Below are 56623 nucleotides of genomic sequence, written 5' to 3'. Positions count from 1 at the left end.
TGAACGGAGCGGTCGAAGCAGCGGGGGTACCGAATGCGCCGAACGAGCCATTGGCCGTCGAGATCAGGTTGGTGCCAACGCCGTTGGTGCCGAACGGATCGAACACGGTGTCGTTCCAGAACGTCGGGGTGTAGTCACGGCCCAGACGGATTTCACCGAAACCGCCCGACAGGCTCACGGTCGAACGACGTGCGAACGTGGCGATGCCTTCTTGGCCGTTGTCGTTGCTGATCGGAGCTTCGAGCCAGAAGCTGGCGGCCAGGCCACCACCGAGGTCTTCCGTACCACGGAAGCCCAGACGGCTGGAGTTGTAGCCCGAGTTAGCCAGTTCGCGACGGCTTGCCTTGACGCTGCCCTTGTTCAGGTAGAACGGGTTCAGGAAGGTGGCACCGTTCAGGTCACGCGAGGTGGACGAGTAGCCGCTGATCGACGCGTCGACCACACCAAACAGCGTGACGGACGACTGAGCCGAGGCAACACCGGCAACAGCCAGGGCAGCCAGAGCAACTAGAGATTTTTTCATTGCAAGTTTCTCCAAGGTTAAACATAGGGCTCCGGTGCGAAGGGCTCACCGTGACTGGCACTTTTGTGCTCCCACCGGACCCCGGGCCAACCTCCTTTTGGGAAGTTGATGCTATTGCACCAGAGCCGCTGCGGCAGGGCAAAACAAATCGCCCTAAATCTTGGAAGCCCCGCGTGTTTCGTTGCAGTCGTGCAACAAAGGACTTAGACGGGTGGTTTTGCCACGATATGAAACGAAATGTGCTGTCCTTGCATCGCCGGACAGGTGCGTTCAAATAGACCCATGACCGCCCTGCTCGACCCCGCCCTCACAGCCGCCGATGCGGCTTTGCGCACGCTTTTTGCCCGATCTCACGCCACCCGGGCGCTTCCGCCCGCGATCCAGCCGCAAGGTGAATTGAGCGAATCGGAGCGCCGCGAGGCCGGTGCGCTGATGCGCGTGAACCATGTCGGCGAAGTCTGTGCCCAGGCGCTGTACACCGCCCAGGCCGCCGTGGCGCGGGACCCGGCGTTGCGCGCGCACTTCCTGGAAGCCGCGCATGAAGAAACCGATCACCTGGCCTGGACCCGGCAGCGGTTGGACGACCTGGGCGCCCGCCCGTCCCTCCTGAATCCACTCTGGTATGCAGGCGCCTTCGGTCTTGGCCTGATTGCCGGACGCCTGGGCGATCCCCTGAGCCTCGGCTTTGTTGCCGAAACCGAACGGCAGGTGGAAGCGCACCTTGAAAGCCACCTGGACCGGCTGCCGCCGACCGATCACGCGTCCCGCGCCGTGGTCGAGCAGATGAAGGTTGACGAAGCCCGCCATGCCACGCAGGCCGTCGACGCGGGCGCAGCGGAACTGCCGGCCCCGGCCAAGGCCCTGATGCGCCTGGCATCGCGGGTCATGACGACCGTCGCCCACCGAATCTAGGGCCTTCGGTCGCCATCCAACGGGGTTTTCAGGTCTCGATCAGATCGAAGCTGGTCGTGATTTCCGCCGTCTTCGCCAACATGATGCTGGCGGAGCAATAGGTTTCGTGGCTGAGGGCGATCGCCCGCTCCACGGCGGCGGCCGGAATGCCCTTGCCCGCCACGGTGAAGTGCATGTGGATCTTCGTGAAGACCTTGGGATCCTTCTCGGCGCGCTCGCTGGTCAGCTTGACGCTGCAGCGCTCGACGCGATGGCGCCCCCTCTTCAATATGAGCACCACGTCGTAGGCGGTGCAACCGCCCGTGCCCGCGAGCACGGTTTCCATCGGCCGCGCGGCCAGGTTCTGGCCGCCGTTCTCGGGCTTGGCCGCGTCCGGGGCGCCATCCATCATCAGGACATGGCCGCTGCCGGTCTCGGCCACGAAGCCCATGGCCGATCGAGTGCCTGCGTCACCGGTCCAACTTACTGTGCATTCCATGGTGTTCAGCTCCAATTGGGATGAATTCGTGCGGAAAAATGCGCACCAAACATCAACTTGTGTGTGGGAAAAGCATCGCCTGCTTGTTGCATCGCAACAAAGGGTGGGTATACTCTATTTCATTGCTGCGCACTTCATGGTGCGCACCCAGTTGTCTCCTCCACCCTTCCAATTGGTGGATTTAGCCCCGAGTCGCAAGACTCGGGGCTTTTTTCTTTGTGCGCCCCGATGGCCGCGCCACTCTAGCCGTCCACTGCGAAAGGGCAGCTGCTCTGGCTGCCCTGGCTGTTGCCGGTGTTGCCTCGGCTCAGTCGTCCGTCACGCTGTTTGGTGTGGTCGACGCGTCGATCAGCGGCTACTCGTCCACCTCGCGTGACCTGGGCAACGGCGTCACGTACGACAAGCTCGGCTTCCCCATCTACAACCCGTTCTACCTGAACCGCGGCAGCATCAAGGCGAGCCGCCGTGAACTGGCCCACTCGGGCTACAACTCCAGCCGCCTGGGCTTCCGTGGCACGGAAGACCTCGGTGGTGGCCTGGCCGCCAGCTTCTGGCTCGAAGCCCCGATCAGCAACGACGATGGCCAGACGGGCGTCTCGACATTCACGCGCCGTTCGACCGTGAGCCTGTCGGGCGGGTTCGGTGAAGTCCGCCTCGGCCGCGACTACACCCCGACGTTCTGGAACGACACCGTGTTCGACCCGTTCGGCACCAATGGCGTCGGCTCCAACCTGGTCAACACAGCCAATGGCGCATTCGGCGGCTTCACCGGCTATGCCGACGGCAAGAAGCTCCCCGATGCCCTCAAAAACGTTCCGCAACTCCCCGATGCTGGTGGCAGCAACTACGTTCGCGCCGGCAACAGCATCGGCTACTTCCTGCCGCCGAACCTGGGTGGTTTCTACGGCCAGGTGATGTACGGCTTCCACGAGAAGACAAAGTACAGCCCCGGCACCGCAACGCCCCTCACGGAAAACGCATCGCGCACCGGTCGCTATGTCGGCGGTCGCTTCGGCTACGCCAACGGCCCGCTGGACGTTGCGCTGGCCTATGGCAGCAGCACCGTGGGTGACCAGTTCTACGTCGGCACGACCACCAAGGTCAACACGCTGAACCTGGGCGCTTCGTACGACTTCGGCCCCGTGAAGCTGTTCGGTGAACTGTCGCGCGCCAAGAACAAGATCGACTACGAAGTCGAACCGTACCTCGGCGGCCGTCCGGACATCGACCTGACCGGCTACCTGCTGGGCGTGACCGTGCCGGTCGGTGCTGGCCTGATCCGCGCTTCGTACTCGAGCGTCAAGTACGACGAAAACCTGGTTGCCCACAACCCGTGGGAAGTGCTGCCCGCCGACAAGAAGGCCAACAAGCTGGCGATCGGCTACGTGCACAACCTGTCGAAGCGCACGGCCCTGTACGCCACCGTTGCTCGCGTGAGCAACAAGAACGGCGCATCGCTGACCGTCGGCGGCCCGAGCTTCCAAGGCACCGGGAACGGCTTCACGCCGAAGACCTCGACGGGCTACGACTTCGGCATCCGTCACGCCTTCTGATCGTTCGCTGTCGATTCACATGCTGGCCCACGCCAGTTTGAATCTGCAAACGCTCAAGCCGCCCGGTTCAAGCCGGGCGGCTTTTTGTCCTTCCTCAATTCATCCGGCCACGCCTGCTCTGCAGCAGCCCCACATTCATTTCTCCGCTCAGCACCGATGCGTAGAAACGCTCGACCATGTTGACACTCGTTCGCGCATTGCGCGCCAGCGTCAGCATGTCGATCCCCTGTCCATACAAGAGCCGCAACGTGATGGCCGTATGGCGCAAGCAATACAGCGTCCTCGACTGACCCAGCGGTCCTTTCTCGAGATCGGTCTTTTCGAGCACCCAGTGAAAGAAGAAATTGAGAACCGCCAGCGCGTGCTCGCGGTTCTTCAGGTGCGGCATGAAGATGTAGTCTTCCGCCCCGCCGAAACCATGGGTCTCGCGGTACGCGACCAGGCATTCATAGACACGAACGGCAGGTCGCAGGCTCACGATGGGCTGGCTGTGCCGCTTGGTCTCCGGCAGGTTCATCCGCAGGTAGACATGCTTGCCTCGCACCACCTCGATGTGCTTGTGCTTCATGAGCTTGATGTCGCTGGGGCGCACGAAGGTGTTGACCATCCAGCGGATCAGCCACGGCAGCTCGTCGGGCATGACGAGCAATTCGCGAGCGATCCAGAAACGCTCGCCGGCCGTCAAGCGATCCAGCACCGGGTGCGAATGGCCGCGCAAGCTGCGCGCCGCCGCGATCAGCGCACGGTACTCCGCCACGCTGAAGCTGCCGCGCGGCTGGCTGCGCACCTTGACCTTCGGGAACACGGGGGCCTCGCGCAATGCACCGACGTGCACGCCATGCATGACCACCTTGCGGAGCAACACGAGGTATTGCGCGATCGTCGTGCTGGTGAAGCCTTGTTCGCCGAGGTGATCGATCAGCCGCTGAACATCCGCAGTCGCGAACACGGCCACCGGCACATCGCCCAGCAACGGAACGATGTGCGCACGCAATCTGTTGCCCATGACCTGCCATGTGGGCCGTCCGATTTCGCCGCGTTGCACGCGCGCGGCCTCGGCCTGCATCAGTCCCTTCGAAAGGTCACTGACAGAAACTGATAACAAATTCTGCCCAACTGTTAGTGAATTAGCGGGCGTATGAATCGCGGGATAGGTGCGCGCAAAAAAACCGGAATCATTTGCAGCAGGAGCCTTGCGGAATAGGTTTATGACATTTGTGTCCATGCCATTCCCCGCATGCAATACCGATGCCTCTTATGATTGATGGTTAGCAAATGAAAACTCCCTGGAAAAGATCTTGCGCAATGCACCCGTTACTGCGGCGTTAACGCCCGCCGACTATCTCAGAAAAATCCTCAATGCGCGGGTCTACGACGTGGCCGTCGAGTCCGCTCTGGAGAAGGCGCGCGCGCTCAGCGAGCGGCTCGGCAATACCGTGTTGCTCAAGCGCGAGGACCAGCAACCCGTATTCAGTTTCAAACTGCGTGGCGCCTATAACAAGATGGCGCACCTGAGCAAAGCGCAATTGGCGAGCGGGGTGATTTGCGCATCGGCCGGCAATCACGCGCAAGGCGTTGCGCTCGGCGCGCGTAAGCTCGGCACGCGCGCAGTGATCGTGATGCCCGTCACCACACCGCAATTGAAGATCGATGCAGTGCGTGGTTTCGGCGGCGAGATCGTTCTGCATGGCGACAGCTATTCCGACGCCTACCTGCATGCGCTCGAATTGCAGACGCAGCAGAACCTGACCTTCGTCCACCCCTTCGACGATCCCGACGTCATCGCGGGCCAGGGCACCATCGCGATGGAAATCCTGCGCCAGCACCAGGGCCCGCTCGACGCGGTGTTCGTGGCGATCGGCGGCGGTGGTCTCATCTCCGGCGTGGCCAACTACATCAAGGCCGTACGGCCCGAGATCAAGGTGATCGGCGTCCAGATGAACGACTCCGACGCGATGATGCAATCGGTCGCCGCGCACCAGCGCGTGAACCTGCCCGACGTCGGCTTGTTCTCCGACGGCACGGCCGTCAAGCTGGTTGGCGAAGAAACCTTCCGCATCGCGCAGAACCTGGTCGACGGCTACATCTCGGTCGACACCGATGCGGTGTGCGCCGCCATCAAGGACGTGTTCGTCGACACGCGCAGCATCGTCGAGCCGGCCGGCGCGCTGGCCGTGGCCGCCATCAAGCAGTACGCCGCCGAGCATGGCCGCCAAGGCGAGACCTACGCAGCGATCCTGTGCGGCGCCAACATGAACTTCGACCGGCTGCGCTTCGTGGCCGAGCGGGCCGAGGTCGGCGAGGAGCGCGAGGCGCTGTTCGCCGTGACCATCCCCGAAGAGCGCGGCAGCTTCCGTCGCTTTTGCGAACTCATCAGCGAGCTGCCCGCGGGCGGTGCGCCACGCAACGTGACCGAGTTCAACTACCGCATCAGCGATGCCGCCAAGGCCCACGTGTTCGTCGGCCTCACGACCTCGGCACGCGGCGAGTCAGCCACCATCGCGAAGGTCTTCATCGAACACGGCTTCGACGCACTCGACCTCACGCACGACGAACTCGCCAAGGAGCATCTGCGCCACTTGGTGGGCGGCCGCACGGGGCTGGCGCACGACGAGCGCCTGCTGCGCTTCGTGTTCCCCGAACGTCCGGGTGCGCTGCTCAAGTTCCTGAGCCTGATGCGGCCGAACTGGAACATCAGCCTGTTCCACTACCGCAACCAGGGCGCCGACTACGGGCGCATCCTCGTGGGCCTGCAGGTGCCGGCCGAAGAGTCGGCGGCCTTCGACAGCTTCCTCGAAACGCTGGGCTATCCCTGCGTCGAGGAAACGGCCAACCCGGCCTACCGCCTGTTCCTCCAGGCCTGAAGAAAAGAAGAGAAGAGAAAGAAAAAGACCGCCGCGCTTACTGCGCGGGGGTCTGCGCCTGCGGCGGTGGCTCCATCGCGGCGCCCGCCGTGGCGGGAAGTTGCTGCTGCTGCGGCGGCGGCATCACCATCGTCGGCATCGTGGCCGGCAACGGCCCGGCTGGCGCAGCTGACTGCACCGACGACAGACCGGCAGGCGGCGTCGGAAGCCCCATGCTCAGCGGCGCACGCACCGGCAGCTGCAGCGTGAACGCCGCGGGCCCGTCGCGCTGGGCACCGAGCGTCGCCGCGCGCACGCCCACCGACTGCAGCACATAGCTCTCACCGACCTTCGAGCCGACGCGGAACGGCCGCGGCGGCTTGCCGTCGATCGAGATCAGCGCCGCGCCCTGGTTCGACGGATCGGCCACCACGCCCGACAGCGCGAAGCGGCTCGCGGCCTCCGGCGCCACGGGGGCGTTCGAGGTCACCGTGACCACGCCCAGCAACCGGGCCACCGCCTCGGCATCGGCCGCGACCGGTGCGCGCGGCATCGTGGCCGCAGCGGCCACGGCGTCGGCCGGCGAGGCCAGCCGCAGCGCCCAGAACACCGCGGCGCCCGCGGCCAACGCCCAAAGCCCCGTCGTTGCAAGTGGGGCATGCCAGCGGGCTGCGGAGTAAGGACTTGTCATGGCCGCGGATTATCATGCAGCGCGCTTACCGCCTCATGTCCCCGCAAGCTATGAACAAACTCCTTCGTTCCGTCTCCCGCACCGCACAACGCGGCTTCACGCTGATCGAACTCATGGTGGTGCTTGTCATCATCGGCGTGCTCGCTGCGCTGATCGTGCCGAACGTGATCGAGCGCGCCGACGACGCCCGCGTCACCGCCGCCCGCACCGACATCAACAACCTGATGCAGGCGCTCAAGCTCTACCGCCTCGACAACCAGCGCTACCCGACCGCCGAGCAGGGCCTGCAGTCGCTGCTGACCCGCCCCACCGCGGGCCCGGCCGCGCCCAACTGGAAGCCCTACGTCGAGAAGCTGCCCAACGACCCCTGGGGCCATCCGTACCAGTACATGAACCCCGGCATCAAGGGCGAAATCGACGTGCTCTCCTTCGGCGCCGACGGACAGAGCGGCGGCGAGGGCAAGAATGCCGACATCGGCAGCTGGCAGTAAGCGCATCGCCCCCGGCCGCGTGGTGCTGCCACCGCCTCGCGCAGCGCGCGGCTTCACGCTGCTGGAGCTGATCGTGGTGATCGCGATCATCGCCATCGCGACCGCCAGCGTGAGCTTCGCGATGCGCGACACCAACGCCGCCGCGCTCGACCGCGAGGCCGACCGCCTCGCCGCCCTGCTCGAATCGGCCCGCGCCCAGTCGCGCGCCAGCGGCGTCATGGTGCGCTGGCGCCTTGTCGAAGGCGGCGGCTTCGTCTTCGACGGCTTGCCCGCCGACGCGCTGCCCACCGGCTGGACCCACGCAGGCATCACGGCCCAGCCCATGCTGGGCGGCGACACCCCGGTGGCGGCGCTGCAGCTCGGGCCCGACCCCATCATTCCGGCGCAGCAGGTCATGTTGCACAGCGACGGCCCACCCGCGCGCGTGCTGCGCGTCGCCACCGACGGGCTGCGGCCCTTCACCGTGTTCGCCGTGCCATGACGCAACGGCTGCGGCGCGCCGGCTCCAGCCACGGCTTCACGCTGGTCGAGGTGCTGATCGCGCTGGGCATCGTCGCGCTCGCGCTGGCGGCCGGCTCGCAGGCCACGATGTCGCTCACGCGCAATGCGCAGCGCCAGTCCGACCTCGTGCTGGCCGGCCTGTGCGCGGAAAACGAACTCGCCAAGGCGCGCCTGTCGCGGCAGATGCCGGCCGTCGGCGACTCGGGCTCCATCTGCCTGCAGGCCGGCCTCACCTTCCTGGTGACGACCACGACGGTGCCCACGCTCAACCCGAATTTCCGGCGCGTCGACGTGCAGGTGCGCGACGAGGGCAGCGCACCGCTGCTGCGCGTGTCGACCGTGGTGGGGCGCGTCTGATGACGAAGCCTTCGCGCGCGCGCGGCTTCACGCTGATCGAGCTGCTGGTCGCCATCGCCGTGATGGCGCTGCTCGCCCTCGTGAGCTGGCGCGGCCTGGACAGCATGTCGCGCGCCACCACGCAGAACCAGCAGCGCGCCGACGCGGTGCTCACGCTGCAGGCCACGCTCGCGCAGTGGAGCGCCGACCTCGACGCCATCACCCTGCTCGCGCAAACCCGCCCGATCGACTGGGACGGCCGCGTGCTGCGCATGACGCGCCGCGGCAGCGACACCAGCACGCCGACCGTGCAGGTCGTCGCCTGGACGCTGCGCCCCGGCGCGGACGGCACGCGCTGGCGGCGCTGGCAGTCGGCGCCTTTCGCCACGCGCGGCGAATGGGTGCAGGCCTGGAACCTCGCGGCCGCCTGGGCACAGGACGGCGCCGCCCCCACCGGCGGCGCCACCGATGTGGCGCTGATGCCGGTCAACAGCTGGCAGCTCGCGTACTTCCGCAACAACGCTTGGGTGCCGGCGGAGCCGCTGCCCGTGGCGGCGGCGAACCCGTCCAACCCGGCCGGCGCGCTCATCGCCATGCCCGACGGCGTGCGGCTGGTGCTGACCCTGCCGCCCGGCGACGGGCTCTCGGGCACGCTCACGCGCGACTGGGTGCGCCCGACGCTCGGGGGGCCGCGCTCATGACCTCGCCGCAACGCCATCGCGTGGCCAGCACGCGCCGCCAGCGCGGCGCCGCGCTGCTCGCCGCCATGCTGACCGTGATGCTGGTCGCCACCTTTTCCGCCGCCGCGCTCTGGCAGCAATGGCGCTCGGCCGAGGTCGAAGGCGCCGAGCGCGCGCGCGTGCAGGCGGCCTGGGTGCTGATCGGCGCGCTCGACTGGTCGCGCCTGATCCTCGGCGAAGACGGCCGCGCCGGCGGCCCCGACCACCTCGGCGAGCCGTGGGCCGTGCCGCTCGAAGAGGCTCGCCTCACCAGCTTCCTGTCGGCCGAGAAGAACGTGGCGAGCGACAACCTCGAAGGCCTGCCCGACGCGTTCCTGTCGGGCCGCATCGTCGACGCGCAGTCCAAGCTGAACGTGCTGTCGCTGGTGGACGCCGGCAAGCCGGTGCCGGCCAGCGTTGCCACCTTCACGCGCCTCTTCAACCTGCTCGGCCTGCCGGCCGGCGAGCTGACCCAGATGACCGCGCGGCTCGCGAGCGCGCTGCACACCGGCAGCACCGACGCCGCCTCAGGCGGTAGCGGCGGTGGCGGCAGCAGCGGCGGTGGCGATGCCAGCGCCGACACCGGCGCCGCCCCGCTGATGCCGCAGGAGGTCGCGCAACTGGTGTGGCTCGGCCTCTCGCCCGCCACCGCCGCCGCGCTCGAGCCCTACGTGACGATCCTGCCGGAGCGCACCACGCTCAACCTCAACACGGCCAGCGCCGAAGCCATCAGCGCGAGCGTCGAATCGCTGGGCATCGCAAGCGCGCGCCAGCTGGTGGAGCGGCGCACCCGCTCCTTCTTCAAGAACATCGAGGAAGCCAACGCCGGCCTGCCCAGCGGCGGCTCGCGCTTCAACGCGGCCCAGCACGGCGTGGGCACCCAGTATTTCGAGGTGTACGGCCGGCTACGGCTGGACCGCACCTGGGTGGAAGAGCACTCGCTGCTCTTTCGCAAGGGCCTGGCCGTGACCACCGTCTGGCGCACCCGTGGCGCGGGCGCCACCATGCCCCCGGCAAAACCCTGACGCCGCTTTCCTTTTCTCTGATCAAAACACCGTCAAACGCACGTAGTCTCTGCAAGATATGCTATTCAAACAATAGCAACAACTTGTAAGCCACCCTCCTACAATCACCGGCTTTTCCGACACCCCCCGACATGACCCCGCTGCTGCTCCTTGCCCCCCTCCCTCCGGCCGATGCCGCGGGCGAGTACGACTGGGCCCAGGCCGGTGAGGACGGCATCGCCCTGCGCGACCAGGGCCGCGCGCTGCTGACGCTGTTGCCGTCGGGCCCCGAGGTCACGCTCGGCATCCCGTCCGCGGCGCTGTCGTGGCACCGCGTCACGCTGCCCAAAGGCAGCATGGGCAGCACCTCGAAGCTGCGCGCCGTGCTCGACGGCCTGCTCGAAGAGCATCTGCTCGACGACCCGGAAGCCCTGCACTTCGCGCTCGCGCCCGACGCCAAGGCCGGCGAGCCGGTGTGGGTCGCGGCCTGCAACCGCATCTGGCTGCGCAGCGTCGTGCAGGGGCTTGAAGCCGCCGGCCGGCGCGTCGTGCGCATCGTTCCCGAATTCACGCCGCAGCCGGCCGACGCGCCACCGCTGCTGCAGGTCACGGGCGAGCCCGAGGCGCCGCAGCTCACGGTCTGCGACGGCGACGGCGTGGTCTCGCTGCCGCTGGCCGGCGCGGGCCTGGCCCTGTCGAACGGCCTGCCGCTGGACACCGCCGTCATCACCACCGAACCCGCCGTCGCCGAAGCCGCCGAGCACCTGCTGCAGCGCCGCGTGCCGATCGTGCAGGCGCCGCAGCGCTGGCTGCACGCCACGCGCACGCCCTGGGAGCTCGCGCAGTTCGACCTCGCCGTGACGGGCCGCGCGCGCGCCGGCAAGAAGTTCGCCTCGGTGCTTCAAACGCTGCGCTTCGCGCCCGAATGGCGCGCCGCGCGCTGGGGCGTCGTGGTGCTGCTGCTGACCCAGCTCATCGGCCTGAACGCCTGGGCCTGGAAAGAGCGCAACGCGCTCGAGTCCAAGCGCCAGGCCACGCGCGCCATCCTGACGCAGACCTTTCCCTCAGTGAAGATCGTGGTCGACGCACCGCTGCAGATGGGCCGCGAAGTGGCCGCGCTGCAACAGGCCGTGGGCGACGTGGCGCCGAGCGATTTCGAACCCATGGTCGGCGCCATCGCCACCGCCCTGCCGCCCGGGCGCTCCCCGAGCGCCATCGACTTCAGCGCCGGCCAGCTGCGCCTGCGCGGCCTCGGGCTGCAGCCGCAGGAGGTCACGCAGATCACCGCCGCGCTGTCGCCGCGCGGCTACCAGGTGCGCACCGAAGGCGATCTGCTGCTGGTGCAGGCCGAGGCCAACCGATGAACTTCAGCGAACAACTCCAGGCCCGCTGGGCCGTCCTCGGGATGCGCGAGCGCCGCCTCGTCATCGGCGCCGTCGCGCTGGTGGCACTGGCCTTGCTCTGGTGGATCGCGCTCGCCCCCGCGCTGCGCACGCTGGCCGCGGCACCGGCCGAACACGCACGGCTCGACGCCCAGCTCCAGCAGATGGCCACCTTGCAGAACCGCGCGAAGGCGCTGCAGTCGCAACCGCGCCTGGCGCGCGACGACGCCCTGCGCGCGCTCGAAAGCTCGGTGCGCGACGGCCTGGGCGTCACGAACGCCCAGCTCATGACGGCCGGTGGCGACGGCGCCGCTACCGTCACGCTGCGCGGCGCGCCCGCCCAGAACCTGGCGCAATGGCTCGCACAGGCGCGCGGCAACGCCCACGCCGTGCCGCGTGAAGTGCACCTGACGCGCGCGCCCGTCGCATCGCCGCCGCCGGGCGCCAAGCCTGCGCCCGCCACGCCCGACCAACCTCCGCAACCCCGCTGGGACGGCACGCTCGTGATGGCGCTGCCCGCCCCGCGCTGAAGCAGCCCCACGCACCGCACGGCATGGCGAGACGCCCCCCGGTCCCCGACCTCCAGCCGCGCCGCGGCAGCTGGCGCTGGGCCGTGCTCGGCGCCGCCACCGGCCTGCTGGTCGCGGTCGTGCTGTTCGCACCGGCACGCTGGCTCGCCTCGGCGCTGTCGGGCTGGACGCAAGGCCGCCTGCTGCTGGTCAACCCGCGCGGCACGGTCTGGAACGGCACCGCCGCTGTCGTGTTCGCCAGCGGCGCGGGCGGCACGCAGGCCGTCTCGTTGCCGGGCCTCTTGAATTGGCGCATGTGGCCGAACTGGCGCGGTCTCTCGGCACGCCTCGACCTCTCCTGCTGCGCGGCGCAACCGCTCGGCCTGCAGGCCAGCCCGCGCGCCAACGGCCTGCAGCTCGCCTGGCAGGACGCCCGCTCGCGCTGGCCCGCCACGCTGCTCACCGGCCTGGGCGCGCCCTGGAACACGCTCAAGCTCGAAGGCGCGCTGGACCTCAACACCCGCGCTTTCGCCATGCAGTGGGACGGCCCCGCATTGCGCATCGAGGGCCAGGCCACGCTCGACGCCACCGATGTGTCATCCGCCCTGTCGACCTTGCGGCCGATGGGCAGCTACCGCCTGTCGCTCGAGGGCGGCACGCGCCCCACGCTGCTGTTGAGCACGCGCGAAGGCAGCCTCGAACTGAACGGCAGCGGCGACTGGAGCGGCACCGCGTTGCGCTTCAACGGCGAAGCCAGCGCGGCACCGGGCCGCGAAGACGCACTTTCCAATTTGTTGAACATCATCGGGCGGCGCGACGGTGCGCGCTCGATCATCACCCTGGGTTGATCCGACCATGAAGAAGCCTCTGTCCTCGTCCGGCGCCCGCCCCGGCCTCGTCGCGCTCGCGGTACGCCTGCTGATCGCGGCGTCGTTCGTGCCGGTGCTGCCGCCCGCCTACGCGCAGACCGGCGACGCCCCGCGGCGCGGCGAACCGATCACGCTGAACTTTGCCGCCGCCGACATCGAGGCCGTGGCCCGCACCATGGCCGTGGTCACGGGGCGCGACGTGGTGGTCGATCCGCGCGTCAAGGGCACCATGAACCTGGTCACCGACCGCCCGCTGGCGCCGGCCGCCGCCTTCAACCAGTTCGCCGCCGCACTGCGCCTGCAGGGCTTCGCGGTGGTGGAAGCCGACGGCCTGTACAAGGTGGTTCCCGAGGCCGACGCCAAGCTGCAGACCAGCACCGTCAACACCTCCATCGGCGGCGCCAGCGCGGCCGCGGGCAACCAGATCGTCACGCAGATCTTTCGCCTGAACTACGAGTCGGCCAACAGCCTGCTGCCGGTGCTGCGCCCGCTGATCCCGCCGAACAACACCATCAACGTGAACCCGGGCAACAACTCGCTCGTGATCACCGACTACGCCGACAACATGCGCCGGCTGGCGCGCATCATCGCGTCGCTCGACGTGCCCAACGCGTCCGACATCGAAGTCATCCAGCTCAAGCATTCGGTGGCCACCGACATGGTGCCGCTGGTCACGCGGCTGGTCGAAGGCGGTGGAGCGGGGGCGCCGGGCGCGGCCGCACCGGGCGGGGCCGACGCCTCGTTCCGCACCACGCTGATGGCCGACCCGCGCAGCAACTCGCTGATTCTTCGCGCCGCCAACCCCGCGCGCGCGCAGCTGGTGCGCACGCTGGTCGAGAAGCTCGACCGTGCGCCGGCCGAAAGCAGCAACGGCGCGGCCGGCAACATCTACGTGGTCTACCTGAAGAACGCTGATGCGGTGCGCCTGGCCGCCACGCTGCGCGCCGCCATGGCCGCCAGCCAGCAGCAGTCGCAGGTGCCGGGCGCGCCCGGCGCCGCGGGCAGCGCTGGCTCGTCGGTGCCGCCGGCCAGCATGCCGATGACGCAGGCCAGCTTCGGCGGCAACAACGCCCAGGGCGGCGGTTCGGCCGCGGCCAACGCGCCGCTGAACAACGCCAACCAGCCGTCCACTGGCGGCCAGATCCAGGCCGACCCGAGCACCAACTCGCTGATCATCACCGCGCCCGAGCCGCAGTACCGCCAGATGCGCGCCGTGATCGACAAGCTCGACGGCCGCCGCGCGCAGGTGATGATCGAGGCGCTCATCGTCGAGGTCAGCGCCAAGAAGGCCGCCAACTTCGGCGTGCAGTGGCAAAGCGCGCTGGGCAACAACGCCGTCATCGGCACCAACTCCAGCCTGGCCAGCGCCAACATCCTGGCGCTGACGCAGGCCCTGGCCACGCGCGACGTCGCCAACGTGCGGCCCTCCACCGGCCTGAACCTGGGCATCGCCGGCAAGATCGGCGGCCAGTACATCCTGGGTGCCATCGCCAACTTCTTCAACAGCGACGGCGACGCCAACGTGCTGTCCACGCCCAACCTGCTGACACTGGACAACGAAGAAGCCAAGATCGTCATCGGCCAGAACGTGCCCTTCGTGACCGGCCAGTACGCCAGCACCTCGGGCTCGGTCGGCATCAACCCGTTCACCACGGTGGAGCGCAAGGACGTGGGCCTCACGCTGCGCGTGCGCCCGACCATCAACGAGAACGGCACCGTGAAGATGACCATCTTCCAGGAGACCTCCACGGTCGACCAGAACACGGCCAAGGACCCCAACGGCCCGACCACCAACAAGCGCTCCATCGAGTCCAGCGTGCTGGTGGAAGACGGCGGCCTCGTGATGCTCGGCGGCCTGCTGTCGGACAACTACGGCAACACCGTCGAGAAGGTGCCCGTGGCCGGCGACATCCCCGTGCTCGGCAACCTGTTCAAGAACGAGGTGCGCACGCGCGACAAGAGCAACCTCATGATGTTCCTGCGCCCCGCCGTGATGCGCGACGGCGCCTCCACTGAGGCCTTCGCCTACGACCGCTACGACGAGATCCGCGGCATGCAGCAGCGCACGCAGCCCAACACCGACAACATCATGCTGCGCGGTGTCGACTCGGCGCCCGTGCTGCCCGAGGCACCGCTGGTGCGCATCAACCGCCTGAACAGCAACGACAGCGGCAAGAAGAGCAGCGAGACCCGCATGGAAGGCACGCAGCTCATCCCGCCGCCGCGCCCCGCCACCGACAACCGCCGGCTCGCGCCCAGCCCGCTGCGCGGCGCGCTGCCGCCCACCGCCGACCCGACCAGCTCGCGCGAGCTGCCCTGAGCCCCGTTTCGCACACGCCAGCCACCCATGCGCTATCCCCTGCCCTACGCGTTCGCACGCAGCCAGCAACTGCTGCTCGAAGCCACGGACGACGGCCGCCACACGCTGTGGATGTCTTCCCATCCGGCACGCAGCGCGGTCGGTGAAGTGACCCGCAAGTACGGCGTGCAGGCCTTCGAGGTGCTCGACGACGGCCCGCTCGCGCAGCGCATCAGCGCCGCCTACGCGCAGGGCGAATCGAGCGCCGCCGCGGTGGTCAGCGAAGTGCAGAACGACGCCGACCTCTCGCGCATGATGCAGGAGCTGCCCGCGGTCGAAGACCTGCTGGCCAGCGCCGGCGACGCGCCCATCATCCGCATGCTCAACGCGCTGCTCACGCAGGCCGCGCGCGACGGCGCCAGCGACATCCACATCGAGCCCTACGAGCGCACGTCGTCGGTGCGCTTTCGCATCGACGGCACGCTGCGCGAAGTGGTGCAGCCCAACCGCGCACTGCACGCCGCGCTCATCTCGCGCCTGAAGATCATGGCCGACCTCGACATCTCCGAGAAGCGGCTGCCGCAGGACGGGCGCATCAGCCTGCGCATCGGCACACGCGCGGTCGACGTGCGGGTGTCGACGCTGCCCAGCGCGCATGGCGAACGCGCCGTGCTGCGCCTCCTGGACAAGAGCGAATCGAAGCTCACGCTCGAATCGGTCGGCATGCAGGGCGACTCGCTGGCGCGCTTCGAAAAGCTCATTGCGCAGCCGCACGGCATCATCCTCGTGACCGGCCCCACCGGCTCGGGCAAGACCACCACGCTGTATGCCGCGCTGGCCCGGCTCGATGCGAGCCGCAGCAACATCATGACGGTCGAAGACCCCATCGAGTACGAGCTGCCGGGCGTGGGCCAGACACAGATCAACGCGAAGATCGAACTCACCTTCGCCAAGGCCCTGCGCGCCATCCTGCGGCAGGACCCCGACGTGATCATGATCGGCGAAATCCGCGACTTCGAAACCGCGCAGATCGCCATCCAGGCCTCGCTCACCGGCCACCTCGTGCTGGCCACGCTGCACACCAACGACTCGGTGAGCGCCGTCACGCGCCTGACCGACATGGGCGTGGAGCCCTTCCTCTTGAGCTCGTCGCTGCTCGGCGTGCTGGCCCAGCGCCTCGTGCGCAAGGTCTGCACGGCCTGCGGCGGCGCGGGCTGCGAGGCCTGCGGCCAGACCGGCTACCAGGGCCGCACCGGCATCTTCGAGCTGCTCGTGGCCGACGACGAGGTGCAGGCACTCATCCACGGCAAGGCCGCCGAGAGCGCGCTGTTCGAAGCCGGCGCGCGCGGCGGCCTGCGCTCCATGCGCGAAGATGGCGAACGGCTGGTGCAGGCCGGCATCACCTCGCGCGCCGAACTCTTGCGCGTCACCCGCGAGTAGCGACCCGCGATGCCCGCCTATTCCTTCGAAGCCATCGATGCCAGCGGCCAGTCGCGCGAAGGCGTGCTCGAGGCCGACACCGCGCGCGCCGCACGCGGCCTGCTGCGGGCACAGGCGCTCATCCCGCTGTCGGTCAAGCCGGTCGGCGGCGGCGATGCGGCCGGCGGTGGCGGCAGCGCCGGCAGCACGCTCACGCGCTGGCTCGGCGGCGGCAAGCGCGTCTTCAACTCGACGAACCTCGCCGTGTGGACGCGCCAGCTCGCCGGCCTCATCTCGGCCGGCCTGCCGCTGGAACGCGCGCTCACGGCCCTCACCGACGAAGCCGAATCGGAACCGCAGCGCAACCTCGTCGCCTCGCTGCGCGCCGAGGTCAACGCGGGCTCGCCCTTCGCGCGTGCGCTGTCGGCGCACCCGCGCGAGTTCTCGCCCATCTACACCGCCGTGATCGGCGCCGGCGAGCAAAGCGGCAACCTCGGGCTCGTGCTCGAACGCCTCGCCGACGACCTCGAGGAGCGCCAGGTGCTGCAGCAAAAGCTGATCGGCGCGGCGCTGTATCCGGCCATCGTCACGCTGGTGGCGATCGTGATCGTGATCTTCCTCGTGAGCTACGTGGTGCCGCAGGTGGCGCAGGTGTTCGCGGGCACCAAGCGCTCGCTGCCCTTCCTCACGACCGTGATGCTGTCGCTGAGCGCCGCCGTGCGCAACTACGGCTGGTGGATGCTGGGCGCCGTGGTGATCGCGGCCATCGGTGCGCGCATCGCGCTGGCGCAGGAGGCCTTCCGCCTCAAGTTCGACGCCGCCTGGCTCAAGCTGCCGCTGGTCGGCAAGCTCGCGCGCGGCTACAACGCGGCGCGCTTCGCCAGCACGCTCGCCATGCTGGCCACGGCCGGCGTGCCGATCCTGCGCGCGCTGCAGGCCGCCTCCGAAACGCTGGGCAACCGCGCCATGCGCGCCGACGCGCTCGACGCGCTGGTGCTGGTGCGCGAAGGCGCGCCGCTGGCCTCCGCGCTGGCGCAGAAGAAACGCTTTCCGGGGCTGGTGTCGATGTTCGCGCGCCTGGGCGAACAGACCGGCACGCTGCCCGTGATGCTGCAACGCGCCGCCAACCAACTCGGCGCCGAAGTGCAGCGCCGCGCCATGCATCTGGCCACCATCCTGGAGCCGCTGCTCATCGTCGCCATGGGCGGCGTGGTGATGCTCATCGTGCTGGCCGTGATGCTGCCCATCATTCAGCTGAACCAGTTCGTCAAGTGACGACGGACGGGGAGCCCCTCACATGCCCGTAACGCTCGAAGACAAACTCGTGGTCGCGATCTCCTCGCGCGCCCTGTTCAACCTCGAAGAAGAAAACAAGATCTTCGAGGCCGGCGACAACGAGGGCTACATGAAGCTGCAGCTCGACCGCATCGATGAGCCGGCCGCCCCCGGCATCGCGTCGTCGCTGATCCGCAAGCTGCTGCGCTTCAACGAAGACGGCGTGCAGCGCGTCGAGGTGGTCATTCTTTCGCGCAACGACCCGGTGTCGGGGATGCGCATCTTCAAGTCGAGCGCAGCGGCCGACATCAAGCTGCAGCGCGGCGTGTTCACGCAGGGCCGCCCGCCTTTCGGCTACCTGCGCCCGCTGCGCGCGCACCTGTTCCTGTCGGTCAACGCGCAAGACGTGCGCGAGGCACTCGCCGCAGGCTTCCCCGCCGCGCGCGTGCTGGTCGAATCGGTGAAGGCCAGCGATGCGTGGCCGAACGAAGTGCGCATCGCCTTCGACGGTGATGCCGTGCTGTTCAGCGACGAGGCCGAGCGCGTGTTCCAGGCCGAGGGCCTCGACGCCTTCCAGGCGCACGAACTCAGCAAGGCCGACCTGCCCCTGCCCGAAGGCCCGTTCAAGCCGCTGCTGATGGCCTTGCACCGCCTGCAGATGGCGGGCAATGCGCAGATGCGCATCCGCACCGCGCTGGTCACGGCGCGCAGCGCACCGGCGCACGAGCGCGCGATCCGCACGCTCATGAAGTGGAACATCCGCGTCGACGAAGCGATGTTCCTCGGCGGCCTGCCCAAGGGCGAGTTCCTGCGCGAGTTCGAGCCCGACTTCTTCTTCGACGACCAGACCGGCCACGTCGACGCGGCCTCGCGGCATGTGCCTGCGGGGCATGTATCGAGCGGCATCAGCAACGAGCCCTGACGCCGTTCAGGGCGCGATCCCGCCGACGGGGCACCTTGCTCCGCGAATGTCCCCCGGCCTTCGGCCTCCTCCTTGATTTCGCTGCGCAAGGCACCCCATCGACGTGATCGATGGGCAGTGCGGTCGTTGATCGGCCAACACCACAGCCGCGCCTCTTGTGCGCAGGGCACTGGGTACTCCCCGCAGCGAAATTAAGGGGGAGGCCGCAGGCCGGAGGACATTCGCGGAGGGGAGTACCCGGTGTCCTGTGCACGCGCCACAGCCCCTCTTTCGCGGTCTCCACGAAGCCGCAGACCAGCGCGTTGTCACACGCGTTTCGTCCCACTGTCATCGCTCGTTCACTGCCGAGTAACGGGTTCTCCCTAGTCTTGTCGCCTGTCCGGTGCGCAGTGCCTTCGTGGCACTTTTTTTTCGCGCCGGCCTTTCACCTCCCTCGACAGACAACAAGAACCGAACGGCTTTTCCGATGCGTCCGACTCCTTCTACGCACGCCGCGCCTCTCACGCGCTGGCTGTTGCCCCTTGCGATTTCCGCCGCGCTCGCGGCCTGCGGCGGTGGAGGCGGCGGTGGCGTTGCCTTTCCCCCCATCAGCGGCACCCCGACGCCGCCCCCGAGCAGCACGCCCAACGAAGGCAAGAGCGGACCGAAGGCGCTGATCGTCGAGATCGACGGCCTCACCCATGCCGTCTTGCGCGACGCCATCGCACAGAAGAAGGTGCCGGCCGCGCTGCAATCGCTGCAGCTCGCTCCCGCATGGACCGGCGGCACCGACGGCGCGCTCAGCGAGCAGCCCGCCACCGACGGCCCCGGCTGGGCCACGCTGCTGACCGGCACCTGGGTGCCGCGCCACGCGGTGCGCGCCGACACCGCGGACCAACGCATCGACGCCAAGCTCGCGCCCTCGGTCTTCGCCTTCGCGAAGCAGAAGAAGGACGCGGGCTACCTCACCGCATCGGTCACCGCCAACACGCTCTATCCGAACCTGCTGCTCGCAGAAACCGGCACGCTCGACACCGCCGTCGACTGCGCCGGCGCCGACGCCTGCGTGACCGCCAACACCACGCGCCTGATCGGCGCTGGCTACGACCTGCTCGTGGCGCAGTACAGCGCGCCCGCCGCCGCGGCCGTCAACGGCCTGCGCAGCGACAGCTACCAACGCGCCGTCTCCGACACCGCAACGGCCGTCGGCCAGCTGCTCGCGCGCATCGCGCAACGCACGGCCAACGACGCGAAGGAAGACTGGCTCGTGATCCTCACGACCGGCCATGGCCTCGATGCCTTCGGCGGCGTCACCAGCCTGAAGGACGTCGACAACAAGACCGTCTTCATCGCCAGCAACAAGACCCTGCCCGCGCTGCCCGCCGTCGGCGCCGCCTCGCCGGCCGACGACACCGCGCTGCGCCAGTCGGCCGCCGCGACCGACATCGCGCCCACGGTGCTGCGGCACCTCGGCGCACTGCCCGCGACCGCGGCCTACAACCTCAACGGCCAGGCCCTGCAGGCCACCACCGCCGTGCAGCAGCTCGCGGCCCGCACCAGCGCCGACCGCAGCAGCATCGAACTCTCGTGGACGCTCGCGGGCGACCTCGGCGGCCCGGTGCAGGTGCTGCGCGACGGCAAGCCCATCGCCACGCTGCCGGCCGGTGCCACACGCTACACCGACCCGGTCAAGGCCGCGGCCGACGGCCTCTACGCGTTCCAGTACACGGTCGCCGCCGGTGGCGCCAGCGTCTCGGTCTCCGCGCAGATCGCCTACGTGAAGGTGGGCCTGGTCAACCTGTTCCCGCTCGACGCACTGCCCGCGCTGGACCTCAACGCCACCGCGACGCTCGCGCCCATGGCCGCGGATGCCGATGGCGGCTCGCTCGTGGCCGACGACAACTTCCTTCCACCCTACCGCGTGCAGGCGTTGCGCGTGGACAGCCGCATCAAGAACGCGAGCGGCATGGCCGGCTACAAGCTGCTGCAGACGCGCGACGTGACCACGGCACCCGCCGTGGCCGCCTTCACCTTCGGCTTCTGGCTGCGCACCGACGCCACCTGCAGCCAGGGCGTGAGCAACGGCGCGTCGGTCATCGCCAACAAGAACTACGACACCGGCGACAACGCCGGCCTGGCGCTCGGCCTGTTCAGCAACTGCGAACTGCGCTTCAACACCGGCACCGGCAGCGGCCGCGGCGAGATCAAGGGCAAGCACTTCCTGAGCGCGGGCCGCTGGGCCTACGTGGCGATGGTCGTCGACAAGGCCGGCAAGAACATGAGCGGCTATGTGTTCGACCCCGTGAAGGGCACGCAGACCGGCAGCGTCGCGCTCTCGAATGCGCTGGTCGCCGCGCTCGGCGGCCTGGGCAAGGGCATCGCCCTGAACGAAGACGCCACCGGCCTGTACTACCAGCGCTGGTCGGCCTCGCCGCGCGGCGCGATGGACTTCAACGACTTCGCGATCTGGAACCGCGCGCTCACCGCCGAAGAGCTCACGGCCATCTACACCTCGGGCCAGCCGCTGTCGGCACTGGCGCCCTGATTACTCCGATCACCCCGATCTCCACGACATCACAAAGAGAGGATCACCCCATGCTGCTCCAAGCTTCCCTCCCCGCGCGCCTGCTGGCCGCCTTCCTCCTGGCCTGCACGCTGTCCGCCTGCGGCGGCAGCGACAACGGCGGCGGCGGCATTCCGCCCGTCATCACGCCGCAACCGCAGCCCCAACCCGAGCCCGGCGTCAAGCCCGAAATGCGCTGCGCACCGTGACACGCGACGTCATGACATCCCACGACAAGACCATGAATTCACGCCGCAAATTCCTCACGGGCACCGCCACCACCGGCGCCGCCGCCCTCGCACTCTCGGCCTTCCCGCCGAGCATCCGCCGCGCCCTGGCCATTCCGGCCAACAACAAGACCGGCACCATCAAGGACGTCGAGCACATCGTCATCCTGATGCAGGAGAACCGTTCGTTCGACCACTACTTCGGCACGCTGGCCGGCGTGCGTGGCTTCGGCGATCGCTTCACCATTCCGCTGCCGGGCGGGCGCAACGTCTGGCAGCAGGCCGACGAGACGGGCGCGCCCGTGCTGCCCTACCACCTGGACCAGACCAAGGGCAACGCACAGCGCGTCGCCGGCACGCCGCACGACTGGAACGACGGCCAGAACGCCTGGGACGGCGGCCGCGCGTACCAGTGGGTCAAGTACAAGAAGACCGGCACCGCGCCGTACACCCAGGCCATGGGCTACCTCGAGCAGGCCGAGCTGCCGTACCAGTTCGCGCTGGCCAACGCCTTCACGCTGTGCGACGGCTACCACTGCAGCATGCACACCGGCACCAACTCGAACCGCATGTTCCACTGGACCGGCACCAACGGCCCCACGGGTGCGAACGTGGCCTCGGTCACCAACGAGTGGGACGACAGCTACACGCCGCCCTCGACCACCGGCTACGAGTGGAAGACCTTCCCCGAGCGCCTGCAGGCCGCCGGCGTCAGCTGGATCGTGTATGAAAACATGCGCGACAACTTCGGCGACAACCCGCTGGTCGGCTTCAAGCAGTACCGCCAGGCCAGCGAGGCCTCGGGCAAGCCGATCAAGAACACCGGCCCGGTGCCGGCCTACGACCCGGCCAGCGACGATGCCGGCAACCCGCTGTACAAGGGCATCGCCAACACGATGCCCGGCGCCAACGTGGACGAGTACCTGAACGCCTTCCGCAACGACGTGAAGAACGGCAAGCTGCCGCAGGTGTCGTGGATCATCGCGCCCGCCACCTACTCGGAGCACCCCGGACCGTCGAGCCCGGTCGAAGGCGGCTGGTACATCCAGGAAACGCTCGATGCCCTCACCGCCGTGCCCGAGGTGTGGAGCAAGACCGTGCTGCTCATCAACTTCGACGAGAACGACGGCTACTTCGACCACTATCCCTCGCCCGCCGCGCCCTCGCTCAACCCCGACGGCTCGCCCGCCGGCAAGACGACGCTGCCCGAGGCCGACATCGCCTTCGAACGCTTCACGCACCCCAAGCCGCCGGGCACCACCAAGCAGCCCGCACCCGACGGCCGCGTCTACGGCCCCGGCGTGCGCGTGCCGATGTACGTGATCTCGCCCTGGAGCCGCGGCGGCTGGGTGAACTCGCAGGCCTTCGACCACACCTCGGTGATCCGCTTCATCGAGGCGCGCTTCGGCGTGAAGGAGCCGAACATCTCGCCGTTCCGCCGCGCGGTGTGCGGCGACCTCACGAGCGCCTTCAACTTCGCCACGCCCAACAACGAAGTGCTGCCGACGCTGGCCGGCCGCACGACCCGTACGCAGGCGAACGACAAGCGCGCGGCGCAGGAAGCCCAGGCGCAGGTCCCGATACCCGCCACGCCGCAGCTGCCGCGCCAGGCCGCCGGCACGCGCCCTTCGCGCGCCCTGCCCTACGAACTGCACGTGAGCGCGCGCAACGACGCCACCAGCGGCAAGGTGCGGCTGCTGTTCGCCAACACCGGCAAGGCCGCCGCCGTGTTCCATGTGTACGACAAGCTCAACCTGGAACGCCTGCCGCGCCGCTACATGGTCGAGGCCGGCAAGACGCTGGACGACACCTGGAACGCGATGCTCGACAACACGGGCTTCTACGACCTGTGGGTGCTCGGCCCCAATGGCTTCCACCGCCATTTCCGCGGCGACCTGAACAGCCTGCGCGCCGGCGATGCGCCCAACCCCGAAGTGCGCGTGTGCTACGACATCGCCAACGGCAACGTCTACCTGCAGATGCTCAACGGCGGCCGCAACGCCTGCAAGTTCACCGTGCGCCCCCGGGCCTACCGCACCGACGGCCCGTGGACCGCGACCGTGGCCGGCGGCACCTCGGCCGAGCAGCACTGGGACCTGGCCGCCAGCGGCGCCTGGTACGACTTCGAAGTGACCTGCGACGCCGACACCAGCTACTACCGCCGCTTCGCGGGCCGCGTGGAAACCGGCCGGCATTCGGTGAGCGACCCGGCCATGGGCACGGCCGCCGCCTGAGGCCAGGGTGACACCATGACCTCCCGCCGCCACTTCCTCACCGGCACCGCCACCACCGGTGCCGCCGCGCTCGCGCTCTCGGCCTTTCCGCCGAGCATCCGGCGCGCACTGGCCATTCCGGCCAACAACAAGACCGGCACGATCAAGGACGTCGAGCACGTCGTGATCCTGATGCAGGAGAACCGTTCGTTCGACCACTACTTCGGCACGCTCGCCGGCGTGCGTGGCTTCGGCGACCGCTTCCCCATTCCGCTGCCCAAGGGCCTCAACGTCTGGCAGCAAAGCGATGCCAACGGCAACGTGGTGCTGCCCTACCACTTCGACAGCCGCAAGGGCAACGCACAGCGCGACGGCGGCACGCCGCACGACTGGGACGACAGCCAGCAGGCCTGGGGCGGCGGCCGCATGAACGAATGGGCGCGCTACAAGACGCCCAAGGCCATGGGCTACCACAAGCAGGCCGAGATCCCGTTCCAGTTCGCGCTGGCCGATGCCTTCACGCTGTGCGATGCGTACCACTGCGCGATGCACACCGGCACCGACGCGAACCGCTCGTTCCACATCACCGGCACCAACGGCCCGACCGCGCAGAACGTGGCCTTCGTCAGCAACGAGTGGGACTGGCTGGACGCCACCCCCAGCAAGGTCGACACCGGCTACACGTGGAAGACCTACGCCGAGCGCCTCGAAGATGCCGGCGTGAGCTGGATCTGCTACCAGAACATGCCCGACGAATGGGGCGACAACATGCTGGGCGCGTTCCGCCAGTTCCGCCGCGCCAACCGCGCGTCGCCCTACCCGGTGACCAGCGGCTACTACAAGGCGCCGTTTTCCGACACGGGCCAGAAGCTTCCCTTCCACGCCTACGACGCGGCCAGCGACAACCCCGGCAACCCGCTGTACAAGGGCATCGCCAACACGCTGCCCGGCGACAAGCCCGAGGACTACCTGGACGCGTTCCGGCGCGACATCAAGGCCGGCCGCCTGCCGCAGGTGAGCTGGATCAACGCGCCCTCCGCCTACTGCGAGCATCCGGGCCCGTCCAGCCCGGTGCAGGGCGCATGGTTCATCCAGGAAATCCTCGATGCGCTCACCGCCGTGCCCGAGGTGTGGAGCAAGACCGTGCTGCTGGTGAACTTCGACGAGAACGACGGCTACTTCGACCACATGCCCTCGCCCTCGGCGCCTTCGCTCAATCCCGACAAGACGCCGGCCGGCAAGACCACGCTCGCCGCCGACGACCTGAAGGCCGAGTACTTCACGCAGCCGGCACCCGACGGCAGCACCTCGCAACCGAAGCCCGACAGCCGCGTGTTCGGCCCCGGCCCGCGCGTGCCGCTGTACGTGATCTCGCCCTGGAGCCGCGGCGGCTGGGTCAGCTCGCAGGCCTTCGACCACACCTCGGTGCTGCGCTTCCTCGAAACGCGCTTCGGTGTGAAGGAGCCCAACATCTCGCCGTTCCGCCGCGCGGTGTGCGGCGACCTCACGAGCGCCTTCAACTTCGCCACGCCGAACACCGAGGCCCCGCCCACACTCGCGGGCAAACTGAGCCGGACCGACGCCGACAAGGTGCGCAACGACCAGCAGGCACTGCCGCTGGTGCCGCTGCCGACCGATCCGCAGCTGCCGCGCCAGGCCACCGGCACGCGCCCGTCGCGCGCCCTGCCCTACGAGCTGCACACGAGCGCCAGGGCCGACACCCTCGCCGGCATCGTGAAGCTGGTCTTCTCGAACACCGGCAAGGCCGCCGCCGTGTTCCATGTGTACGACAAGCTCAACCTCGACCGCCTGCCGCGCCGCTACATGGTCGAGCCCGGCAAGACGCTCGACGACAGCTGGGCCGCTGCGACCGACAACAGCGGCTTCTACGACCTGTGGGTGCTCGGCCCCAACGGCTACCACCGCCACTTCAAAGGCGACCTCAACCGCCTGCGCGCCGGCGGCGTGGCCGCGCCCGAGGTGCGTGTCTGCTACGACATCGCCAACGGCAACGTCTACCTGCAGATGCGCAACGACGGCAAGGCCGCGTGCAAGTTCACGGTGCGCGCCAAGGCTTACCGCGACGACGGCCCGTGGAACGCCACGGTGAACGGCGGCGCCCAGGCCGAACAGCACTGGGAACTCGCCACCAGCGGCCAGTGGTACGACTTCGCCGTCACCTGCGACAGCGACCCGGCCTTCTACCGCCGCTTCGCCGGCCGCGTGGAAACCGGCAGGCACACGGTCAGCGATCCGGCGATGGGCTTGCCCGACCTCTGAAGACGTAGGCATGATCCCCCCGCGCCCGCCAGCGGCGCGGGGGAATTCATGCACGCCAAGGTCATCCGGTACTTCGTCGAAGTGGTTCGCGCGGGCTCGATCCGCAAGGCGGCCGAGCAGTTGCACGTGGTGCCCACGGCCGTCAACCGCCAGATCCTCAACCTCGAGGAAGAACTGGGCGCGCCGCTGTTCGAGCGCATCCACAACACGCTCAAGCTCACGCCCGTGGGCGAGATCGTGCTGGCGCACGCGCGCGGCACGCTGCGCGAGTTCGACCTCGTGCGCCAGCGCATCGAGGACGTGCGCGGCCTGCGCCAGGGCGAGGTCACGCTGGCCACCACCGCCGGCCTGGCCGACGCCTTCCTGCCGGCCGTGGTGCAGCGCTTTCGCGCGGCGCACCCGGGCATCCAGCTGAAGCTGCTGGGCCTGCCCATCGCGGCCGTGCTGCGCAGCGTGGCCGAAGGCGATGCCGACCTGGCGCTGGCCTACGACGTGCCCGGCACGGCCGGCTTTCGCACGCTGTTCAGCAGCGAGTGGCCGATCGGCGCGGTGGTGCCGCCGGGCCATCCGCTCACGGCGCATGCGACCGCGCTGCTGGCGGAGTGCGTGGGCTACCCGCTGATCCTGCCCGCGCCGTCGCTGTCGATCCGCCCGATCCTCGATGCCGCCTTCGAGCGCTCGGCCATCCGCGTGTCGCCGGTGGTCGAGACCACGTCCACCGCGCTGATGCGCCGGCTGGTGCGCGACGGCGGCGGCATCACGCTGCTGAACCGCCTGGACGTGGACGAGGAGCGCAACGACGGCAGCCTCGTCTTCGTGCCGCTGCGCGACACCACGCTGCGCGCCCAGACGCTCACGCTCGAGACCCGCGCCGCGCAGGCGCCGAGCGCCGCGGCCGAGCTGTTCGCGAACCACTTGGTGGCCTGCCTGGACGACCTGCTGGCGCCCTGACATTCGCCCTTCGATGACCGTCCACTTTTTGTGCACAGGGCGCGTCATTTATTGACTTTGCATGTGCAAAGACATCGCTCCTAGACTGCCGCGCCGGTTCATCGGCAGGAAAGGTTCCCATGTTCTCGAACGATAAAAAGACCCCCGCAGGAGACGGCGAAGGGGTCGACCAGAAGCTTCCGCTCGCCCGCTGCGGCGCATTGAGCCTGCAGCACGTGCTCGTGATGTACGCAGGCACGGTGGCCGTGCCGCTCATCGTGGGCGGCGCGCTCGGCCTCTCGAAGGCCGACATCGCGTTCCTCATCAACGCCGACCTGTTCGCCGCCGGCATCGCCACGCTGGTGCAGGCCATCGGCTTCTGGCGCTTCGGCATCCGCATGCCGGTGATGATGGGCGTGACCTTCGCGGCCGTCGGGCCGATGATCGCCATCGGCATGGACCCCTCGCTCGGGCTGCCCGCCATCTACGGCGCGACCATCGTGGCGGGCGTGTTCGGCATGCTCGTCGCGCCGCTCATGGGGCGCGTGCTGGGCGTGTTTCCGCCGCTGGTCACAGGCACGGTCATCACGCTGATCGGCGTGTCGCTCATGGGCGTGGCCATCAACTGGGCGGCCGGCGGCCAGCCCACCGCGACCCGCATGGTCGACGGCGTGGCGCACGCGGTGGCCAACCCGGCCTACGGCGAGCCGGTGAACCTGGCGATTGCCGCGGCCGTGCTGGCGGTGATCATCGCGATCACGCGCTTCGGCAAGGGCCTCATCGCCAACATCGCGGTGCTGCTGGGCATCGTGTTCGGCGTGGGCCTGTCGCTGGCGCTCGGGCGCATGCACTTCGACGGGCTCGAGGAAGCGAGCTGGATGGCCGTGACCACGCCCTTCCACTTCGGCCTGCCGCGCTTCGAGCTCACGGCCATCGCCTCGATGTGCATCGTGATGCTCATCACGCTGGTCGAATCCACCGGCATGTTCCTCGCGCTGGGCGAGATCACCGGCCGCAAGGTGACGACCGACGCGCTCACGCGCGGGCTGCGCGCCGACGGGCTGGGCACGGTCATCGGCGGCGTGTTCAACACCTTCCCCTACACCTCGTTCTCGCAGAACGTGGGGCTGGTCACGGTGACGGGCGTGCGCTCGCGCTACGTGGCGGCGGGCGGTGGCCTGATGCTGATCGCGCTGGCGCTCTTTCCGAAGATCGCGCACATCGTGGCCTCGGTGCCGCAGTTCGTGCTCGGCGGCGCGGGCATCGTGATGTTCGGCATGGTGGCGGCCACAGGCGTGCGCATCCTGGGCGCGATCGACTATGCGCACAACCGCCATGCGCTGTACGTGATCGCTATCTCCATCGGCCTGGGCCTGGTGCCCACGCTGTCGCCCAACTTCTTCCAGCACTTCCCCGCCTGGACCCATCCGCTGACACACAGCGGCATCGTGCTGGGCACGCTGGCCGCGGTGCTGCTCAATCTTTTCTACAACGGCGTGCTGTCGAAGGAACGCTCCTTCGCGATGGCGGCGCGCACTTCGCACGGTACCGAATGACTTTCCAGAACCCTTCGTCCTCTTCACCGCAGCGCCCGCCGCTGCTGATCGTCCGCCACGCCGACGTGCTCGTCACCATGGACGCCGCGCGGCGCGAGATCGCCGACGGCGCCGTGGTGATGGACGGCCCCGCCGTCGCCTGGGTGGGCGCCACGGCCGAGCTGCCGGCGGCGTACCTCGACGCGCTGCGCAGCGGCCAGGCCGAGGCCATCGACATGCACGGCCATGTCGTGATGCCCGGGCTGGTGAACACGCACCACCACATGTACCAAAGCCTCACGCGTGCCGTTCCCGAGGCACAGGACGCCGAGCTCTTCGGGTGGCTCACCCACCTGTACCTGCTGTGGGCGCGGCTCACGCCCGAGATGATCCGCGTGTCGACGCAGACCGCCATGGCCGAGCTCATGCGCTCGGGCTGCACCACCACCAGCGACCACCTCTACCTGTTCCCGAACGGCTCGCGGCTCGACGACTCGATCGAGGCCGCCGACGCCATGGGCATGCGCTTTCACGCGGCGCGCGGCAGCATGAGCGTGGGCCGCAGCGCCGGCGGCCTGCCGCCCGACGAGGTGGTGGAGACCGAGGCCGCGATCCTGCGCGACAGCGAGCGCCTCATCGACCGCTGGCACAACCCCGCGCGCCATTCGATGCGCCGCATCGTGCTGGCGCCCTGCTCGCCGTTCTCGGTGTCGCGCGACCTGATGCGGCTGTCGGCCGAGCTGGCGCGCGAGCGTGGCGTGTCGCTGCACACGCACCTGGCCGAGAACGACAACGACGTCGCCTACTCGCGCGAGAAGTTCGGCATGACGCCGGCCGAGTACGCCGAAGACCTGGGCTGGGTCGGCCACGACGTGTGGCACGCGCACTGCGTGAAGCTCGACGACGCCGGCATCGCGCTCTTCGGGCGCACCGGCACCGGCGTGGCGCACTGCCCGTGCTCGAACATGCGGCTGGCCTCAGGCATCGCGCCCATCGGCGCGATGCGGCGCGCGGGCGTGCCCGTGGGCCTGGGCGTGGACGGCAGCGCGTCGAACGACGGCGCGCACATGCTGGGCGAGGCACGCCAGGCGATGCTGTTGCAGCGCGTGGGCTACGGCCCCGCCGCCATGACGGCGCGCGAGGCGCTGGAGATCGCCACGCTCGACGGCGCCCGCGTGCTCGGGCGCGACGACATCGGTGCGCTGACGCCGGGCATGTCGGCCGACCTCGTGGCCTTCGACATGCGCGGCGTGGACCACGCGGGCGCCTGGCACGACCCGGTCGCGGCGCTGGTGTTCTGCACGCCGGTGTCGGCGGCGCTGAGCGTGATCGACGGCGTGGTCCGCATCCGCGACGGGCGCTTCACGGGCTTCGAGCTGGCGCCGCTGCTGGCCACGCACCGCGACCTGGCGCGCACGCTGTACGAGAGTGCGCGCCATCCGCATACCGCCTGAAAAAGCGGTGCGCCGTGCGCGTCAGCGGCGCATCGTGTCCAGCTGCGTGACCGGCGCGGCGTTGTTGCCCCACGACCCGCGGATGTAGGTCAGCACCTCGGCCACCTCGGTGGCGTCGAGCGCGTGTCCGAACGGCGGCATGCCGTAGGGGCGCGGGTTGCCGGCCGTCGCGGGCAGGAAGCCGCCGTGCGCGACCACCTGGATGAGGTTGGTGGGCCGCGCCATCGTCACCGCGCGGTTGCCGGCGAGCGGTGGGTAGGCGCCGGCCGCGCCCTGGCCCTGGTCGCCGTGGCAGTAGGCGCAGCGCTGATCGTAGATCTTCGCGCCGCGCACCATGGCGCCGGCGTCGCGCCGCACCGGCGTGGCGGGGGCCTTCTGGGCTGCGGGCGCATCCTGCTTCACGGCCTCGGGCAGGTCCTTCAGATAGATCGCCATCGCGCCCAGATCGGCGTCGCTCAGGTACTGCGTGCTGCGGAACACGACGTCGGCCATCGGGCCCATCACCGAGCCCCGCGGGGCGGTGCCGGTCTTGAGCAGCGCCACGACATCGGCCGCAGGCCAGTCGGCCACACCCGCTTCGTGCGGATCGGCCAGCGAGGGCGCGTACCAGTTCTCCACCGCGATCAGGCCGCCCGAGAGCCCCAGCTTGGTTTCGGTCGCGCCCAGCGAGTTGCGGCTGCCGTGGCAGGCGATGCAGTGGCCCAGCCCGCCCACGAGGTAGGCGCCGCGGTTCCATTCGGCCGGCTTGTTCGCGTTCGCCACGAAGGGCTGCGGCTTGAACGAGAGCGCGCGCCACACCGCGAGCGCGGCCTGCGTGTCGTACGGGAAGCGCAGGCGGTGCGCCTTGTTTTCCGTGGTGGCGGGCGCCACGCTGCGCAGGTAGGCGTACAGGGCGTCGGAGTCTTCGCGCGTGACCTGCGTGAAGTTCGGGTACGGGAAGGCCGGGTACAGCAGGCGCCCGTCCTTGCTGCGGCCGTTGTGCATGGCGCGCCAGAAATGCGCGCTGCTCCAGCCTCCGATGCCGTGCGTCGCATCGGGCGTGAGGTTGGTCGCGTAGATGGTGCCGAACGGCGTTTCGAGCGGCACGCCGCCCGCGTAGGGCTGGCCGCCGCGCGTGGTGTGGCAGCCGGCGCAGTTGCCCGCCAGCGCGAGGTAGCGCCCGCGCTCGACCAGCTGCGGCGTGACTTCGAAGGCTTCGGCGCGTTCGGGCAGCGGGTCTTCGCCGCGCAGGTTCAGCGCCAGCACGACGCCGGCCAACACGGCCGCCAGGGTGACCAGGCCCAACAGGGCCCAGCCGAAATGTCTCAGTCGCGCGGTCATCGGGTTCTCAGGGTTTCGCCGCGGTGGGCATGCCGCCGCAGGTCACGGGCAGCGGCGCGGGCAGCGAGGCTGCCGGGCGGGTGTCGGCCGGCATCGGTTGCACGGCCAGCCAGCTGGCCACGGCGTTGATGTCGGCGGTGGTCATGCGCTGGCCGATCTGCGCCATGCAGTCGGGCGCGGGCGCGTGGCGCTCCTTGGTGAGCCAGGCGCCGAGCTGCGACGACACATACAGCCGCGGCAGGCCCAGCAGGCCCGGAATGGCCGGCTGCACGCCCGTGAGCGCGGCGCCGTGACACTGCACGCAGGCCGGGATCTGGCGCGCGGCATCGCCTTCGAGCGCCAGCTGGCGGCCACGGCGCAGCTGCTCGGGCGAGGCGTCGCTCTGCGGCGAGACCGCCGCGTACGGCAGCGACAGGTTGGCGAAGTACTCGGCCATCTCGCGCAGGTAGTCGTCCGACAGGTGCTGGACCATGTAGGTCATGTCGCTGTTGAAGCGGCGCCCGTCGCGAAAACTCACGAGCTGGTTGAACAGGTAGCCCGCCGGCTTGCCCGCCAGGCGCGGGAAGAAACCGGCGTTGGTGGTGGCGCCCTCGCGCCCGTGGCAGGCGATGCAGGCGGCCACGCGCTGCTCGATGGTGTCGGGCACGGTGGTGGTGGCGGCCTGCGCCGCAATCGGGGCAAGCGGCAACAGCAGCGCCAGGGCCAGCGCGGCCCAGTGGAGCACGGCCTTCATCACGTGCCTGCCGCGAAATGCGCCAGGGCCAGCAGGCCCGCGATCAGCAGCAGGGCCATGCACAGCCCCACGCCGATCAGCGGCAGGATGCCCAGCTGGGCGGTCCGCTTGTCGGCGTCGGCCCGGCGGCCGCCCAGCCCGATGAAGCTCCAGAGTACGGCGCGCACCGCGCGCATCAGATTGAACATGGGTCCACTGTCGCGCAAACGGGGCAAAAAAAACAGATGCAGATCCAGCTCGATTCACCATATCAGATTAGAGTCCCCGCGAATGACAACGGCCCACCGATGAAGCGTTATGAAGCCCTGGCCTCGGACATCGAGGCCTCGATCCGCAACGGCACCCTCAAGACCGGCGACCGCCTGCCCTCCGTGCGTCACACGGGCAGCAGCCGCGGCGTGAGCGCCTCCACCGTGTTCCAAGCCTACTACCTGCTGGAGGCGCGCGGGCTGGTGCGCGCGCGCGACCGCTCGGGCTACTACGTGGCCGGCGGCGGCCTGCGCGACGCGCCGCCCGAGACCACCCTGACCTCGCGCCCCGCCGAGGGCCCGCGCGCGCTCGAGGTGAGCGACCAGGTGTTCGACATCCTCGAGGCCAGCATGTCGCGGCAGGTCGTGCCCTTCGGCTCGGCCTTTCCGAGCCCGCTGCTGTTTCCGCTGGCGCGGCTGGGCCAGTTCATGGCCGCCAGCGCCAAGTCGCTCGACCCGTGGCGCACCGTGGACGACCTCACGCCCGGCAGCGCGGCCCTGCGCCGGCAGATCGCGCTGCGCTACCTGGCCGACGGCCTGCCCGTGCCGGCCGAGGAGATCGTGGTCACCAACGGCGCGCTCGAGGCGCTCAACCTGTGCCTCTCGGCCGTGACGCGGCCGGGCGACGCGGTGATCGTCGAGTCGCCCACCTTCTATGCCGCGCTGCAGGCGCTCGAACGCATGGGCCTGCGCGCCATCGAGGTGCCGACGCACCCGGGCGAAGGCATCGACCTCGACGCGCTGGCGCAGGCCATCGCCGCGCACAAGCCGACCGCCTGCTGGCTCATGACCACCTTCCAGAACCCGCTGGGCAGCCTCATGCCCGACGCGAAGAAGAAGGCGCTGGTCGAACTGCTCGCGCGCCATGAGTTGCCGCTGATCGAGGACGACGTGTACGCCGAGCTCTACTTCGGCGAGCGCCGCCCGCCGCCGGCCAAGGCCTTCGACACGCAGGGGCTGGTGCTGCACTGCTCGTCGTTCTCGAAAAGCCTCGCACCCGGCTACCGCATCGGCTGGGCCTCGGCCGGACGCTTCGCGCGCAAGGTGGCGCGCCAGAAGCTCACGACCACGCTCAGCACCTCGGTGCCCGCGCAGCTGGCGCTGGCCGACTACCTCGAGAAAGGCGGCTTCGACAAGCACCTGCGCAAGCTGCGCCAGACGCTCGCAATGCAGCAGGCCACCTTCGCGCAGGCCGTGGGGCACTACTTTCCGGCGGGTACGCGCGCCACGCGGCCGTTGGGCGGGTACTTCCTGTGGGTCGAGCTGCCGCCGCAGGTGGATGCGCTGGAGATCCATCGCCTGGCGCTGGAGCGCGGCATCAGCGTCGCGCCCGGCCCGATCTTCTCGGCCACGCGTGCGTTCGCCAACTGCCTGCGGCTGAACTACGGCCACGCGTGGGACGCGCACAGCGAGCAGGCCTTGCAGACGCTCGGGCGGCTGGTGGCAGAAGAAGCGAGCTGAAACGACAACGCCCGCCGAAGGGGCGGGCGTTGTTCGGGCATGTCGACCTACTCTTGCGGTTCCAGCGCGACTGCAGCCGGCGCGCCGTTCTTCTTGCGCGCCTGCAGCACGAACGCCACCAGCTGCCACACCACGAAGATCGCGATCAGCCCCAACAGCGTGCCGCTGATGGGCCGCGAGACGAAGGTGCCGAAGCCGCCGCGGCTGAGCAGCATCGCGCGGCGGAAGTTCTCCTCCAACATCGGCCCGAGGATGAAGCCCAGCATGAGCGGCGCGGCATCGAGCTCCAGCCGCATGAACATGTAGCCCATGAAGCCGAACGCGGCGGTGATGAACACGTCCTGCAGGTTGTTGTTCACGCTGTAGGTGCCGATGCAGCAGAAGAACAGGATCGACGGGAACAGCACGCTGTACGGGATCTTGAACACCGAGAGCCAGTAGCGCACCAGCGGCACGTTCAGCACCAGCAGGAACACGTTGCCGATCCACATGCTGGCCACGAGGCCCCAGAACAGCTCGGGGTGGCTGGCGATCATGTTCGGGCCCGGCTGGATGCCCTTGATGATGAAGGCCGCCAGCATCAGCGCCATGACCGCGTTCTCGGGAATGCCGATGCTCATGAGCGGAATGAAGCTCGTGCGCGCCGCCGCCTCGTCGGCCGCCGCCTGGCCGGCCACGCCCTCGATGCAGCCGGTGCCGATCTCGTGCTTGTACTTGCTGACCTTCTTGTCCAGCGCGTACGCCGCGAACTGCGCAATGGTCGGGCCGCCGCCGGGCAGGATGCCCAGGATGGAGCCGACCACGCTGCCGCGCAGCGCGCTGGGAATGATCCGCTTGAACTCCGCCCAGGTGGGAATCAGGTTGATCTTGCCGTTGAAGGGCGAGCGCTCCTCGCGCGAGTCGAGGTTCTTGGTGATCTCGGCGATGCCGAAGCAGCCCAGCGCAATGCTCACGATGCCCACGCCGTCGGTCAGGAACGGCATGTCCATCGTGAAGCGCGCCATGCCGCTGTTCACGTCGGTGCCGATGGTGCCCAGCAGCACGCCGATCATGCACATCGCCAGCCCGTTCAGCAGGCTGCCCGTGGTCACGAAGCTCACGCACACGAAGCCCACCAGCATCATCGCGACGTAGTCCGCCGGGCCGAACAGGAAGGCCACCTCGCCCAGCGTCGGCGCCAGGAACGACAGCACCAGGATCGCGACCGTGCCGCCGATGAAGCTGGAGAAGCCCGCCGTGAACAGCGCCAGGCCCGTCTGGCCCTTGAGCGTCATCGCGTAGCCGTCGATGCAGGCCACGATGCTGCTGGCGTGCGGGATCTTCATCGTGATCGCGCTCACGCTGTCGCCGTACTGCGCACCGTAGTAGATGCCGGCCAGCATGATCAGCGCGCCGGTGGTGGGAATCGAGTACGTCAGCGGCAGCAGCAGGCTGATGGTGGCCAGCGGCCCCAGGCCCGGCAGCAGGCCGACCAGCGTGCCCACCGTGCAGCCGATGGCGCAGTACATCAGGTTGTGCAGTGTCAGGGCGTGCGAGAAACCGAACGCCAGGTTGTTCAGGACTTCCGTCATGGTCGTGGCCTCAGAACAGCGGCAGGTTCAGGCCGAGCAGCTTCTGCAGCGCCAGCGCCATGGCGATCAGGCCCGCCGAGATCTTCACGTTGCGCAGCCACGAGTTGGAGCTGCCCGCGAAGGCCGAACAGAACACCATGAAGACGATGCCCGCGATCATGTTCACGTACATCGAGATCAGCGCGAACCCGCACAGGCTCGACAGGATGAGTCCGATGTTCTTGAAGTTCAGGTCCAGCGTCACCGGCGCCACCACGAACGACCGGACCACCGTGGCCACGCCGATCAGCAGCAGCAGGCTGCTCACCATCACGGGGAACAGGCCCGGCCCCGCCCGGCTGAAATCGCCGATGGGATAGCGCAGCGCGGTCAGGCCGAAGGCCAGCGCGATCGCCATGAGGAACAGACCTCTGACAAGGTTTCTATTTTTCATTCATACGCTCACGGAGTGTTGTGATTCGAATGCGCCCGCGACCGGTGGAACCGGTGCGGGCGTGTCTCCGTCCGGAGGGAAGTTCCGGACGGATCGATGCTCTTTTTGCAAGCTGATCGGAATCTGACGCAGCCGCGAGGGGAACTACGTACCGGGCGCGAAGGCGGTGAGCGCACCCGGGTCACAATGCGCGGGGCCTCCTTTCGAAGGATTGCGGAACACCGATGAAGACACCACGCCACGCTCCCCGACACGCGCTCCTGGCGGGCGCTGTTGCCGCCTTGCTGACGGCCTGCGCAGCACCACCGCCGCCGGCGCCTGGCGAGTGGTCACCGCAGCCACCCAACCCGAATGCGCCCTACCCGGCCGAATCGCGGATGAACGGGGAGCAAGGCATGGTGCTGCTGCGCGTGCGCACCACGCCGGCCGGCCTGCCCGCGAGCGTCGAGGTGAAGGAATCGAGCGGCCACGCACGGCTGGACCGCTCGGCCGTCGAGACCGTCCGCACATGGCGCTTCAAGCCGACGCCGGACGATGGGACGGTGGTGTGGCGGGAGGTGCCGATCCGGTTCTTCATCACGTCGCCGCCGCAGCAGCCGACGATGAATTAGGAACGCCCGTCCGGACGCAAGACACGAGATGCCGCACGTGATTCAGATGACGCTCGACGATAGTTTGCTGGACATTTCGGCGCCGGGCCCATGGGCCCGTGCGCTCGATCTGATGCAGTCGACCTCCCGGTTCGAGCTGTGGGTCTCCGTGCCCGACGGCCCTTCGATGTGCATGCTGCGCAACGGCGAGAACGCATGGCTGATGTACCTGCGGGAGCCGGGCGACAGCGGCTTCAGGTCGGTGGGCGACACGCACCGGCCGGGCATGGAAGTCTTCACGCTGAGCAACGGACAGGTCGACGAGTACCCGCTCGCGTGGTGCATCGACGTCGCGCAGTGCCGCCAGGCCCTCGTCGATTTCCGCGACCGCAACGGCGCGCGGCCCGAATCGATCACGTGGTGCGAAAGCTAGGCGGCGCGATCTTTCGCGGCCTCAGGCCGCCACCGCCACCCCACCCCGTCGCATCCGGCGCACCCTGAACAGCAGGAACGCCGCGATGCTCACGTTCACCAGATTCCAGCCGATGCCGTTCAAGAAGGCCGCGTGGTAGCTGCCCGTCAGGTCGAACACCTTGCCCGACATCCAGCCGCCCAGCGCCATGCCGAACAGCGTGAACATCAGCACCGTGCCCACGCGCGCACCGGCTTCCTTGGGCGGAAAGTGCTCGCGCACGATGATCGCGTACGAGGGCACGATGCCGCCCTGGAACAGGCCGAACAGCGCCGAGATCACGTACAGCGGCACCAGCCCGTCGAAGGGCAAGAACAGCAGCAGCGCCACGCACTGCAACACGCCGCCCAGCATCAGCGTGCGCAGCCCGCCGATGCGGTCGCAGATGGCGCCCGACACCAACCGGCTCACGATGCCGAAGCCCAGCATCAACGACAGCATCATCGCGCCCTGCGCCGGGCCGTAGCCCAGGTCGCCGCAGTAGGCCACGATGTGCACCTGCGGCATCGCCATCGCCACGCAGCAGGCCACGCCCGCCACGCACAGCAGGCCCTGCGCCGTGCCCATGCTCAGGCCGAAGGGGCGCGTCATGTCGCGCACCAGCGTGCTGCCGCCCGAGGCGTGCGACACCGGCGCCACCTCGGCCAGTGCCGGTGGCCGTGCGCGGAAGAACAGCGCGAGCAGCGCCATCGTCACGCCGCAGAAGATGCCCATGCCGATGTAGGTCTGGCGCCACCCCACCTGCTCGACGAAGTGCTGCGCGATAGGCGGCCACACCGCGCCCGCGAGGTAGTTGCCGCTGGCGCACACCGCCACCGCGATGCCGCGCCGCTTGACGAACCACAGCGAGGTGTCGGCCACCAGCGGCGCAAAGGCCACCGAGCTGCCGAGCAGGCCGACCAGCAGCGCCTGCGCGATGGTGAAGGACACGATGCCTTGCGACAGGCCCGTGGCGATGTAGCCGGCAGCCAGGAAGACCGAGCCCATCAGCAACGGCTTCATCACGCCGATGCGGTCGGCCAGCTTGCCCATGAGCACGCCGCCGAAACCGAAGCCCAGCATCAGCAGCGTGTAGGGCATGGAGGCATCGGCGCGCGCCACGCCGAACTCGGTCTGCACGGCGGGCAGCATGACCGACACCACGTACATGCCGCTGCTGCCGACCGTCATGACCAGCAGCGTGAGCGCCAGGCGCACCATGGCGTAGCGCGAGTCGGGCTGGTGGACGATGGTTGTCTCTGGGGTCGTCTTCATTCTTCTTGTCTCCACGCGTGCATCGGGTGGCGCACGTCGTGTGGCATTCTCGCGGAAGGCCGCGCCGCCTGCTGCGTGCGCCCTCGAGCACCCGACGCATGCCCATCACCTACAGACAAGCCATTCCCGAAGACACGCCCGCATGCCTCGACCTGCGCGGCCGCACGCGAGAGAACGCCTTCTCGGTCGCCGAGCTCGAGGCGCTCGGCATCACCTTGGAGAGCTGGCAGGCCGGCATCGCCGACGGCTCCCTGCCCGGCTACGTTGCGCTCGTCGACGGCGAGCTGGCGGGCTATTGCTTCGGCGACCGCGACACCGGCGAGATCGCCGTGCTGGCCCTGCTGCCCGCGTACGAAGGTCTGGGAATCGGCAAGGCGCTGCTCGCGCGGATGGTCGAAGAGTTCAAGGGGCTGGGCTTCCAGCGGCTCTTCCTGGGCTGCTCGCCCGATCCGCAGGTGCGCTCGCACGGCTTCTACCGGCACCTGGGCTGGAAGCCCACGGGCGAATTCGATGCAGCGGGCGATGAAGTGCTGGCGTACGTCCCGTCCTGAGACGTTCGCCGCGACCGGTGCGCTGAACGCGCCGGCAGCCTCAACCCACGAACGGCGCAGGTGCCATCACCACCACGACGCTCGACGACAAGAAGGCCTTCGGCATCGGAATGCCGGGCTTGCGCTTGCCGTCGCAGGCCGCGGTCAGCAGGCCGAGACAGAGCAGAAGAACAAAGGCTGTGCTTCGCATGCGGCGCATGCTAAGCCCGCGAAGTGACGCGTCAAGTCGGACGGCAGCGCCAGCCACCGTCGGTAAAGCGAGCTTTCTGCTTCAGCGCAAAAGGACTTCCGGCCGCTCGCCGGCCTGCAGGCGGCGCTCGATGTCTTCCAGCACGTTCGGCAGGTCGGCCACGCTGTCGATCACGTAGTGCGCGCCGGCGGCCTGCAGCTCGGCGGTGGCGCGGGCGCGGCGGGCCTGCTGGCTGTCGGCGTCGAGCGCTTGCCACTCGGCCAGCGTCAGGCCGTTGACGTTGCCGCTGACCGACACGCCCACGGCCCAGGTACCGGCGTTCAGGCCCTCCTGCAGGCCCACGCCGGTGTCGTCGACCTTGACGACGGCGTGCGGCGGCCACACGCCGAGGTCGGCGAAGCAGCGGTACATCATGAGCGGCGACGGGCGGCCCGCCGCGAGGTCGCCGGCGCACACGAGGTTGTCGGGTTCATAGCCGCCGGCTGCGGCGAGCGGCGTGACGACGTCCATGATCGGGCGGTTGTAGCCGGTGGTGGAGCCGATCTTCAGGCCGCGCTCGCGGGCCGCGTTGACGGCCTCGAGAGCACCGGGAATGAAGTCGGTGTGGTCGCGCACGCTGGCCGCGTTCATGGGCGTGAACACCTCGTACAGGCGGTCGACGTCCGCGTCGCTGAAGGCATGGCCATGCTCGGCTTCCCACTGCGCGGCGATGCGCGGCTGCGTGCCCAGGGCCTTGATGTGGTCCCACTTGGCCATGCCCATCGGGGCGCGTGCTTCATCGATGGTGATGTCGATGCCGAACTGCGCGAACAGCTTCACGAAGGCGCCCATCGGGGCGCAGGAACCGAAGTCGAGGATGGTGCCGGCCCAGTCGAAGACGACGGCTTGCAGCTTGGAATGGTGATGGGCGTTCATGGCGAAAGGGGAGGAAAGGTCAGGAAAGTGGCGGCGCTCACCACGCGTCGAACACGTCGGCGGCAATGCCGAAGCCCGTGCTCGCGCCGCTGCCGCTGGTGACCAGCACCACGCGCGTGGCGTCGTCGGGCGCGTCAATCACGCAAGGCGTGGTCTTCGAAGACGGGTACACGCCGGTCCAGCGTTCGGTGACCTGCGCGGTCTCAAGATTCAGCGTGCTGCGCAGGTGGCGCAGGATGAGCTGGTCGACCGCTTCGATGGCGAAGGGTTCGGGCGCGTCGCCGTAGTGGTGCGAGTCTCCGACCACCAGCGAGCCGTCGGCGCTCTGCACGACGATGAGGTGGATGCCGTGGTCGAGCGAGGCGCGCTCTTCCTGCATCAGCCGCTCGCGCAGCGCCGCCGCTTCGGGCAAGCTGCTGTAGCCCTCGTAGCGCACCAGGCTCAGGTCGGTCATGACCGCGCCCGGCAGGCGAAAGCCCGCCTCGGGCTGCACGCGCAGCATCTGCAGGCGGCACAGCGTGAGGTCGTGCGCGGCGATGCGGCCGGCGAACAGGCCATGCAATTCGGTGTTGGTGCAGACCACCACGCGTTCGCCGCGCAGGGTGCCGCGCGAGGTGCGCACGCGCGGGGTTTCGACCTCGTGCACGGTCTCGCCGAAGCGGAACACCACGCCGTGCACCTCGGCCAGCCAGCGCGCGAGCAGGCCGACGGCGGTGCGCGATTCGACGCGCAGCTCGTGCGGGCTGAACAGCACCGAGCGCGCCTGCGCGAGGTTGAGGCCGGGCGCCCTCGCCTGCGCATCGGTGGCGTCGATGAGCGCGCAGGCCTCGGCCATCGGCGTGCGCAGGAAGGCTTCGAGCACGGCATGCGCCTCGGGCCGGTACGCCGCGAGCCAGAGGTGCCGGTGCACGATGTCGATGCCGGCCTGCGGCGCGATGGCCTGCCACACGTCGCGCGAATGCATGGCGCGGCGCCACATGTCGCCCGGCGCCTGGCCGGTGACGGTGATGAAGCCGAAGTTGCGGATCGATGCGCCCAGGCACGCGGCATCGCGCTCGACCACGCACACGCGCAGGCCGCGCTGCGCGGCGGTGTAGGCATGGGCCAGGCCGACGATGCCGGCGCCGACCACGATCACGTCGAAGCTGTCGACGGACATGCTGGGGTTCATCAACGTTGTCTCCAGGCTTGCGTGCGCTTCAGCGCCCAGTGCCCGGCCAGCGCGAACAGGCCGCGGCCGACGGCGGCCGTGAGCATGATGAGCGAGGCCATGGCGGCGGCGGGTGCCACGTCGCCGGCATCGTCCATGTTGAGCACGGCGATGGCGGCCAGCGTGGTCTGCGGCGAATAGAGGAACACGACGGCCGACACGGTGGTCATCGCGTTGACGAAGAAGTAGCCGGCCACGTTGAGCACCGTGGGCAGCGCCACCGGCAGGTGCACGCGCCACAGCGTGCGCCAGAATGGCACGCCCATCGATTCGGACACCAGCTCGTACTCGCGGTCGAGCTGGCGCAGCGCGGTGAGCGAGGTGAGGTGCGCCACCGAGAAGAAGTGCGCCACGGTGCAGATCACCAGAATCGCCATGCCACCGTACAGCCCGTGCAGCGGGTTCGCGGCCGAGTTGAAGAAGAAGATGTAGCCCACGCCGAGCACGAGCCCCGGCACCGCCAGCGGCAGGTTGGCCAGCAGGTTCAGCAGTTCGCGCAGCAGGCCGAAGTGGCGCGGCTTCTCCACGAAGTAGGCGGACACGAAGGTGGCGAGCGCGCCCGCCACGGCCGCGCACAGCGCCAGGCGCAGCGAGTTGCCGTAGCTGCCCCAGCCGCCGCCGTCCATGTTGCTGAAGTCGTAGTTCTTCAGCGAGGGCGTGAGCTTGTAGGGCCAGTAGCTGGCGAGCGAGGCGAACACGGCCATGCCGATCATCACGACGATGGCGATGGCGGTGAGCGTGCAGAACGCGAGCAGCGCGCGGTCGCGCGATTTCACGGGCTCGGGCTGGTAGGGCGTAGCGCGCGCCGACAGCGCCGCGGCCTGCTTGCGCCGCACGCGCCGCTCGACGAGGAACGACAGCACGGCCGGAATCAGCAGCACGAGGCCGACCACCGCGCCCATCTGGAAGTTCTGCTGGCCGACCACCTGCTTGTAGATGTCGGTCGCGAGCACGCCGGTCTGGCCGCCCACGACCTTGGGCACGCCGAAGTCGGTGATGACGAGCACGAACACGACCATCGCGGCCACGATGAGGCCGTAGCGCGACGAGGGCAGCGTGACGGTGCGGAAGATGCGCCAGCGCGAAGCGCCCAGGGTCTGCGCGGCTTCGTACAGGCGCCCGTCCGAGGTGGCCATGGCGGTGGTGAGGATCAGCAGCGCATGCGGCAGCGTCCAGAACACCGAGCCGAGCACGATGCCCAGCGGGCCGTAGATCGAAAGGTCGCCCAGCAGCCCCTTGAACAGGCCCTGGTTGCCGAACAGGTAGATCAGGCTGATGGCCGGCAGCAGCGAGGGCGCCAGCAGCGGCATGAGCGCCACGGCGCGCAACAGGCCCTTGGCGGGCATGCACGAGAGCGTGAGGCCGTAGGCGTACACGTAGGCGATGGCGGTGCACAGCACGGCGCTGATCACCGCGAGCAGCACGCTGTTGAAGGCCGACTGCACGAGTGCGGGGCTCTCGAGGTAGCGCGCGAAGTTGGTCAGGCCGACGAAGCTGCCTGCGCGGTCGTAGAAGCTCTGGCCGACGAGGGCGCCGACGGGGAGCGCGACGATCACGACGAGCAGCAGCACGACGAGCAGCACGGCGGCGCCGGTGAGCCAGCGTTCGCGGTCGAAGTGATTCGAACGCGGGATCGCGATCGGGGCGAGGGCTTCTGTGGAACTGCTCATGTTGTTCTTGTTTTGGTTTCGTTGTTCAGGGCGCGTGCACAGGCCACCGGGTACTTCCCTCCGCGAATGTCCCCCGCCTTCGGCTCCTCCTTGATTTCGCTGCGGGAAGCACCCAGTGTCCTGCGCACGGGACGCTGCGCTGGTGTGCAGCCGATCAACGACCGCTGTGTGTCACGCTCACGTCGATGGGGTGCCTTGCGCAGCGAAATCAAGGAGGAGGCCGCAGGCCGGGGGACATTCGCGGAGCAAGGTACCCCGTCGGCGTGAGCGCGCCCTGAAGGACTGCGCTCCCAACGACAAGGCACCGACAAGCCCGATGTCATTTCATTGCGCCAGGACCGACAGCGCGTTCAGGGGAAGTTGGATGTGCACCATGCTGCAGGGCACCAGCGGCTCTTCGCCGCCGCTGCGCGCATCGGCGGGCAGCTCGGCCTCGATCTCGATGCCCAGTGGCTCGCAGGCCAGGCGCGCCGAGGTGCGGTTGCCGAAGAACTCGGTGTCGAGCAGGCGCGCGGCGAAGCTGTTGGTGCCGAGCTCGGAACCGAAGCGCTTCACCACCACATGCTCGGGGCGGATGCCCACGGTGGCCTGCGAACCCACGCTGAGGCTGCCGGGCGCGCAGAACAGTTCGCTGTCGCGCACGCGCACCTTGCCGTCGGCCAGCACGGTGGCGGGCAGCATGTTCATGCGGCCCACGAAGCCCGCCACGAAGCGGGTGCGCGGCTTGCGGTACAGCTCGTCGGGCGTGCCGGCCTGCTCGATGCGGCCGTTGTGCATCAGCACCACGCGGTCGGCCATCGAGAGGGCTTCTTCCTGGTCGTGCGTGACCATGATGGTGACGATGCCCAGGCGCTTCTGCAGCGCGCGGATTTCGCTGCGCAGCGTGGCGCGCACCTGCGCGTCGAGCGCGGAGAGCGGCTCGTCGAGCAGCAGCAGGCGCGGGTTGGGCGCCAGGGCGCGCGCCAGCGCGATGCGCTGCTGCTGGCCGCCCGAGAGCTGCACGGGGTACTTGTCGGCATGCGCGGTAAGGCCGACCAGGTCGAGCATCTCGCGCGAGCGCTTGGCCATCTCGCGCGCCAAGGCACCCGTGGGGTGCAGGCCGTAGGCGATGTTCTGCGCCGCCGTGAGGTTGGGGAACAGCGCATACGACTGGAACACCACGCCGAAGCCGCGCCCCGCCGGCGGCAGGCCCGCGATGTCCTGGCCGCCGAGCAGGATCTGCCCGCTGTCGGCGCGCTCGATGCCGCACACGATGCGCAGCAGCGTGGTCTTGCCGCAGCCCGAAGGACCGAGCAGGCAGACGAACTCGCCGGGCTCGATGTCCAGGTCGATGCCGTCGAGCACGCGCGTGGCGCCAAAGGACTTGCCGATGCCGCGAAGAGAGAGAAAGCTGGTCATGTGCGGCTGCCCGGAACCCCGATCACATCGGCTTCTTTTCAGCCTTGGCGTCGTAGCGCTTCGACCATTCCGTCAGGATGCGATCGCGGTTGGCGGCAGCCCAGTTGAAGTCGTTCTTGGCCAGCAGCTTCTCGACGTCGCCCGGCACGAACTCCAGCTTTTCCTGGATGCCCGGCAGCGCGAGCACGGCGAAGTTCTTCGCGTACAGCTCGTTGGCCTGCTTGGTCACGGCCCAGTCGGCCAGGGCCTTGGCGGCGTCCTGCTTCTTGCTGGTCTTGATGATGCCGGTGGCTTCCATGTCCCAGCCCAGGCCTTCCTTGGGCAGCACGATGTCGATGGGCGCGCCGTCGCGCTTGGTCTTGTTGGCGCGGTATTCGAAGGACATGCCGAGCGCGAACTCGCCGGCGCCGGCCTGGCGGCAGGGCTTGCTGCCCGACAGGCTGTACACGCCGATGTTCTGGTGCAGCGCGTCCATGTACTTCCAGGCCTTGTCCTCGCCCATCATCTGGATCCAGCCCGACACCATGAGGTAGCCGGTGCCCGAGGCGGCCGGGTTGGGCATGGTGATCTGGCCCTTGTAGACCGGGTTGGTCAGGTCGGCCCAGCTGGTGGGCTTGGGCAGGTTCTTCTTCGTGGCTTCGGCGGTGTTGAAGCAGATGGCCGACGACCACACGTCCATGCCGACCCACTTGGGCGGGTTGGCCGTGTCGCGCATGGTGGGCTTGATGGCGTCCAGGCCCTTGGGGGCGTAGGGCTGGAGCATCCCTTCCTTGTCGAGCAGCATCAGCGAGGTGGCGGCCAGGCCCCACACCACGTCGGCCTGCGGGTTGGCCTTTTCGGCCAGCAGCTTGGCGGTGACGATGCCGGTGGAGTCGCGCACGAACTTCAGTTCGATGGCCGGGTTCTCCTTTTCGAAGGCGGCCTTGTAGGCCTGCACCTGGTCGGCTTCGAGCGCGGTGTAGACCAGCAGCTCGGTGCGGCCTTGGGCCGAGGCGGCGAAAGCCAGCGAGAACAAGGCGGCGGGCACGGCGGCCCACATCAGACGACGATGCAGCATGGGAGATTCCCTCGAGGTAAGAACAGGCGGTGTACGCAAAAAGAAAACACGGCCGGGGCCGTGAACGCAGCGATGCTCGCAGCGCTATGTGACAAAGGTTTGTCACACGGCCGTACCCGCGCTGCGGCGTTTGCACTTTCGTCACACGGCTGTCATCGAGCGACGCGAGCCTGTACAGGCTGTCGCACACCGTTCTTTTGCAATCCCATGACACTCGACCTCGCCGAGATCGCTCGCCTGTTCGCCGAACGCGGCGCGCTGGCGTACGCGGGCGAGCCGGTGTCGCAGCTCGAACACGCGTTGCAATGCGCCTGGCTGGCCGAACAGGCGGGCGCCGGCGACACGCTCGTGACGGCCGCATTGCTGCACGACCTGGGGCACCTGCTGATCGCCGAGCACCAGACGCTGTCGCGCTCGCCCACCGAACTGGGCATTGACGACCGCCACCAGTACGTCGCGCTGCCGCTGCTGCGCGGCGCCTTCGACGTGGCGGTGCGCGAGCCGATCCGCCTGCATGTGGACGCCAAGCGCTACCTGTGCGCGACGCGGCCGGGCTACGTGTCGAAGCTCTCGCCCGATTCAGTGCGCAGCCTGGCGCTGCAGGGCGGCGTGATGGACGACGACGCGGCGCAGCGCTTTGCGGGCCTGCCGTGGTCGGGCGACGCGGTGCGGCTGCGGCTGTGGGACGAAGCGGCCAAGGCCGAGGGGCTGCGAACGCCGCCGCTGGCGCATTTCCTGGCGACGGCGGCGCGCGTGATGCTGCGCTGAGGGCTGGCGGGGCGGCGGGAGCCGCCTTCAGCCCCGCTTAAGACGCACTTGTCTACGATGGGCGCCTCACGAGGTCCGGCGCATCGGCGCCTGCGAGGAAATCCGCATGTCATCTGCTCCATCCCCCACCGTCGCGGCGCGTGTCAGCACGTTCGTCCAGGTCGTGCGCCGCGTGCTGCGGCTCGCGGCGCCCTACTTCAACTCGGACGAGGAGAAATGGCGGGCGCGCCTGATGTTCGCGGGCATCGTGGCGCTGAACCTGGCCTATGTGTACGCGCTGGTGCTCTTCAATCAGTGGTACGGCCGTTTCTACGATGCGTTGCAGAACAAGGACGCGGTGGTCTTCTGGCGCGAAATCCGCGTGTTCGCCGTGCTGGCCTTCTTCAACATCGCGATCCAGGTGGCGAAGTTCTACGTGACACAGATGCTCCAGTTGCGCTGGCGCGCCTGGATGACCCGGAACTACCTCGGCCGCTGGATGGCCGACCGGACCTTCTATCACCTGGAGCTGGCGCGCTACGCGCAGGCCGACGGCGTCACGCCCGACAACCCCGACCAGCGCATCCAGGAGGACCTGCAGATGTTCACCAATGCCACGATGGTGCTGTCGATGGATTTGCTGAACGCGGTGGTCACGCTGCTGAGCTTCATTGGCATCCTGTGGGGCCTGTCGGGCACCTTCGACCTGTCGCTGGGCGGCAGCACCTACCAGATCGCCGGCTCGATGGTGTGGCTGGCGCTGGTCTACTGCGTGGTCGGCACGGTCATCACGCATTTCATCGGCCGGCCGCTGATCGGCCTGAACTTCCGCCAGCAGCGCTTCGAGGCCGACTTCCGCCACCACCTGGTGCGCGTGCGCGAGTACAGCGAAGCGATCGCGCTCGACCACGGCGAAACAGTGGAGCGTGGCCAGCTCGACACGCGCTTCGGCGCGGTGCTGCGCAACTACCTGCAGCTGATCAAGAAGCGGAAGAACCTGGTCACCTTCACCGCGATGTTCGGTCAGGCCTCGCTGATCTTCCCGTTCCTCGTTTCAGCGCCGCGCTTCTTCAGCGGCGCCATCCAGCTGGGTGCCCTCATGCAGATTTCCTCGGCCTTCGACAAGGTGCAGGAATCGCTGAGCTGGTTCGTCGAAAACTACGACAAGGTGGCCGTCTGGCGCGCCACCACCGACCGCCTGATCAGCTTCGACGACGCGATGCGCGCCCACGCCGCGCGCGAAGACGCCCTGCAGCGCGAAGAAGGCGCCGCCACGCTGGGCACCAGCGACCTCACGCTCGCGCTGCCCAATGGCACGCAGCTGCTGGCCGGTGCCGCGCTGGCGGTGCGCCCCGGCGACAGCGTGCTGCTGCAAGGACCCTCGGGCAGCGGAAAGTCGACGCTGTTCCGCGCTTTCGCGGGCATCTGGCCGTTTGCGCGCGGCAAGGTGCAAGCCCCGGCCGACGCGGTCTTCATGCCGCAGCGCCCCTACCTGCCCGACGGCAAGCTGCGCGAGGCGCTGACCTACCCGCACCCGGCCGCCGGCTTCAGCGACGACCAGCTGCGCCAGGCCCTGGCCGATGCGCTGCTGCCCGACCTCGCGAACCGGCTCGACGACAGCGACGCCTGGAGCCAGAAGCTCTCGGGCGGCGAGCAGCAGCGGCTGGCCATCGCGCGGGTGCTGCTGAAGAAGCCGGCGTGGCTCTTCGCCGATGAAGTGACCAGCGCGCTCGATGCACCGGCCGAAGCCGTGCTCTACCAGCGGCTGGCCGACACGGTGCGCGCGGGCGGCGGCGCGATGGTGTCGATCGCGCACCGTCCGGCGGTGGGCGATTTTCACGGCCAGCGGTGGACGCTGGTGCCGCAGGACGAAAGTGCAGCCGGCGGCGCGCGCTACCGGCTCGATACCTCTACAGCTGCTCAGCCCGCAGCGGCGTAGCGCTCCCAGCCCTTCTTGCGCAGGTCGCAGGCCGGGCATTCGCCGCAGCCGTAGCCCCAGGCCTGGCGGTGCTCGCGGTCGCCGAGGTAGCAGGTGTGGGTTTCTTCCACGATCAGGTCGACCAGCGGCTGGCCGCCCAGCCGGTGGGCCAGCGCCCAGGTCTCGGCCTTGTCGATCCACATGAGCGGCGTCTCGATCACGAGGCGGCGCTCCAGCCCGAGCGACAGCGCGAGCTGCATCGCCTTCATGGTGTCGTCGCGGCAGTCGGGGTAGCCCGAGAAGTCAGTTTCGCAGACACCGGTGACGATCACCTGCAGCCCGCGCCGGTAGGCCAGCGCGCCCGCCAGCGTGAGGAACAGCAGGTTGCGCCCCGGCACGAAGGTGTTGGGCAGGCCGTCGGCCTGCATGGCGAAGGCGACTTCTTCGGTGAGCGAGGAGCCGCCGAGCTGCGCCAGCGCAGCCAGCGTGAGCACGTGGTCTTCGCCCAGGCGCGGCGCCCATTCGGGAAAGCGCTCGCGCATCTTTGCGAGCACGGTGCCGCGCACGTCGAGCTCGACGCGGTGGCGCTGGCCGTAGTCGAAGCCCAGCGTTTCGACACGCTGGTACTTGGACAGGGCCTCGGCCAGGCAGGTGGCCGAGTCCTGGCCGCCGGAGAAGAGAACGAGGGCGGTGGTGTGCAGGGGCATGTCCGTCAACGGCGGGGCCGTTGTAGTGCAAATGCACGATTTTCGCAGCCGATCGATGCTGCGGGCCGCCCTGTTCTGCGCTGCTTCTAGAGAAAGCGCTCCAGCAGCTTGCGCGACGCGCGATCCAGCGCCTTCGCGTCGGGAATGCGGAACTGCACGCCGTGCGCGCTCGCGATGAGCAGCGCGCCGCCCTCGAGCCGGCGGATGTCTTCCTCGGCCTTGAGCACGAAGCTGGTGTCGCCGCGGTCGGTGCTCACGGTCCAGGTGCTGGGCACGCCGAAGCTGGACACGCCGTGCAGCTTCAGCAAGGTGGGCGCGAAGTCGCGCACGGCGAGTTCTTCGGTCAGCAGCGCCTGGGTGGGCGCGGGCAGCTGGTCGACGCGGTCGACCCACACGAGTTCGCGGCCTTCGCTGCCGACGAGCGACACGCCCTCGTTGGGCGCACTGAGCGGAAAGGCGCGCACGGGTGTCACGCCCACGTGGTGCTCGCCCTGTGCGTCGGTCAGCACGAGGCGCCCGAAGGTGTCGCGTGCGAGTTCGAAGCTGATGGTGGTATTGGTGCTGCTACTCATCACACGTCCCCTGCCGGATGGGCGGCGTGGCTCACGGCCAGCGGCGCCTGGGCGTTGGCGCGCTCGTCGGCGGCGCCTTCGCTCACATCGTCTTCGTCGCCCTGGCGCAGCTGCGCCTGGTACAGGCGCCAGTAGGCGCCCTGCTTGGCCATGAGCGCGTCGTGCGGCCCGACCTCGACCACCTCGCCGCGGTCCATGACCACGAGGCGGTCGGCCTTGCGCAGCGTGGACAGGCGGTGGGCGATGGCGATGGTGGTGCGGCCCTGCACGAGGTTGTCGAGCGCCTTCTGGATTTCCTTCTCGGTCTCGGTGTCGACGGCCGAGGTGGCCTCGTCGAGGATCAGGATGCGCGGGTCGATGAGCAGCGCCCGCGCGATGCTGATGCGCTGGCGCTCGCCGCCCGACAGGCCCTGGCCGCGCTCGCCGACCAGCGAGTCGTAGCCGTGCGGCAGGCGCAGGATGAAGTCGTGCGCGTGGGCTGCGCGGGCTGCGGCCACCACCTCTTCGCGCGTGGCGTCGGGCTTGCCGTAGGCGATGTTCTGCGCGATCGTGCCGAAGAACAGGAAGGGCTCCTGCAGCACCAGCCCGACGTGGCGACGGTAGTCGGCCACGGCGAAGCGGCGGATGTCGGTGCCGTCGACCTTGATGGCGCCGTCGGTCACGTCGTAGAAGCGGCAGATCAGGTTGACCAGCGTGCTCTTGCCCGAGCCGCTGTGGCCCACGAGGCCGATCATCTCGCCGGGCTCGATGGTCAGGTCGAGGTCGTGGATCACGGCGCGCGAGCCGTAGCGGAAGCCGAGGCCGCTCATCTCGATGCGGCCCTGCACGCGCTCCACCTTCACCGGGTTGGCCGGCTCGGGCACGTTGCTCACGTGGTCGAGGATGTCGAAGATGCGCTTGGCGCCGGCGGCGGCCTTCTGTGTGACCGAGACGATGCGGCTCATCGAGTCGAGCCGCGTGTAGAAGCGGCCGATGTAGGCGATGAAGGCGGTGAGCACACCCACCGTGATGCTGCCGCGCGCCACCTGCCAGATGCCGAAGGCCCAGACCACGAGCAGGCCGATTTCGGTCAGCAGCGACACGGTCGGCGTGAACAGCGACCAGGTGCGGTTGAGCTTGTCGTTGACCTGCAGGTTGTAGGCGTTGGCGACGCGGAAGCGCTCGGCTTCGCGGCGCTCCTGCGCAAAGGCCTTCACCACGCGGATGCCGGGGATGGTGTCGGCCAGCACGTTGGTCACTTCGGACCAGACGCGGTCGATCTTCTCGAAGCCGGTGCGCAGGCGGTCGCGCACGACGTGGATCATCCAGGCGATGAAGGGCAGCGGCACCAGCGTGACCACGGCCAGCAGCGGGTTGATCGAGATCAGGATGGCCGCCGTCATGACGATCATCAGCACGTCGTTGGCGAAATCGAGCGCGTGCAGCGACAGGAAGACGTTGATGCGGTCGGTTTCCGAGCCGATGCGCGCCATCAGGTCGCCGGTGCGCTTGCCGCCGAAATAGTCCAGCGGCAGGGTCAGCAGGTGCTCGTAGGTGGTGGTGCGCAGGTCGGCGCCGATGCGTTCCGAGACCAGCGCCAGCAGGTAGGTGCGCGCCCAGCCCAGCCCCCAGCCGACCAGCGCCGCGATCAGCAGGCCGCCCAGGTAGAGGCCGACCCGGCCGGAATCGATCTTCTGCCCGTTCTGGAACGGGATCAGGATGTCGTCCATCAGCGGGATGGTCAGGTACGGCGGCACCAGCGTGGCGGCGGTGGAGATCAGGGTCAGGACAAACCCGAGGATCAGCTGCTTGCGGTACGGCCCGGCGAAGCGGCCCAGGCGCAGCAGCACCCAGGTCGAGGGCGGGGTCTGGAGCTCGGTGTCGGTGCCATCCACGTCGAGAAGTTCGGGCGCCTCTTCTGTCGCCTTCGCGACAGCGGGCGCGGCGCGCTGGCCGAACAGCTTGAGCAGCTTCAGCGCCGCCGGCTGGCCGGCCAGGGTGTAGCGCCAGCGGGCGAGTTGTCCGGAGGGTCCGATGAGGTCGAGGGTTCCGACGCCTGCGTGGTCGGAAAGACGCATTTCCAAGGCCTGATCGGTGAGTGGCCACTCACGCCATTCGCCGCCGGGTTCCAGGGCGATGAGCCGCTGGTCGGTCAGGGCGACGAGGCCCGTGGCGAAGCGAAGTTGGTCGTCGAGGTCAACCGCAAGTGTTACCGAAACGTTTTCAGCGCCTGCGAGTCGGCTTTTCAGCACGCCTGAGACCGCCTCCGTTTCGCCCGCCTGGGCGCCGACTGGATCGTGATGTTGCATTGTGTTTATTTGACTCTTGCCCGTCGCGGGCCGCTGGGACCGCGTCATGGCGTCCTTGGTCGGGCGCCGATTCTGACCGATCGCCATGGGTGCGCTTGAAGGCGCCGTGGTGCTCGGCCAAAGCACATCGAACGTTTGCATGACCCGTTTCGACGACATCCAATTGCTGCGCATCAACTATTTGCGCGGTCCCAACCTCTGGACCTACCGTCCGGTGCTCGAAGTCTGGCTCGACCTGGGCCAACTGGAAGACTTCCCCTCCAACAAGATCGACGGTTTCACCGACCGGCTGACCACCCTGCTGCCGGCGCTCATCGAGCACCACTGCGGCGTGGGCGAGCGCGGCGGGTTCATCCAGCGCCTCACCGAAGGCACCTGGTCGGGCCACGTGCTGGAACACGTCGTGATCGAGCTGCTGAACCTGGCCGGCATGCCGACCGGCTTCGGCCAGACCCGCAGCACCTCGGAGCACGGCGTGTACCGCATGGTGTTCCGCGCGCGTGACGAGCAGGTCGCCCGCGTGGCGCTCACCGAAGGCCACCGCCTGCTGATGGCGGCCATCAACAACGACCCGTTCACCGCCGCCGACGTGCAGACCGCCGTCGAGGCGGTCAAGGCCAAGGTCGAGGACTGCTACCTCGGCCCGAGCACCGCGGCCATCGTGTCCGCCGCCACCGACCGCGGCATTCCGCACATGCGCCTGAACAGCGGCAACCTGGTGCAGCTGGGCTACGGCGCCAACCAGCAGCGCATCTGGACCGCCGAGACCGACTACACCAGCGCCATCGGCGAATCGATCGCCAGCGACAAGGAGCTGACCAAGTCGCTGCTCGCCAGCTGCGGCGTGCCCGTGCCGCACGGCCAGGTGGTCGAGTCTCCCGAAGAAGCCTGGGAAGCCGCCGAGGACATCGGCCTGCCCGTGGTCGTGAAGCCGTCGGACGCCAACCACGGCCGCGGCGTGTCGCTCGAGCTGACGACGCGCGAGGAAGTCATGGCCGCCTTCGCGGTCGCCGAGCCCGAGGGCAGCGACGTGATGGTCGAGCGCTTCATCCGCGGCCACGAACACCGCCTGCTGGTGGTGGGCGGCGAGGTGGTGGCGGCCGCGCGCGGCGAGATCATCACCGTGACCGGCGACGGCACGAACACCGTGGCCGGGCTGATCGACAAGCAGCTCAACAGCGACCCGCGCCGCGGCGCCGAAGAAGAATTTCCGCTCGACGTGATCGTGCTGGCCACCGATGCCAAGCTGCAGCTGGAGCTCAAGCGCCAGGAACTGGACGGCAACTCGGTGCCCGCCGCCGGCCGCGTGGTGACGATCCAGCGCAACGGCAACATGGCCTACGACTGCACCGACCTCGTGCACCCCGAGGTGGCGCATGCCGCCGTGCTGGCCGCCCGCGTGGTCGGCCTGGACATCGCGGGCATCGACATGGTCGCGCAAGACATTTCCAAGCCGCTGGGCCCGCAGGGCGGCGCGATCGTCGAAGTGAACGCCGGCCCCGGCCTGCTGATGCACCTGAAGCCGGCCATCGGCTCGCCGCGCCCCGTGGGCCGCGCCATCTGCGACCACCTGTTCCCGAACGACGCGCCCGGCCGCATCCCCGTGGTGGGCGTGGCCGGTTCGCGCGACACCGCCGTGCTCGCGCGGCTGGTGGCCTGGCTCATCAACCTCGGCGGGCGCCACACCGGCCTGGCCTGCCGCGACGGCCTGTTCCTGGAACGCCGCCGCGTCGATGCACGCGACAGCGCCAACTGGGACGCCGGCCACCGCCTGCTCGTGAACCGCGCCGTCGAGGCCGTGGTGATCGAGAACGGCGCCGAGACCATCCTGCGCGACGGCCTGGCCTACGACCGCTGCGAAGTCGGCATCGTGACCGACCTCGAAGGCTGCGAAGCCCTGGCCGACTACGACATCACCGAGAGCGACCAGATGGTCAAGGTGCTGCGCACCCAGGTCGACGTGGTGCTGGGCGAAGGCACGGCCGTGCTCAACGCCGACGAGCCGCGCATCGCCGCGCTGGCGCCGCTGTGCGATGGCGCCGTCATCCTCTATGCGGCCGACCCGCAGGCCGCCGCGCTCGCCGCGCACCAGGCCGAAGGCGGCAAGGCCGTGCTGGTGCGCCAGGACCGCGTGGTGCTGGCCAACGGCACGAGCGAATCGTTCCTGCCCGGCCTGGGTCGCCTGACCATCTGGCGCGCGACCCACGTCGGCGTGAGCCTCGAAAGCCTGCTGGCCGCCGTGGCCGCCGCCTGGGCCATGGGCATTCCGCTCAACCTGATCGGCGCCGGCGTCGAGGCCTTCGAAGCCGACCTGCAGGCGGCCCTGGCCTCGCTGCAGCTGTCGCAGGCCTCGCCCCTTTCGCCCCAACTACAACTGGCATGACACGATGCGCCGCCCCGCCACCCGCGGGGCCGGCGCCCTGGTCACACCGCAAGATCACCGCAACCGCGCGCCCCGTGCCGTAGCCCCATGAAAGTCACCCGCATCCGCGCCCTGCGCGGCCCCAATCTCTGGAGCCGCCACACCACCATCGAGGCCGTCGTGGCCTGCGAAGGCGACGAGAACGCCGTCGGCAAGCTCGACGGGTTCGAAGCCCGCCTGCGCGCCCGCTTCCCGACCATCGGCGAGCTGCACCCGATGGTGCTCGGCCAGCCGCTGGCGCTGGCCCACGTGCTCGAGAACGCCGCCGTGGCGCTGCAGGCCCAGGCCGGCTGCGCCGTCAACTTCGGCAACACCGCGCCCACGACCGAAGAAGGCGTGTACCAGGTCACCGTGCAGTACACCGAGGAAGACGTGGGCCGCCGCGCCCTCGCGCTGGCCGAAGAGCTGATCCAGGCCGCGCTGGCCGACACCCCCTTCGACGCCGACGCCGCCATCACCGAGCTGCGCGACCTCGACGAATCGGAACGCCTGGGCCCGAGCACCGGCTCCATCGTCGACGCCGCCGTGGCGCGCGGCATTCCGTACCGCCGCCTCACCAGCGGCAGCCTGGTGCAGTTCGGCTGGGGCTCCAAGCAGCGCCGCATCCAGGCCGCCGAGATCGACAGCACCAGCGGCGTGGCCGAATCGATCGCGCAGGACAAGGAACTCACCAAGCAGCTGCTCAACGCCGCCGGCGTGCCAGTGCCGCTGGGCCGCCCCGTGAGCAGCGCCGACGACGGCTGGGCCGCCGCGGAAGAAATCGGCCTGCCGGTCGTGGTCAAGCCGCAGGACGGCAACCAGGGCAAGGGCGTGACGGTGAACATCACCACGCGCGAGCAGCTGAATTCGGCCTACGACTCGGCCGCCGCGTACGGCGAGGTGATGGTCGAGAAATTCCTGCCCGGCTTCGACTTCCGCCTGCTGGTGGTGGGCGACCGCCTCGTGGCCGCTGCGCGGCGCGACCCGCCGCAGGTGATCGGCGACGGCAGCTCCACCGTGCGCCAGCTGGTCGACACCGTGAACCTCGACCCGCGCCGCGGCGAGGGCCACGCCACCTCGCTCACCAAGATCCGCCTGGACGACATCGCCATCGGCCGGCTCGAGTCGCAGGGCCTCACGCCCGAGAGCGTGCCCGAGCTGGGCCAGCGCGTCGTGCTGCGCAACAACGCCAACCTCTCGACCGGCGGCACCGCCACCGACGTCACCGACACCGTGCACCCCGAAGTGGCCGCGCGCGCGGTCGATGCGGCGCAGATGGTCGGCCTGCACATCTGCGGCGTCGACATGGTCTGCGAGAACGTGCTGCGCCCGCTCGAAGAGCAGCACGGCGGCGTGGTCGAAGTGAACGCCGCGCCCGGCCTGCGCATGCACATCTCGCCCTCGTTCGGCCGCGGCCGCGCGGTCGGCGAAGCGGTGATGGACACGCTGTTCGCCCCCGGCGACGACGGCCGCATTCCCGTGGTGGCCGTCACCGGCACCAACGGCAAGACCACCACCGCGCGCCTGATCAACCACATCATTGCCTCCAGCGGCCTGCGCACCGGCATGACGAACACCGACGGCGTGTACGTCAACGGCCGCCAGACCGACAGCGGCGACTGCAGCGGCCCCAAGAGCGCGCGCAACGTGCTGATGCACCCCGACGTCGACGCGGCCGTGTTCGAAGTGGCCCGCGGCGGCGTGCTGCGCGAGGGCCTGGGCTTCGACCGCTGCGAGGTGGCCGTGGTCACCAACATCGGCAGCGGCGACCACCTGGGCCTGAACTACATCACCACGGTGGAAGACCTGGCGGTGCTCAAGCGCGTGATCGTGCGCAACGTGGCGCCCGACGGCTACGCGGTGCTCAACGCGGCCGACGTGAACGTCGCCGCCATGGCGGCCGGCTGCCCCGGCAACGTGATCTTCTTCACCGCCGACCGCATGCACCCGGTGATGGCCACGCACCGCGCGCAGGGCAAGCGCACCGTGTACGTCGACCAGGACACGCTGGTGGCCGCCGAAGGCTCGTGGCGCGAACGCATCGCGCTGCGCGACGTGCCGATTACGCGCGGCGGCACCATCGGCTTCCAGGTCGACAACGTGATGGCCTCGGTGGCCGCCGCGTGGGCCGTGGGCCTCGATTGGGACACCATCCGCAGCGGCCTGTCGAGCTTCATGAACGACGCGGCCGGCGTGCCCGGGCGCTTCAACGTCATGGACTACCGCGGCGCCACCGTGATCGCCGACTACGGCCACAACACCGACGCCATGAAGGCGCTGGTGTCGGCGGTGGACACCATGCCCGCCAACAAGCGTTCGGTGGTCATCAGCGGCGCGGGCGACCGGCGCGATTCCGACATCCGCGACCAGACCGCGATCCTCGGCCAGGCCTTCGACGACGTGATCCTGTACCAGGACGCGGCGCAGCGCGGCCGGGCCGACGGCGAGGTCATGGCGCTGCTGCGCCAGGGCCTGCAGGGCGCATCGCGCACGCGCCAGATCGACGAGATCCGCGGCGAGTTCGTCGCCATCGACACGGCGCTGGCCCGGCTGCAGCCGGGCGACCTGTCGCTCATCCTCGTGGACCAGGTCGAAGAGGCGCTGGCCCACCTCGCGCAGCGCATCGCGCAGGGCTGATCCGCCCGCCCCGCAGCGCAGGAGGCCCGCCCTCCTTGCGCTGACGGACGTGTCCCACACGCAGGGGCGCGTCCGGCCCGCTCCACGGCGTGCGGCTTGTCCCACAGCCCCGCGCCACCGGCCGGCCCACACTGGGTCACCGGTCGCGCCCTGCGTTCTTTTGTTTTCTGTTTTCTGTTCGCACGGCGCGCCCCTTCAGGAGCCCCGATGACGACCCACACCTTCCGTTCCACGCTTTCAACCGCTGCCCTCGTGGCCGTCGGTGGCTTCTTCATGGCCGGCGCGCCGCTGGCCTCGGCCCAGGCGCCCGGCAGCGACGCCCGCATGCAGAAGGAGCGCGCCACCTGCGACGGCGTGCAACAGGACCGCGCGG

50 protein-coding genes (2 of these 50 running past the window's edge) are annotated in these 56623 nt (G+C 69.1%); 31 read left to right on the top strand and 19 right to left on the bottom strand.

The window, feature by feature from the left end; translation table 11 throughout:
• Positions 1–523: the 5' end (the start) of a porin gene (locus AC1RAD_RS04345; protein WP_159278462.1), read on the bottom strand. It extends 722 nt beyond the left edge of the window; only the first 523 of its 1245 coding nucleotides appear in the window; the start codon lies at positions 521–523; the stop codon falls past the left edge of the window.
• 282 nt (positions 524–805) lie between these two features.
• Between AC1RAD_RS04345 and coq7 the strand changes: the two genes are divergently transcribed.
• On the top strand, positions 806–1435 hold the full coding sequence (coq7, locus tag AC1RAD_RS04340; RefSeq protein WP_139700940.1) for a 2-polyprenyl-3-methyl-6-methoxy-1,4-benzoquinone monooxygenase: 630 nt from the start codon (positions 806–808) through the stop codon (positions 1433–1435).
• A gap of 28 nt (positions 1436–1463) precedes the next feature.
• Here the strand turns inward: coq7 and AC1RAD_RS04335 are convergent, their stop codons facing one another.
• The gene (locus tag AC1RAD_RS04335; RefSeq protein ID WP_012746235.1) at positions 1464–1913 is read right to left on the bottom strand and encodes an OsmC family protein; all 450 of its coding nucleotides are present in this window, start codon (positions 1911–1913) and stop codon (positions 1464–1466) included.
• Between the two features lie 272 nt (positions 1914–2185).
• Here AC1RAD_RS04335 and AC1RAD_RS04330 point away from each other — a divergent pair, with 272 nt between their 5' ends.
• The gene (locus tag AC1RAD_RS04330; RefSeq protein ID WP_492734549.1) at positions 2186–3466 is read left to right on the top strand and encodes a porin; all 1281 of its coding nucleotides are present in this window, start codon (positions 2186–2188) and stop codon (positions 3464–3466) included.
• A gap of 94 nt (positions 3467–3560) precedes the next feature.
• Here AC1RAD_RS04330 and AC1RAD_RS04325 read toward each other — a convergent pair whose 3' ends face one another.
• The gene (locus AC1RAD_RS04325; protein WP_492734036.1) at positions 3561–4691 is read right to left on the bottom strand and encodes a site-specific integrase; all 1131 of its coding nucleotides are present in this window, start codon (positions 4689–4691) and stop codon (positions 3561–3563) included.
• Positions 4692–4764: 73 nt separating this feature from the next.
• Between AC1RAD_RS04325 and ilvA the strand changes: the two genes are divergently transcribed.
• A complete protein-coding gene (ilvA, locus tag AC1RAD_RS04320; RefSeq protein WP_492734035.1) occupies positions 4765–6330 on the top strand; it encodes a threonine ammonia-lyase, biosynthetic in 1566 nt (521 codons plus the stop codon).
• A 37-nt stretch (positions 6331–6367) separates the two neighbouring features.
• Here ilvA and AC1RAD_RS04315 read toward each other — a convergent pair whose 3' ends face one another.
• Positions 6368–7000 carry a type II secretion system protein N gene (locus AC1RAD_RS04315; RefSeq protein WP_369644670.1) on the bottom strand — a complete coding sequence of 211 codons (633 nt, stop codon included), beginning with the start codon at positions 6998–7000 and terminating at the stop codon, positions 6368–6370.
• Between the two features lie 50 nt (positions 7001–7050).
• On the opposite strand from AC1RAD_RS04315, the gene gspG reads away from it, so the two are divergent.
• The 19 genes from gspG (at position 7051) to AC1RAD_RS04220 (ending at position 29907) form a co-directional block, all read left to right on the top strand.
• Positions 7051–7491, top strand: a complete 441-nt coding sequence (gene gspG / locus AC1RAD_RS04310; protein ID WP_056573020.1) for a type II secretion system major pseudopilin GspG — start codon at positions 7051–7053, stop codon at positions 7489–7491.
• A complete protein-coding gene (locus AC1RAD_RS04305) occupies positions 7466–7972 on the top strand; it encodes a prepilin-type N-terminal cleavage/methylation domain-containing protein (RefSeq protein ID WP_070060010.1) in 507 nt (168 codons plus the stop codon). The genes gspG and AC1RAD_RS04305 overlap by 26 nt, the downstream gene beginning before the upstream one ends.
• On the top strand, positions 7969–8349 hold the full coding sequence (gene gspI, locus AC1RAD_RS04300; RefSeq protein WP_070060011.1) for a type II secretion system minor pseudopilin GspI: 381 nt from the start codon (positions 7969–7971) through the stop codon (positions 8347–8349). The genes AC1RAD_RS04305 and gspI overlap by 4 nt, the downstream gene beginning before the upstream one ends.
• On the top strand, positions 8349–9029 hold the full coding sequence (locus tag AC1RAD_RS04295) for a PulJ/GspJ family protein (RefSeq protein ID WP_159273966.1): 681 nt from the start codon (positions 8349–8351) through the stop codon (positions 9027–9029). The genes gspI and AC1RAD_RS04295 overlap by 1 nt, the downstream gene beginning before the upstream one ends.
• The gene (gene gspK / locus AC1RAD_RS04290) at positions 9026–10072 is read left to right on the top strand and encodes a type II secretion system minor pseudopilin GspK (RefSeq protein WP_492734034.1); all 1047 of its coding nucleotides are present in this window, start codon (positions 9026–9028) and stop codon (positions 10070–10072) included. Before AC1RAD_RS04295 ends, gspK begins: the two co-directional genes overlap by 4 nt.
• 131 nt (positions 10073–10203) lie before the next feature.
• Positions 10204–11415 carry a type II secretion system protein GspL gene (gspL, locus tag AC1RAD_RS04285; protein WP_095743709.1) on the top strand — a complete coding sequence of 404 codons (1212 nt, stop codon included), beginning with the start codon at positions 10204–10206 and terminating at the stop codon, positions 11413–11415.
• A complete protein-coding gene (locus tag AC1RAD_RS04280) occupies positions 11412–11963 on the top strand; it encodes a type II secretion system protein M (protein WP_492734033.1) in 552 nt (183 codons plus the stop codon). The genes gspL and AC1RAD_RS04280 overlap by 4 nt, the downstream gene beginning before the upstream one ends.
• A gap of 23 nt (positions 11964–11986) precedes the next feature.
• Entirely contained in the window at positions 11987–12790 is an 804-nt protein-coding gene (gene gspN / locus AC1RAD_RS04275) for a type II secretion system protein N (protein WP_070060014.1), read from the top strand.
• 7 nt (positions 12791–12797) lie between these two features.
• Positions 12798–15131, top strand: coding sequence for a type II secretion system secretin GspD (gspD, locus tag AC1RAD_RS04270; protein ID WP_492734032.1), 2334 nt, complete (start codon positions 12798–12800; stop codon positions 15129–15131).
• Between the two features lie 27 nt (positions 15132–15158).
• Positions 15159–16550 carry a GspE/PulE family protein gene (locus AC1RAD_RS04265; protein ID WP_062472610.1) on the top strand — a complete coding sequence of 464 codons (1392 nt, stop codon included), beginning with the start codon at positions 15159–15161 and terminating at the stop codon, positions 16548–16550.
• A 9-nt stretch (positions 16551–16559) separates the two neighbouring features.
• The gene (gene gspF, locus AC1RAD_RS04260; RefSeq protein ID WP_159278472.1) at positions 16560–17804 is read left to right on the top strand and encodes a type II secretion system inner membrane protein GspF; all 1245 of its coding nucleotides are present in this window, start codon (positions 16560–16562) and stop codon (positions 17802–17804) included.
• Between the two features lie 22 nt (positions 17805–17826).
• Positions 17827–18726 carry a 5'-nucleotidase gene (locus tag AC1RAD_RS04255; protein ID WP_070060017.1) on the top strand — a complete coding sequence of 300 codons (900 nt, stop codon included), beginning with the start codon at positions 17827–17829 and terminating at the stop codon, positions 18724–18726.
• 466 nt (positions 18727–19192) lie between these two features.
• The gene (locus tag AC1RAD_RS04250; RefSeq protein WP_492734031.1) at positions 19193–21250 is read left to right on the top strand and encodes a LamG-like jellyroll fold domain-containing protein; all 2058 of its coding nucleotides are present in this window, start codon (positions 19193–19195) and stop codon (positions 21248–21250) included.
• Between the two features lie 50 nt (positions 21251–21300).
• A complete protein-coding gene (locus tag AC1RAD_RS04245) occupies positions 21301–21477 on the top strand; it encodes a hypothetical protein (protein WP_185993741.1) in 177 nt (58 codons plus the stop codon).
• Between the two features lie 32 nt (positions 21478–21509).
• Positions 21510–23729, top strand: a complete 2220-nt coding sequence (locus AC1RAD_RS04240) for a phosphocholine-specific phospholipase C (protein ID WP_492734548.1) — start codon at positions 21510–21512, stop codon at positions 23727–23729.
• Between the two features lie 15 nt (positions 23730–23744).
• The gene (locus AC1RAD_RS04235; protein WP_492734030.1) at positions 23745–25988 is read left to right on the top strand and encodes a phosphocholine-specific phospholipase C; all 2244 of its coding nucleotides are present in this window, start codon (positions 23745–23747) and stop codon (positions 25986–25988) included.
• Positions 25989–26036: 48 nt separating this feature from the next.
• The gene (locus AC1RAD_RS04230; RefSeq protein WP_492734029.1) at positions 26037–26939 is read left to right on the top strand and encodes a LysR substrate-binding domain-containing protein; all 903 of its coding nucleotides are present in this window, start codon (positions 26037–26039) and stop codon (positions 26937–26939) included.
• 119 nt (positions 26940–27058) lie between these two features.
• Complete coding sequence (locus AC1RAD_RS04225; RefSeq protein WP_492732148.1) at positions 27059–28474, top strand: nucleobase:cation symporter-2 family protein; 1416 nt, start codon at positions 27059–27061, stop codon at positions 28472–28474.
• Entirely contained in the window at positions 28471–29907 is a 1437-nt protein-coding gene (locus tag AC1RAD_RS04220; RefSeq protein ID WP_492734028.1) for an 8-oxoguanine deaminase, read from the top strand. The genes AC1RAD_RS04225 and AC1RAD_RS04220 overlap by 4 nt, the downstream gene beginning before the upstream one ends.
• 21 nt (positions 29908–29928) lie before the next feature.
• Here the strand turns inward: AC1RAD_RS04220 and AC1RAD_RS04215 are convergent, their stop codons facing one another.
• Genes AC1RAD_RS04215 through AC1RAD_RS04205 form a run of 3 tightly spaced genes read right to left on the bottom strand, consistent with a single transcriptional unit; the run spans position 29929 to position 32148 of the window.
• Positions 29929–31227 carry a c-type cytochrome gene (locus AC1RAD_RS04215; RefSeq protein ID WP_492732151.1) on the bottom strand — a complete coding sequence of 433 codons (1299 nt, stop codon included), beginning with the start codon at positions 31225–31227 and terminating at the stop codon, positions 29929–29931.
• A 7-nt stretch (positions 31228–31234) separates the two neighbouring features.
• Complete coding sequence (locus tag AC1RAD_RS04210; RefSeq protein ID WP_492734027.1) at positions 31235–31960, bottom strand: c-type cytochrome; 726 nt, start codon at positions 31958–31960, stop codon at positions 31235–31237.
• Positions 31960–32148: a DUF2970 domain-containing protein gene (locus AC1RAD_RS04205; protein ID WP_056573062.1), complete on the bottom strand. Its 189-nt coding sequence runs from the start codon at positions 32146–32148 to the stop codon at positions 31960–31962. The genes AC1RAD_RS04210 and AC1RAD_RS04205 overlap by 1 nt, the downstream gene beginning before the upstream one ends.
• A gap of 99 nt (positions 32149–32247) precedes the next feature.
• Here AC1RAD_RS04205 and AC1RAD_RS04200 point away from each other — a divergent pair, with 99 nt between their 5' ends.
• Positions 32248–33669 carry an aminotransferase-like domain-containing protein gene (locus AC1RAD_RS04200; RefSeq protein WP_492734026.1) on the top strand — a complete coding sequence of 474 codons (1422 nt, stop codon included), beginning with the start codon at positions 32248–32250 and terminating at the stop codon, positions 33667–33669.
• Positions 33670–33716: 47 nt separating this feature from the next.
• Here AC1RAD_RS04200 and AC1RAD_RS04195 read toward each other — a convergent pair whose 3' ends face one another.
• On the bottom strand, positions 33717–35240 hold the full coding sequence (locus tag AC1RAD_RS04195; protein ID WP_492734025.1) for a tripartite tricarboxylate transporter permease: 1524 nt from the start codon (positions 35238–35240) through the stop codon (positions 33717–33719).
• A 10-nt stretch (positions 35241–35250) separates the two neighbouring features.
• A complete protein-coding gene (locus tag AC1RAD_RS04190) occupies positions 35251–35673 on the bottom strand; it encodes a tripartite tricarboxylate transporter TctB family protein (RefSeq protein ID WP_354345540.1) in 423 nt (140 codons plus the stop codon).
• Between the two features lie 224 nt (positions 35674–35897).
• Here AC1RAD_RS04190 and AC1RAD_RS04185 point away from each other — a divergent pair, with 224 nt between their 5' ends.
• Together AC1RAD_RS04185 and AC1RAD_RS04180 are read left to right on the top strand one after the other, a co-directional pair.
• A complete protein-coding gene (locus AC1RAD_RS04185; RefSeq protein ID WP_492734024.1) occupies positions 35898–36284 on the top strand; it encodes an energy transducer TonB in 387 nt (128 codons plus the stop codon).
• Between the two features lie 28 nt (positions 36285–36312).
• Positions 36313–36696, top strand: coding sequence for an Imm1 family immunity protein (locus tag AC1RAD_RS04180; RefSeq protein ID WP_492734023.1), 384 nt, complete (start codon positions 36313–36315; stop codon positions 36694–36696).
• Positions 36697–36717: 21 nt separating this feature from the next.
• On the opposite strand, the gene AC1RAD_RS04175 is transcribed toward AC1RAD_RS04180, so the two are convergent.
• On the bottom strand, positions 36718–37989 hold the full coding sequence (locus AC1RAD_RS04175; protein ID WP_492734022.1) for an MFS transporter: 1272 nt from the start codon (positions 37987–37989) through the stop codon (positions 36718–36720).
• A 98-nt stretch (positions 37990–38087) separates the two neighbouring features.
• Here AC1RAD_RS04175 and AC1RAD_RS04170 point away from each other — a divergent pair, with 98 nt between their 5' ends.
• Positions 38088–38540, top strand: coding sequence for a GNAT family N-acetyltransferase (locus AC1RAD_RS04170; protein WP_492734021.1), 453 nt, complete (start codon positions 38088–38090; stop codon positions 38538–38540).
• A 40-nt stretch (positions 38541–38580) separates the two neighbouring features.
• On the opposite strand, the gene AC1RAD_RS04165 is transcribed toward AC1RAD_RS04170, so the two are convergent.
• The 6 genes from AC1RAD_RS04165 to AC1RAD_RS04140 all read right to left on the bottom strand — a co-directional run bounded on the left by AC1RAD_RS04165 (position 38581) and on the right by AC1RAD_RS04140 (position 44980).
• A complete protein-coding gene (locus AC1RAD_RS04165) occupies positions 38581–38730 on the bottom strand; it encodes a hypothetical protein (protein WP_167394971.1) in 150 nt (49 codons plus the stop codon).
• Positions 38731–38811: 81 nt separating this feature from the next.
• A complete protein-coding gene (phnX, locus tag AC1RAD_RS04160) occupies positions 38812–39645 on the bottom strand; it encodes a phosphonoacetaldehyde hydrolase (RefSeq protein WP_492734020.1) in 834 nt (277 codons plus the stop codon).
• Between the two features lie 37 nt (positions 39646–39682).
• The gene (locus tag AC1RAD_RS04155) at positions 39683–40816 is read right to left on the bottom strand and encodes a TIGR03364 family FAD-dependent oxidoreductase (RefSeq protein ID WP_492734019.1); all 1134 of its coding nucleotides are present in this window, start codon (positions 40814–40816) and stop codon (positions 39683–39685) included.
• Positions 40816–42525 (bottom strand): putative 2-aminoethylphosphonate ABC transporter permease subunit, encoded by a 1710-nt coding sequence (locus AC1RAD_RS04150; protein WP_492734018.1) that lies wholly within the window; start codon positions 42523–42525, stop codon positions 40816–40818. The genes AC1RAD_RS04155 and AC1RAD_RS04150 overlap by 1 nt, the downstream gene beginning before the upstream one ends.
• A 324-nt stretch (positions 42526–42849) precedes the next feature.
• Complete coding sequence (locus tag AC1RAD_RS04145; protein WP_492734017.1) at positions 42850–43923, bottom strand: ABC transporter ATP-binding protein; 1074 nt, start codon at positions 43921–43923, stop codon at positions 42850–42852.
• A gap of 22 nt (positions 43924–43945) precedes the next feature.
• Positions 43946–44980: a putative 2-aminoethylphosphonate ABC transporter substrate-binding protein gene (locus AC1RAD_RS04140; RefSeq protein ID WP_062481319.1), complete on the bottom strand. Its 1035-nt coding sequence runs from the start codon at positions 44978–44980 to the stop codon at positions 43946–43948.
• A 207-nt stretch (positions 44981–45187) separates the two neighbouring features.
• On the opposite strand from AC1RAD_RS04140, the gene AC1RAD_RS04135 reads away from it, so the two are divergent.
• On the top strand, positions 45188–45748 hold the full coding sequence (locus AC1RAD_RS04135) for a phosphonate degradation HD-domain oxygenase (RefSeq protein ID WP_492734016.1): 561 nt from the start codon (positions 45188–45190) through the stop codon (positions 45746–45748).
• 106 nt (positions 45749–45854) lie between these two features.
• Positions 45855–47666, top strand: a complete 1812-nt coding sequence (locus AC1RAD_RS04130; protein ID WP_492734015.1) for an ABC transporter ATP-binding protein/permease — start codon at positions 45855–45857, stop codon at positions 47664–47666.
• Here the strand turns inward: AC1RAD_RS04130 and queC are convergent.
• From queC to AC1RAD_RS04115, 3 genes are all read right to left on the bottom strand, one after another.
• Complete coding sequence (gene queC / locus AC1RAD_RS04125) at positions 47648–48352, bottom strand: 7-cyano-7-deazaguanine synthase QueC (RefSeq protein ID WP_492734547.1); 705 nt, start codon at positions 48350–48352, stop codon at positions 47648–47650. The two genes, AC1RAD_RS04130 and queC, sit on opposite strands and share 19 nt — an antisense overlap.
• 86 nt (positions 48353–48438) lie before the next feature.
• Positions 48439–48924 carry a cyanophycin metabolism-associated DUF1854 family protein gene (locus AC1RAD_RS04120; protein WP_492734014.1) on the bottom strand — a complete coding sequence of 162 codons (486 nt, stop codon included), beginning with the start codon at positions 48922–48924 and terminating at the stop codon, positions 48439–48441.
• Entirely contained in the window at positions 48924–51212 is a 2289-nt protein-coding gene (locus AC1RAD_RS04115; protein WP_492734013.1) for a cyanophycin metabolism-associated ABC transporter, read from the bottom strand. The genes AC1RAD_RS04120 and AC1RAD_RS04115 overlap by 1 nt, the downstream gene beginning before the upstream one ends.
• Before the next feature lie 139 nt (positions 51213–51351).
• Between AC1RAD_RS04115 and AC1RAD_RS04110 the strand changes: the two genes are divergently transcribed.
• The 3 genes from AC1RAD_RS04110 to AC1RAD_RS04100 all read left to right on the top strand — a co-directional run.
• A complete protein-coding gene (locus AC1RAD_RS04110; protein ID WP_235944232.1) occupies positions 51352–53595 on the top strand; it encodes a cyanophycin synthetase in 2244 nt (747 codons plus the stop codon).
• Positions 53596–53682: 87 nt separating this feature from the next.
• Positions 53683–56250: a cyanophycin synthetase gene (cphA, locus tag AC1RAD_RS04105; RefSeq protein ID WP_492734012.1), complete on the top strand. Its 2568-nt coding sequence runs from the start codon at positions 53683–53685 to the stop codon at positions 56248–56250.
• A gap of 207 nt (positions 56251–56457) precedes the next feature.
• Positions 56458–56623, top strand: the 5' portion of a protein-coding gene (locus tag AC1RAD_RS04100) for a hypothetical protein (protein ID WP_307695526.1). It continues 251 nt past the right edge of the window; 166 of the gene's 417 nt are visible here — the first part of the coding sequence; it begins with the start codon at positions 56458–56460; its stop codon lies beyond the right edge, outside the window.

This window comes from Variovorax sp. GW823-FHT04B03, from assembly GCF_058796495.1.
Note: the sequence above shows the minus strand (reverse complement) of the source record. Positions and strands in the feature narration are given on the sequence as shown.

Coding starts and splice junctions, on each gene's coding strand:
- AC1RAD_RS04130 (WP_492734015.1), top strand. CDS start 45,855: ATGTCATCTGCTCCATCCCCCACCGTCGCGGCGCGTGTCAGCACGTTC.
- AC1RAD_RS04235 (WP_492734030.1), top strand. CDS start 23,745: ATGACCTCCCGCCGCCACTTCCTCACCGGCACCGCCACCACCGGTGCC.
- AC1RAD_RS04190 (WP_354345540.1), bottom strand. CDS start 35,673: ATGAAAAATAGAAACCTTGTCAGAGGTCTGTTCCTCATGGCGATCGCG.
- AC1RAD_RS04215 (WP_492732151.1), bottom strand. CDS start 31,227: ATGACCGCGCGACTGAGACATTTCGGCTGGGCCCTGTTGGGCCTGGTC.
- AC1RAD_RS04220 (WP_492734028.1), top strand. CDS start 28,471: ATGACTTTCCAGAACCCTTCGTCCTCTTCACCGCAGCGCCCGCCGCTG.
- AC1RAD_RS04305 (WP_070060010.1), top strand. CDS start 7,466: ATGCCGACATCGGCAGCTGGCAGTAAGCGCATCGCCCCCGGCCGCGTG.
- AC1RAD_RS04335 (WP_012746235.1), bottom strand. CDS start 1,913: ATGGAATGCACAGTAAGTTGGACCGGTGACGCAGGCACTCGATCGGCC.
- AC1RAD_RS04185 (WP_492734024.1), top strand. CDS start 35,898: ATGAAGACACCACGCCACGCTCCCCGACACGCGCTCCTGGCGGGCGCT.
- AC1RAD_RS04180 (WP_492734023.1), top strand. CDS start 36,313: ATGCCGCACGTGATTCAGATGACGCTCGACGATAGTTTGCTGGACATT.
- phnX (WP_492734020.1), bottom strand. CDS start 39,645: ATGAACGCCCATCACCATTCCAAGCTGCAAGCCGTCGTCTTCGACTGG.
- AC1RAD_RS04115 (WP_492734013.1), bottom strand. CDS start 51,212: ATGCAACATCACGATCCAGTCGGCGCCCAGGCGGGCGAAACGGAGGCG.
- AC1RAD_RS04165 (WP_167394971.1), bottom strand. CDS start 38,730: ATGCGAAGCACAGCCTTTGTTCTTCTGCTCTGTCTCGGCCTGCTGACC.
- AC1RAD_RS04200 (WP_492734026.1), top strand. CDS start 32,248: ATGAAGCGTTATGAAGCCCTGGCCTCGGACATCGAGGCCTCGATCCGC.
- AC1RAD_RS04265 (WP_062472610.1), top strand. CDS start 15,159: ATGCGCTATCCCCTGCCCTACGCGTTCGCACGCAGCCAGCAACTGCTG.
- AC1RAD_RS04315 (WP_369644670.1), bottom strand. CDS start 7,000: ATGACAAGTCCTTACTCCGCAGCCCGCTGGCATGCCCCACTTGCAACG.
- AC1RAD_RS04230 (WP_492734029.1), top strand. CDS start 26,037: ATGCACGCCAAGGTCATCCGGTACTTCGTCGAAGTGGTTCGCGCGGGC.
- AC1RAD_RS04150 (WP_492734018.1), bottom strand. CDS start 42,525: ATGAGCAGTTCCACAGAAGCCCTCGCCCCGATCGCGATCCCGCGTTCG.
- AC1RAD_RS04175 (WP_492734022.1), bottom strand. CDS start 37,989: ATGAAGACGACCCCAGAGACAACCATCGTCCACCAGCCCGACTCGCGC.
- AC1RAD_RS04195 (WP_492734025.1), bottom strand. CDS start 35,240: ATGACGGAAGTCCTGAACAACCTGGCGTTCGGTTTCTCGCACGCCCTG.
- AC1RAD_RS04255 (WP_070060017.1), top strand. CDS start 17,827: ATGCCCGTAACGCTCGAAGACAAACTCGTGGTCGCGATCTCCTCGCGC.
- AC1RAD_RS04120 (WP_492734014.1), bottom strand. CDS start 48,924: ATGAGTAGCAGCACCAATACCACCATCAGCTTCGAACTCGCACGCGAC.
- AC1RAD_RS04280 (WP_492734033.1), top strand. CDS start 11,412: ATGAACTTCAGCGAACAACTCCAGGCCCGCTGGGCCGTCCTCGGGATG.
- gspN (WP_070060014.1), top strand. CDS start 11,987: ATGGCGAGACGCCCCCCGGTCCCCGACCTCCAGCCGCGCCGCGGCAGC.
- AC1RAD_RS04325 (WP_492734036.1), bottom strand. CDS start 4,691: ATGGACACAAATGTCATAAACCTATTCCGCAAGGCTCCTGCTGCAAAT.
- AC1RAD_RS04240 (WP_492734548.1), top strand. CDS start 21,510: ATGAATTCACGCCGCAAATTCCTCACGGGCACCGCCACCACCGGCGCC.
- AC1RAD_RS04140 (WP_062481319.1), bottom strand. CDS start 44,980: ATGCTGCATCGTCGTCTGATGTGGGCCGCCGTGCCCGCCGCCTTGTTC.
- AC1RAD_RS04205 (WP_056573062.1), bottom strand. CDS start 32,148: ATGTTCAATCTGATGCGCGCGGTGCGCGCCGTACTCTGGAGCTTCATC.
- AC1RAD_RS04210 (WP_492734027.1), bottom strand. CDS start 31,960: ATGAAGGCCGTGCTCCACTGGGCCGCGCTGGCCCTGGCGCTGCTGTTG.
- AC1RAD_RS04170 (WP_492734021.1), top strand. CDS start 38,088: ATGCCCATCACCTACAGACAAGCCATTCCCGAAGACACGCCCGCATGC.
- AC1RAD_RS04110 (WP_235944232.1), top strand. CDS start 51,352: ATGACCCGTTTCGACGACATCCAATTGCTGCGCATCAACTATTTGCGC.
- AC1RAD_RS04145 (WP_492734017.1), bottom strand. CDS start 43,923: ATGACCAGCTTTCTCTCTCTTCGCGGCATCGGCAAGTCCTTTGGCGCC.
- gspK (WP_492734034.1), top strand. CDS start 9,026: ATGACCTCGCCGCAACGCCATCGCGTGGCCAGCACGCGCCGCCAGCGC.
- AC1RAD_RS04295 (WP_159273966.1), top strand. CDS start 8,349: ATGACGAAGCCTTCGCGCGCGCGCGGCTTCACGCTGATCGAGCTGCTG.
- gspI (WP_070060011.1), top strand. CDS start 7,969: ATGACGCAACGGCTGCGGCGCGCCGGCTCCAGCCACGGCTTCACGCTG.
- cphA (WP_492734012.1), top strand. CDS start 53,683: ATGAAAGTCACCCGCATCCGCGCCCTGCGCGGCCCCAATCTCTGGAGC.
- AC1RAD_RS04135 (WP_492734016.1), top strand. CDS start 45,188: ATGACACTCGACCTCGCCGAGATCGCTCGCCTGTTCGCCGAACGCGGC.
- gspL (WP_095743709.1), top strand. CDS start 10,204: ATGACCCCGCTGCTGCTCCTTGCCCCCCTCCCTCCGGCCGATGCCGCG.
- gspD (WP_492734032.1), top strand. CDS start 12,798: ATGAAGAAGCCTCTGTCCTCGTCCGGCGCCCGCCCCGGCCTCGTCGCG.
- AC1RAD_RS04225 (WP_492732148.1), top strand. CDS start 27,059: ATGTTCTCGAACGATAAAAAGACCCCCGCAGGAGACGGCGAAGGGGTC.
- AC1RAD_RS04155 (WP_492734019.1), bottom strand. CDS start 40,816: ATGAACCCCAGCATGTCCGTCGACAGCTTCGACGTGATCGTGGTCGGC.
- gspF (WP_159278472.1), top strand. CDS start 16,560: ATGCCCGCCTATTCCTTCGAAGCCATCGATGCCAGCGGCCAGTCGCGC.
- queC (WP_492734547.1), bottom strand. CDS start 48,352: ATGCCCCTGCACACCACCGCCCTCGTTCTCTTCTCCGGCGGCCAGGAC.
- AC1RAD_RS04245 (WP_185993741.1), top strand. CDS start 21,301: ATGCTGCTCCAAGCTTCCCTCCCCGCGCGCCTGCTGGCCGCCTTCCTC.
- AC1RAD_RS04250 (WP_492734031.1), top strand. CDS start 19,193: ATGCGTCCGACTCCTTCTACGCACGCCGCGCCTCTCACGCGCTGGCTG.
- gspG (WP_056573020.1), top strand. CDS start 7,051: ATGAACAAACTCCTTCGTTCCGTCTCCCGCACCGCACAACGCGGCTTC.
- coq7 (WP_139700940.1), top strand. CDS start 806: ATGACCGCCCTGCTCGACCCCGCCCTCACAGCCGCCGATGCGGCTTTG.